Source organism: Paenibacillus validus NBRC 15382, from assembly GCF_004000985.1.
Classification (GTDB): Bacteria; Bacillota; Bacilli; order Paenibacillales; family NBRC-103111; genus Paenibacillus_G; species Paenibacillus_G validus.
Window position 1 is genome coordinate 1 of the sequence record NZ_BIMH01000029.1, and the last position, 57,671, is coordinate 57,671.

A 57,671-nucleotide genomic window follows, 5' to 3' on the forward strand; every position below is an offset into this window, starting at 1 on the left:
TGAAAGGGCTTTAATGAAGGGTTTTACTTATACTTTTAGAATGCACATAAAATTATTTAAATATTTTGTAAACTTTAATCGAGATTTTGCAGGATTTTTAATGGGCGAAGGGGAATATAGTATAGCGTAGGAATGAAAGGAGGAGTAGTACATGAAATTCAACATTCGTGGTGAAAACATCGAGGTAACGGAAGCATTAAGAGACCATGTTGAGAAAAAGCTGAGCAGGCTGGAAAGGTACATTGAAGCTCCCCCTACATCTGAAGTTCATGTAACGTTAAGCGTCGTTAAAGGCATGCAAACCGTGGAGGTCACGGTGCCGCTCACCGGGTTTATGCTGCGGGCGGAGGAGAAGCACGCCGATCTGTATGCGGCAGTCGATCTGGTCGTTGACAAGCTGGAACGTCAAATCCGCAAAGCGAAAACGAAGGCGAACCGCAAGGTGCGTCAAGCTGGAGGACTGAAGGATCTGTTCCGCTCCGGCTCCGAGCAGAGTGCGGCGGCGGTCCTTGATGAAGAGGAAGAATTCGAACTTGTCCGAACGAAGAGGTTTACGTTAAAGCCCATGGATATTGACGAAGCGATTCTCCAAATGAACATGGTTGGCCATAATTTCTTTGTTTTTGCAAATTCCGACACATCTCAAGTCAATGTTGTGTACAAGCGCAACGATGGCAAATACGGGCTCATCGAACCGGCGCTTTAATGCCGCTCTAACCCCATGCAAACAACCGAGCTTGCCTGATCGCTGAAGCGTGCATCCCTGGATGCCGCTCCCGTTCAGGCGGGCTCTTTTTTATCTTGGAAAGTTCGGGAAGCTCCAGCATCGAGGCGTACTGAAACTTTTCGGGCCGCATGCGTTTAAAGGGTGTGACTTCCATGCCAGAACTTTAAGAGCCGTTCTATGCTTGGGCGATAAAGACGTCGTAAGTAAATTGGGCGGGATGTGGGATACTAATCCAATGGTGTTAATTCCAGTGTTTTGTTGCGATGGCTGGCGCAAACTGCTACAATTTAGTCTATGGATTACGGTTCGATAAAGGAAGGGGATTAGCAGCATGCTAGGACTCGTGAAGAAGATTTTTGGGGATTCGAATGAACGTGAATTGAAACGGATGTGGAAAGCCGTTGAGTATATCAACTCGCTGGAGCCTAGCATTGAGGTGTTATCGGACCAGGAGCTACGGCACAAAACGGTAGAGTTTCGCGCACGGCTGGAAAAGGGCGAGGAACTCGACGACTTGCTGCCGGAGGCATTCGCCGTTGTTAGGGAGGCGTCCAAACGCGTACTCGGCAAGCGTCATTACGATGTGCAGCTGATCGGGGGCATGACGCTGCACGAAGGGCGCATTGCGGAGATGCGGACAGGGGAAGGTAAAACGCTGGTAGGCACCCTGCCGGTTTATTTGAATGCCCTGCTGGGCAAAGGCGTGCATGTAGTCACCGTCAATGACTACTTGGCGACGCGCGATAGCGCCGAGATGGGCAAAATATACGAATTTCTCGGGATGACCGTCGGGGTTAACCTGCCGCAGCTTTCGCATGCGGAAAAGCAGCAGGCTTATGCATGCGACGTTACGTACGGAACGAACAATGAATTCGGCTTCGACTACTTGCGCGACAACATGGTCGTGTATAAAGAGCAGATGGTGCAGCGGCCGCTTTATTATGCGGTCATTGACGAGGTGGACTCGATCCTCGTCGACGAAGCCCGGACACCTCTCATTATTTCCGGACAAGCCGCCAAGTCGACGGACTTGTACTACATGGCCGATCACTTCGTCAGCAAGCTGAAGGAAGAAGAGGATTATATCATCGACGTGAAGCTGCGCAGTGTGTCGCTGACCGAAGAAGGCGTGGCGAAGGCGGAGAAAGCGTTCGGCATCGAAAACTTGTTCGATCATGAGCATGTAACCTTGAACCACCATATTCAACAAGCGTTGAAAGCCCACGCAATTATGCGGCTGGACGTCGATTACGTCGTGCAGGAAGGCGAGATCGTCATCGTTGACGAATTTACAGGCCGCCTCATGGTCGGCCGTCGCTATAGCGAAGGTTTGCATCAGGCGATCGAAGCGAAGGAGAAGCTGCAGGTACAGAACGAGTCGATGACGCTGGCAACGATCACACTGCAGAATTACTTCCGGATGTACCGCAAGCTGTCGGGGATGACCGGTACGGCGAAGACGGAAGAAGAAGAGCTGAAGAAAATTTACGGCCTCGATGTCATTGTCGTGCCGACGAACCGGCCGATGATCCGTCAGGATTTGCCGGACGTTGTATACAAGTCGGTAGCCAGCAAATTTCGTGCGGTTGTGAACGAGATCGTGGAACGTCACAAAAAAAAGCAGCCGGTGCTGGTCGGTACGATTTCGATCGAGAACTCCGAACGCTTGTCCGAGATGCTGAAGAAAAAAGGCGTGCCGCATAAAGTTTTGAACGCCAAGTATCACGCTGAAGAAGCGGAGATCGTCTCCCGCGCCGGTCAACCGGGCGCCGTAACGATCGCCACCAACATGGCCGGCCGCGGTACGGACATCACGCTCGGCGAAGGAGTGGCGGAGCTCGGCGGTCTGCATATTATAGGTACGGAACGTCATGAAAGCCGACGGATCGACAACCAGCTGCGCGGTCGTGCCGGACGGCAAGGCGACCCGGGTTCTTCCCAGTTTTACTTGTCGCTGGAGGATGAGCTGATGCGCCGCTTCGGAGCCGAGAACATCATGGGCATGATGGATCGCCTTGGCTTCGAGGAAGATCAGCCGATCGAGAGCAAGCTGATCTCCAGGGCGATCGAGTCCGCGCAGAAGCGGGTGGAAGGCAACAACTTCGATGTGCGGAAAGTGGTCCTGCAGTATGACGACGTGATGAATCAGCAGCGGGAAATTATTTACAAGCAGCGCCGCGAGGTCATTGAATCGGAAAATATCCGCGACATCGTGCTCGGCATGATGCTCCCGGTCATCGACCGGATCGTGGAAGCGCATTGCCCGGACGATCTGGTGCCGGAAGAGTGGGATTTGCAAGCGATTGTCGACTTCGGCAACGGTACGTTCCTTCATGAAGGCCAACTGACGGCTGATGAGCTGTGGGGCAAAGAGAAGGAAGATATTATTCAATACATCAAGGATTTGGTTACGCGTCTGTATGAAGAGCGGGAGAAGCAGATCGGCGAGGAGTTTTTCCGTGAATTCGAGAAGGTCGTGGTGCTTCGCGCCGTAGACAGCAAGTGGATGGACCATATCGATGCGATGGATCAACTGCGTCAAGGCATCCATCTCCGTGCATACGGCGGTACGGACCCGCTGCGTGAATACCAGTTCGAAGGCTACGAGATGTTCCAGGAGATGGTTCAGAGCATCCAGGAAGAAGTTGCGACGTACGTTATGAAGGCGCACGTGGAGACGAACCTGGTACGCGAAGCGGTCATCGATGAGCATGAGATTGCGACGAATGCCGAGCCTGCGGTCAAGAAGCCGATCGTCAACAAGGACGTTATTGGCCGCAACGATTTGTGTCCGTGCGGCAGCGGGAAGAAATATAAGCAGTGTCACGGCGTATAAGCCGCGATTGATGCAGCGAATAGAAAGGGGAGGTCGGGCCGTGGCTCCGGTCTCCTTTTTCCACGAGGACAAACAAAATTAAGCATAAGAGGTGCGATGAGATATGTTAGAAGCAGATGTGAAGCGGGATTTACAAGAAACGGCCAAACGATTGGCTGAGCTTAGGGGGTCTCTTTGACTTAGATCTGAAGCTGGAGCAAATTGCCGATTACGAAGAGAAGATGTCGGCGCCTGATTTCTGGGATGACAACGAAAAGGCGCAGAAGCTGATTGCCGAGATGAACGCCGTCAAGGGCGGTGTCGATCAGTTCCAGGCGCTTGCCAGCGAATATGAGGATCTCGAAGTGCTGGTCGAGCTGCTGCAGGAAGAGCAGGATGAGAGCATGGTTGGCGACATCACGTCGGGAATCGCCGCGCTGGTGAAGAAGCTTGAAGCGTTCGAGCTGCAGCTGCTGCTGAGCCAGCCTTACGACAAGCTCAATGCGATTCTGGAGCTGCATCCGGGCGCGGGTGGCACCGAGTCGCAGGACTGGGCGGAGATGCTGCTGCGGATGTACCGTCGCTGGGCGGAGAAGCGGGACTTCAAGGTGGAAGTGCTTGATTATTTGCCTGGTGATGAAGCGGGGGTCAAGAGCGTGACGCTGCTGATTAAAGGTTACAACGCCTACGGTTACTTGAAGGCGGAGAAGGGCGTGCACAGGCTCGTAAGGATTTCGCCGTTCGACGCTTCAGGCAGGCGTCATACGTCGTTCGTGTCCTGCGATGTCATGCCGGAGATTGACGACGATGTCGAGGTCGAGATCCGAACCGAGGACCTTAAGGTGGATACGTACCGTTCCTCCGGTGCGGGCGGACAGCACATCAACACGACCGATTCGGCGGTGCGGATTACGCACATACCGACGGGGGTCGTCGTCAGCTGCCAAACGGAGCGTTCGCAGATCAAGAACCGCGAACGCGCGATGAAGATGCTGCGCTCGAAGCTGTACGAGAAGAAGATCGAGGAGCAGCAAAAGCATCTTGCGGAGATTCGCGGCGAAGTGTCCGATATCGCGTGGGGCAGCCAAATTCGTTCGTATGTCTTCCACCCGTACAGCATGGTGAAAGACCATCGGACGCAAGCGGAGACGGGCAACGTGGGCGCTGTTATGGACGGCGAGCTGGATATGTTCATCGACGCCTACTTGCGCCAGCAGATCGCGAAACCTTCGAAAGATAGCTAAGCGCAACATAATTTCGGGATACCCAGCTGATCCTACATGAAAGCAACCGCTTGGAATGGGCGATGTCGTCCGGCCTCCGAGGAAGGATAAAGCCGACGGGGCGGATGCTGACGTGTAGGATTTTTCGCGTGGAACGGGGTGACGACCTTGGAAAAACGAAGCGAACGGAAGAAAAGCAAGAAAACGAAGAAGGACGAGTCGAACAACCGGCCGTGGGAAGAGCTCTCGGCCAATCCGGAGCTGGAAGCGGATGCACAGGCGGCTCCAGCCCAACCGCTCGGACCCAGAGCGGATCGTTTGCGGCGAAATCGCCGTAAAGGACGCCAAGCGCTTCGGGGCGGGTGGCGGAGGGCTTGGGAATTTATGCTGCTGGCGATCGGTTCTTCCATGATCGCTCTAAGCTTCAATCTGTTTTTTTATCCCAATCAGTTGGCTTCGGGCGGCGTAACGGGCATAAGCATTATCGTCCAAAAGCTGTTTGGCGTCGAGCCGGCATTTACGCAGTGGGGACTGAATATTCCCTTGTTTCTTATAGGGGTGCTGCTGCTGGGGCGAAACTTCGGGATCAAAACGGCAATCGGCTCCGTCCTTCTGCCGCTGCTGGTCCTTGTCACGCGGAACGTGCCTTCCCTCACAAGCAATGTGCTGCTGGCCAGTATATATGGGGGGATTCTGCTCGGGGTAGGCATTGGGCTTGTTTATCGGGGACGCGGCTCGACGGGCGGTTTTTCGGTGGCGGCGCAAGTTTTACATAAGTATACGGGAATCGGATTCGGGCTGTGCGTGGCGCTGCTCGACGGGGCGGTCATCGTCGCGGCAGGCATCTTCATTTCGCCGGAGAATGCGATGTATGCGTTAATTGGCTTGTTCGTCACCAGCAAAACGATCAATGTCGTGCAGTTGGGGCTAAGTTATTCGAAAGTGGCGTTTATTATTTCGGAGGCGGCCGAGGACATTCGCGAGGTGATTTTATACGAGCTGGACCGCGGTTTGACGAAATTGCATGCAACCGGAGGATACACCGGGGAGGCGCGTACGGTACTTATGGTCGTTGTCGGCCAAACGGAAGTGACCCGGTTGAAGGAGCTTGTACGGGCGGTCGATCCCGGCGCCTTCGTCATCTTGAGCGATACAAACGAGGTGCTCGGTGAAGGGTTCAAAATCGCGGGGCAGGCTTAACGAATGAATGAGGCGACCATGGGTAAGAGTGGCTTGCGCCCTGCCGGACATTGGGTTACGATGAAAAAAGTTGGGAAAAAAGAAATTGAATTTTTATACCTTCGAATGTATAATAATACATAGTTTTTTAAGTGGAGGGACGGCTATGTCTACGAAATTAAGAGCGGCTATCGTCGGTTCGACCGGTTACGGCGGTGTGGAACTCATTCGCTTTTTACTTGCGCATCCTTATGTGGAAATCACTTCCGTGATCTCGTCGTCTGCCTCCGGGGCGCCGATTGCGGACGGATATCCGCATTTGAATCAGATCGTGACCGAGCGCCTGGACGGTATCGACATTGAGCTCATCCGCGGTAAAGCAGACGTTGTTTTTCTCGCAACGCCGCACGGCGTCAGCATCGACTTGTCGCCGAAGCTGCTGGATGCAGGGCTGAAGGTCATCGACTTGTCGGGCGATTTCCGTTTGAAGGACGGTCAGGTGTACGAGCAATGGTATAAGCATAAACCGGCGGAAGCGTCGTATTTAGATAGAGCGGTATACGGCTTGTGCGAGCTGTTCGGTGCAGACGTGCCCGGGGCGCAGTTCATCTCCAACCCGGGTTGCTACCCGACGGCGACCATTCTTGGGCTTGCTCCGCTTGCAGCCAAGCGTTGGATTGACTTGAAGTCGGTCATTGTCGACGCGAAGTCGGGGGTGTCGGGCGCGGGGCGCGGACTCAGCCAAGTTGTGCATTACGCGGAAATTAATGAAAATTTTCTGGCTTATAAGGTGAACCGTCATCAGCATACGCCGGAAATCGAGCAAGCGATCGGACGTTTGGCCGGCGAAGAAGCGACGATTACGTTCACGACGCATTTGGTGCCGATGACTCGCGGCATTATGTCGACGATCTACGTGAACTTGAAGCAAGCGCGCAGCGAGGACGAAATTTTCGACTTGTTCCGGAGTTATTACGAGGGACGCTCGTTCGTGCGAATTCGCGACAAGGGCAAGTACCCGGGGACAAAAGAAGTGTTCGGCTCCAACTATTGTGATATCGGGCTTTCGCTCGATTCGCGTACAGGTCGCTTGACGATCATTTCCGTCATAGACAACATGGTTAAAGGGGCAGCCGGACAGGCGATTCAAAACTTGAACTTGATGATGGGCTGGGATGAAACGACGGGTCTGACGTTCACCCCGGTATATCCATAAACGCGGAGGACGGGGGAAGGACATGTCGACAGCGCAACATAATTTTGTGGTGGTGCCTGAAGGTTCGGTGACGACACCGAAAGGGTTTCAAGCAGGCGGACTGCACTGCGGTTTGAAAAAGACGGAGCGCCATGATCTGGGCGCGATTTATTGCGAGGTGCCGGCGAGCGCGGCGGGCGTGTACACGCTCAACCAGTTCCAAGCGGCTCCGCTGCGCGTGACGCAGGAGAGCATCGCTCAGGGAGGCAAGCTGCAAGCGATGCTGGTCAATAGCGGGAACGCGAACGCGTGCACCGGCCAGCAGGGCGAAGACGACGCCCGGGCGATGCGGGCTGCGGGCGCGAAGGCGTTCGGCGTTGCCGAGCATCTGGTCGGCGTAACGTCGACCGGCGTCATCGGCGAGCTGCTGCCGATGGACAAAGTGCTGGGCGGCATCGAGAAGCTGCGGGCGCAGGTGAAGGCTGACGGCGGAGACGATTTCTGTCAAGCGATCTTGACGACGGATCTGGTGAAGAAAGAATTGTGCGTGCAGCTCACCGTCGGCGGGCAAACGGTACATATCGCCGGAGCGGCCAAGGGCTCGGGCATGATTCACCCGAACATGGCGACGATGCTGGGGTTCATGACGACCGATGCGAACATCGAAAGCGCGCATCTCCAGAAGCTGCTGAATGATATTACGGATTCTACCTTCAATATGATTACGGTCGACGGGGACACGAGCACGAACGATATGGTCGTAGCGATGGCCAGCGGCTTGGCGGGCAACGATAGCTTGACGCCGGACCATCCGGACTGGGCGGCATTCGCCGCCGGCTTCAACTACGTCGGTGAATACCTCGCCAAAGCGATCGCACGCGACGGTGAAGGCGCAACGAAGCTGATCGAAGTGACGGTGGCGCATGCCGAATCCCGTGAAGCGGCCCGTGCCATCGCGAAGACCGTCATCGGCTCAAGCCTCGTGAAATCGGCATGCTTTGGCGCGGATGCCAACTGGGGCCGCATCATCGCAGCCGTCGGGCGCGCGGGCTATCCCGTCCAAACCGAGACGGTCGATATCCGCCTCGGCGATATTCCGGTGCTGGAGCAATCCCGCCCGGTGAAATTCGATGAGGAGCGCGCGGCCGAGTATCTCAAAGGCGAGCTCGTCCAAATTTACGTCGACCTGAACATGGGCGACGCCTCGGCGACAGCCTGGGGCTGCGACCTCACGTACGACTATGTGCGGATTAACGCCGCTTATCGGACTTAGGTTGTTGGATGTACTCGTTTGAGCATGTGGGGGCTGCGGCTTATCGCGGCCGTGGAAGGACTGTGCTTATCGAGGACGCGGCGAATCCGTCCAATGATAAGCAACCCCGTGCTCGAACTAAAGCTTCATAACGAAGGCATAACGCGGCTCCTTGCAGGCCGCCCGAACGATACACAAGAAGTAGCGCATAGCTCCCAGGCCCCCGTACCGGAAGAACGCCGACTGGTAAGCGTGTACCGGCACGGTGCGAGAAGCGATCCCACACACCGACGTCTCATCAACGGCGGCCACGTGGTAGTCACGTACTTTTTCGGGGGCTTGGGGCAAAGTGCGCAGGGTCCTCCGCCTTCGGGAAGGGGGAAAGAGGGGGATGCGAACATGTTTGTAATGAAATGCGGCGGCAGCACATTAGCGGCGCTGCCGGACGTCTTTTTCGAAGACTTGACCCGGCTGCAGGCCGAAGGCGAAATTCCCGTCATCGTGCATGGCGGCGGTCCGGCGATCTCGGACACGCTGGGCAAGCTGGGCATCGAGACGGAGTTCGTGAACGGGCTGCGCAAAACGAACGAGGCAGTGCTCGACGTCGTCGAGATGGTGCTGGCCGGGCAAATTAATAAACAGATCGTGCGCAACATTCAGCGCTCCGGCGCGAACGCGGTCGGCCTGTCCGGCGTGGACGGCCATCTCATTCAGGCGCAGCCTGTGGCGAACGCGCACGAAGTCGGACTCGTCGGCGACGTGACGCGTGTGAACGCCGAGCTCATTCAAGGCATTGTCGGCATGGGCTACATGCCGGTTATTGCGCCGGTTGGCATCGGAGCCGACGGCGGACAGCGGTACAACATCAACGCCGACACGGCGGCCGGAGCGGTCGCATCGCATCTCGGCGTGGAGCGGATGATCGTCGTCACCGACGTGCCGGGCATCCTGAAGACGGTGGATGGCGAGAAGCGGGTGCTGCCTTCCGTTACCGTGCGGGAAATCGACGAGATGATCGCAAGCGGCGATATTTACGGCGGGATGATCCCGAAAGTGCGTGCAGCCGTGCAGTGCATTCAAGGCGAGGTGCGCGAGGTTGTGATCGTGAACGGATCGGAGCCGCAAGTGTTAAGCAAAGTGCTGAAGGGTGAAGGCATCGGCACCCGCATCGTCAAAGCGTAGAGAAATTATTTTCACATATAAAGGAGTGAACGACATGGGAGAGGCTCAAAGCGCATTGTTTCCGAATTACGCCAGATATCCTTTTACGTTTGTGAAGGGGGAAGGCAGCCGGTTGTGGGATGAGAACGGCAAGGAGTACCTGGACCTGATGTGCGGCTTAGCCGTCACGAACCTCGGGCATGCGCCGAAGCAGGTGACCGAGCGCTTGAAGGAGCAGGTGGATACGCTCTGGCACACGAGCAACCTGTTCCACATCCCGGGGCAGGAGAGGCTGGCCCAGCTGCTTGTGGAGAACAGCTGCACAGACGCCGTCTTCTTCTGCAACAGCGGAGCGGAGGCGAACGAAGCGGCGATCAAGATCGCCCGCAGATACTATCAGAAGGTCATTAACCAGCCGGAGCGCTACGAGATCATCACCTTCAACATGTCGTTCCACGGACGGACCTTGGCTACGTTGACGGCAACCGGGCAGGATAAGGTGAAGGAAGGCTTCTCCCCGCTGCCGGAGGGTTTCGTATATGCGCCGTACAACGACGCGGATGCGGTGGAGAAGCTCATCACGGGGAAAACGTGCGCCATCATGCTGGAACTCGTCCAAGGCGAGGGCGGCGTTATCCCAGCCGATCCGGACTTCGTGAAGGCTGTAGCGAACCTGTGCGAGCGGCACGGCCTGCTCCTCATTCTGGATGAAATCCAAACCGGCATCGGCCGGACGGGCAAGCTGTTCGCTTACGAGCACTTCGGCATCGAGCCGGACCTCGTGACCTTGGCGAAAGGGCTGGGCAGCGGCATGCCGATCGGGGCGCTACTCGGGAAAGAGAAGCTGCGTACCGCTTTCGCGGCCGGCTCCCACGGGACGACGTTCGGCGGCAACTACTTGTCCACGGCGGCCGGATTGGCGACGCTGGAGACGATGCTGCAGGAGAACGTGTCGGAGCGTGCGGCTGAGATGGGCAGTTATATCATGAGCGAGTTGAAAAGCAGGCTCGCCGGCAATCCGCTCGTCGAGACGATCCGCGGACTGGGCATGCTGATCGGCATCCAATTGACGGGATCCGGCGCGGAGCTGATCAAGTCGATTCACGAGCAAGGCGTGCTTGTCGTGCCGGCCGGACCGAACGTCATTCGTTTGGCCCCGAGCCTGCTGATCTCCAAGGAAGACATCGACCGCGGACTGGACACGATCTGCCAGACGTTGGCGAAAGCGGCGGCGGCAGCGGTATAGAAGAGCCTGAACGTTTCAAGCAAAGCAGAATTGGCGATTACTTTGTGAAAGTGAAGGGAGCTGCATCCATGACGGAAACGGCAGAGCAGGAAGATATGGCGGTACAATTGAAGGGCCGCGATTTTATCGGGTTGGTGGACTATACGTCGGAGGAAATCCGGTATTTGATCGATTTGGCGATTGAGCTGAAGCGGAAGCAGAAAGCGGGAGAGACGTACCAGCCGTTGAAGGGCAAGACGCTGGGGATGATTTTTGAGAAGTCTTCGACGCGGACGCGGGTGTCTTTTGAAGTGGGCATGTACCAGCTGGGCGGCCATGCGCTGTTTCTGAGCAGGAACGACCTGCAGATCGGCCGCGGCGAAACGATTCACGATACGGCGCAGACAATGTCCCGGTACCTCGACGGCATCATGATCCGGACCTATGCGCACCGGACGGTCATCGAGCTGGCGCGCAACGCCACGGTCCCGGTCATCAACGGGCTGACGGATCTGTCCCACCCTTGTCAGGCGCTGGCGGACTACCAAACCGTACTCGAAAAAAAGGGCCGCCTCGAAGGCCTCAAAGTGGCTTATATCGGAGACGGTAACAACATGGTGCACTCGCTCTTGATGGGCGCAGCCAAGCTGGGTATCAACTTTGCCGTAGCGACGCCGAAAGGCTACGAGCCGGACAACGAAGTGCTGGAGCTTTCGCGCGAAATGGCGGCTAAGACGGGCGCCGGCATTTATGTAGGCACCGATGCGAAAGAAGCGGTGGCGAACGCGGACGTCGTGTATACGGACGTGTGGGCGAGCATGGGCTTTGAAGCCGAGCAGAAGGAGCGGGAAATCGCGTTCAAGGATTACCAGGTGAACGAGGCGCTCGTGAAATACGCGAAACCGGATTACTTGTTCATGCACTGCCTGCCGGCGCACCGTGGGGAAGAAGTGTCGGAAGGTGTCATTGACGGCAAAAACTCGGTCATTTTCGATCAAGCGGAGAACCGGCTGCATGCCCAGAAAGCGGTTATGGCCGCTATTATGTAATCATCGCCGGAAGCCAGGCGCGTAAGGTATAACCGAAAGCGTGAGGATAAATCAGAAGGAGAGCGGGAACGACATGGCAAAGCAAAAAATCGTATTGGCGTATTCGGGCGGGTTGGATACGTCCATCATCTTGAAATGGTTGAAGGAAACGTACGACGCAGAAATAATCGCCTTCACCGCCGATATCGGACAGAAGGATGAGCTCGACGGTCTTGAGGAAAAAGCGCTGAACACCGGCGCGTCTAAAGTATACATCGACGACCTGCGCGAAGAGTTCGCGCGCGACTTCATTTTCCCGATGTTCCAGGCGGGCGCCCTGTATGAAGGGCAGTACTTGCTTGGCACGAGCATTGCGCGTCCATTGATCGCGAAGCGGATGGTCGAGATCGCACGCGCGGAAGGCGCTACCGCCATCGCGCACGGGGCGACGGGCAAAGGCAACGACCAAGTGCGCTTCGAATTGACAGCCGCGGCTTTGACGCCGGATGTCGAAGTCATCGCGCCATGGCGGCTGGAAAATTTCCGCGAGGAGTTCCCGGGCCGCGCCGAAATGATCGCCTTCGCCGAGAAGCACGGTATTAACGTGACGGCTTCCGCCGCGAAGCCGTATTCGATGGACCGCAACCTGCTGCACATTAGCTACGAGAGCGGCGTGCTGGAGGATCCTTGGTTCGATCCGAGCGCGCCGGAGAACAAGGACATGTTCCTGCTCAGCGTCGATCCTGCGGATGCGCCGGACGAAGCGGAATACATCGAGCTTGAGTTCGAGCAAGGCAACTGCGTTGCGATCAACGGCGAGCGGATGATTCCGCTGCACATCATGGAGAAGCTGAACGAACTCGGCGGCAAGCACGGCGTGGGCCGCGTCGACATGGTCGAAAACCGCTTCGTCGGCATGAAGAGCCGCGGCGTGTACGAGACGCCGGGCGGGACGATCCTGTTCACCGCTCACCGTAAGATCGAGTCGATCACGATGGACCGCGAAGTGATGCACTTGCGCGACTCCTTGATTCCGAAATATGCTTCGCTCGTGTACAACGGCTTCTGGTACGCACCGGAGCGTCTGGCCATTCAAGCGCTGGTGACCGAGAGCCAGAAGAATGTAACGGGTACGGTTCGCTTGAAGCTGTTCAAGGGCAACGTCATCGGCGCCGGCGTGAAAAGCCCGGTCAGCTTGTACAACCCGCACATCGCGACGATGGAAGCCGATCCGACGAAAGCGTACGACCAAGGCGATGCCACAGGCTTTATTCGCCTCAATGCGCTCCGTTTGCGCGTAGCGGCTGGCGTCCATCAGAACGACGGGAAATAGGGGGCAATAATACGTGTCGAAGCTTTGGGGCGGACGATTTACGAAGAAAACCGACCAATTGGTCGAAGAATATACGGCTTCTATTTTGTTTGACAAGGAGTTGGCCGAGGAGGACGTGCAGGGCAGCATGGCGCACGTCACCATGCTCGGCAAATGCGGAATTCTGCCGGCGGACGATGTCGAGAAAATCAAAGACGGGCTTCTCAAGGTGCAAGGGATGATTCGCCGCGGCGAGCTCGAATTCTCGGTCAGCGATGAAGACATTCATATGAATATCGAGAAAGCGCTGATCGACGAAGTCGGTTCGGTCGGCGGCAAGCTGCATACGGGCCGGAGCCGGAACGACCAAGTGGCTACCGATATGCACCTGTGGCTGCGCAAGCGGGTCGTGGAATTCGTCGGACTGCTGAACAAAGTGCAGGAAGCGCTGATCGAGCAGGCGAAGAATAACCTGGATACGATCGTACCGGGGTATACCCACCTGCAGCGGGCGCAGCCGATTTTGTTCGCGCACCATCTGCTCGCCTACGTGTCGATGTTCCAGCGCGACGCCGAGCGTTTGCAGGACAGCTACAAGCGCGTCAACGTCCTGCCGCTCGGAGCCGGGGCGCTGGCCGGGACGACGTTCCCGATCGACCGCCATTTTGTCGCCGAGCAGCTTGGGTTCGATCGCGTGTACGAGAACTCGCTCGATGCGGTGAGCGACCGGGATTTTATACTGGAGTTCCTGTCGAACGCTTCGATGATTATGATGCACTTGTCGCGGCTGAGCGAGGAATTTGTCATGTGGTCCAGCACGGAGTTCCGGTTTGTCGAATTGGACGACGCCTTCTGTACGGGCAGCAGCATCATGCCTCAGAAGAAAAATCCGGACGTTGCCGAGCTCGTGCGGGGCAAAACCGGTCGTGTGTACGGCAACCTGTTCGGACTGCTGACCGTGCTGAAGTCGCTGCCGCTCGCGTATAACAAGGACATGCAGGAAGACAAAGAAGGCATGTTCGACACCGTTCGCACGCTCCAGGGCGCGCTGCAGCTGTATGCGCCGATGATTGCGACGATGAAGGTGAATAAGGACCGGATGAGACAAGCCGTGAACCAGGATTTCTCCAATGCGACCGACATTGCGGACTATTTGGTTAACAAAGGCATGCCATTCCGTCAAGCGCATGAAGTGATCGGGAAAACGGTGCTCTACTGCATCCAAAACCACAAGTATTTGCTCGACTTGAAGCTGGAGGAGTATCACCAGTTCTCCAAGCTGTTCGATCAAGACATCTACCAGGTGCTCCAACCGGAGAGTGTCGTGAATGCGCGCAACGTGTACGGCGGAACGGCTACGGCGCAGGTGAGCGCGGCTGTCGAACGGGCGGAAGCGGCGCTTGCGGTCTCGACCGCTTGGTTTGATGAGTTTTACGCGAAAAGCAGATAAGTCGCGCCTGAAGTTATAAAGCGCAGAAAACCTGCGGAAGCGGTTCGGGTCTCTCGAAAGAGAGCGGAACCGCTTCCGCAGGTTTTTTTTATTGATCGGTTTACAGGCTAACGGCTGCCGTATGCATTAACGGAAGCTGGGCCCCTTTACGCCGTCCTCGACATAAGGGACGGGCGAATCTCCGGTAGGATGCGGGGACGAGCGATCCGCTCCGGAGCCGGAACCCGTATTGATCGCAATGACGGTCGGCTGTGCGGCATAGGTGTCTCTCGATATTTTCTCCCGGCCGATAATGTTCCCGTTCTTCTTCTGAATACGGTAAGTTTCGACAATGTAGCCGGGCTTTCCTTTGACGACGATTTCGCTTTTGCCTTTGCGCAGCGACGGGTTGTGCACATATTTTGTCGAAGGCTGCAAGGTGTCGACCGTTACGGATTCGACATCAAAGGTCGTATCGGGAGGTGTCTGCCCGAATAGCTTGACCTTCAGCTCGCTTCCGTCCGCATAGGTGCGGATCAACATATAGAAGTTCGTGCTGTTACGGAACTTGAAGTTGATATGGCCGCTGGCGAACGTCGCGTCTTGACCTAGCGGCACGTAGCTGACGGGCAGCGAATGGTTCCGCCGCTCAACAATCGTGAGTCCGGCGCGGAGCACGGCGTTGTACAGCGTCGACGAGACCTGGCAGATGCCTCCGCCGATGCCGGGGACGAGCTTGCCGTTGACGATGACCGGCGCCTCGCGGTAGCCGGCTGTTTTCTCCGTTTGTTCGATAAAGGGAGCGTAATCGAAGACGGCGCCGGGCGCGAGCAGGACGTCTTGCAGCGAGGCGGCTGTCGCTTGCACGTTATGCAGTCTACCTGCCGAGCCTGCGGCGGAACCGGCAGCCGGCGGGTAGCGGGTGGCGAATTCGCCGATTTTGCGCACAATGCCCTGCTGCTGCAGCGACTGGACCGTCACCGCCGGGTTCACCGTGCGCATCGGCACGTCCAGCGCGAGGGGCGGCGCGGAGGCCGCGTCGGCCACCTGCACCTCCCATGCGGGCAGCGCGGCAGCGAGCCGTTCCCCAAGCTGCGGCTCATCGATGCGCCGGGCCGGTTTTTCCGGCGCATAGTCGATCGTATCGTCCGGGCGGATGATCCGGACGGCGTCTTTCGGCTGTTCGCGGTACACGGGCGCGAACGCTTCCTGCAGCGCAGCTCCAAGCTTCTCTGGCGCAAGGACCGGGCGAATCGCCCAGTCGCTCCCCCTTGCTTGCCAGCGCGCCCAGGCGCGGTGAAACAGCGAGCCTTCCCGCAGGCTTGCGATCCGCTGCCGCAGCGGTTGTTCGTCCAGCTCGATCCCCAGCTGCCCGAGCGTGAGCTGCGCGCTGCCGCCTCCGGTCCCGTCTGCCGGTGGTACTGACAGTTTCACGGACTGGCCGAGGAAAGCGGCTTTGCGCTGGCTCACTTGCGCATCGAACTCGGCGTACGTGATTCCGCCGACAGGCCAGTTTCCGAGATGAACGCCAGCAGGGATGCGGGAAGAGGAGCCGTAAGCGGCGAAAGCCGCGCAGCCGACCAAGGCCGTGGCTAAGACGCCAATGGCAACAGGACCGAGTATTCGGTTCCAGGTATGCATAAGCGGGTCTCCTTTGTCCAAATAAGCTCGTACTTAATAGTTTCAAATGTATGCGAGTGTCGGACGAAACTTGCCACTGCCTGGATCGGGAGCCGACAGTTCCCCGCTGAATCGATGCGCTTTGACCGCCGTAAAGGCAAGCGCTGCTCCGAATGCGAAATGAATTGTGGCAATATGTAGAAATTCACAACAGACTAAAGGATTTTAGGCGTTTGTGTCGAACTATTAAAGGCTAGAAGTAAATTGTCGATAAGTGATGCCAAGATAAACGGCTGCGTCGTCCTTGTCTTGCAAGGAATTGCCCGTTTGTCAAAGCTGATGCGCGTTTAAGACTAAAACTTACATGGCGATCAGCTAAAAAAATCAGGATGTGATACCGTGATCGAAATGCAGGACGTTTGGAAGACGTATCCTGACGGCACCCATGCCCTTCGAGGCATTAACGTCAAGGTGGATCAAAGCGAATTCGTCTATGTCGTCGGTCCGTCAGGTGCGGGAAAATCGACTTTCATGAAATTAATTTATAGAGAAGAGCGTCCGAGCAAGGGCGCGATCTTCGTTAACGGTTTTAATCTGGAGAAGCTGAAGCAGCGTAAAATTCCGTTTGTTCGCCGCAATATCGGCGTTATTTTTCAGGACTTTCGCCTGCTGCCCAAGCTTACGGTGTACGAGAATATCGCCTTCGCGATGGAAGTGATCGAAGCGCCGAAGAAAATTATTAAGAAACGGACGCTCGAAGTGCTGGAGCTTGTCCGACTCAAGGACAAAGTAAACTCCTTGCCGACACAGCTGTCCGGCGGCGAACAGCAGCGCGTCGCTATTGCCCGGGCAATAGTCAATAATCCGTCCGTCATTATTGCGGACGAGCCAACCGGGAACCTGGACCCGGAAACGTCATGGGGCATTATGAAGCTGATGGAAGAAATTAACTTTCGCGGCACGACGATCGTCATGGCTACGCATAACAAAGAAATCGTAAACACGATGCGCAAGCGCGTCATTGCCATCGAATCGGGGAAAATCGCGCGCGATGAAGTGAGAGGTGAGTACGGCTATGAAGATTAGCACGGCCGGACGCCACCTTCGCGAAGGGACCAAGAATGTGCTGCGTAACGGCTGGATGTCGTTCGCGTCGATCAGCTCGATTACGATCTCCTTGTTTATATTAGGCGTATTTCTGCTGCTGTCGCTCAACGTGAATTTTTTGGCGCAACAAATCGAGCAGCAGGTCGAAATTCGCGTGTATTTGGAAGTAAATACGCCGCAGGATCAAATTGCACTTCTGCAGAATGAAATTGCTGCCATGCCGAAGGTCAATAAAGTGAAATTCGTGTCGAAGGAAGAAGGACTCGAGTATTTGCGCGAGAAGCTTGGGGAGAGCGGCAAACAGCTGCTTGAAGGCTTCAATGGCGACAACAATCCGTTGAACGATTCGTTTACCGTCGAGGTGTCGGAACCGCGAGAAGTAGCTGCGGTTGCCGGCGAAATTAACAAATTGAACGAAGGCAAGCCGGCCAAGCCGATCTACCGCGTCAGCTACGGCCAAGGCACCGTCGAAACGATGTTCAAGGTAACCACGATCGTTCGTAATGTCGGTCTTGTGCTTGTCGCGGCTTTGGCGTTGACGGCGATGTTCTTAATTTCCAATACAATTAAAATAACAATTGTCGCACGGCGCCGCGAAATATCCATCATGAAGCTGGTCGGGGCGACGAACTCGTTCATTCGCTGGCCGTTCTTTATCGAAGGAGCGCTGCTCGGCATTATCGGTTCGGTCATTCCGGTCGGCATCCTGTTGTACGGCTACTGGCAGATGATGCGGTCCATCCAGTTGGACTTGAATCTGCTTCTGATCAAGCTGCTGCCCTTCGATGATATCGCATGGAAGACGTCCGTGCTGCTGATCGGCATTGGCGTTATGATCGGCATTTGGGGAAGCGTGTTGTCGGTGCGTAAGTTTTTGAGAGTGTAAGCTTGAAAGACCAACTGTTGGGGAGGAACGGGTGTTGAAACAGTCTTTTCTGCCGCTTGTCTTGTCCTTAAGCCTTATCGGAGCTACGATTGTGCCCCAGGCCGGGTTTGCATTGACCGCTTCGCAGCGCATTGAGCAGGAGCTTAACCAGCTGAAGAAAACGAAATCCGCCGTTCAGCAGAAGGTGAACGAGACGGAGAAGCAAATAACGCAAGTTACGAGGGAAAAGCAGCAAACGTCAAACGACATCAACGCGCTTCTCGACCAAATCGACAAAACGAATAAAAGCTTGAACGTATTGAACGATAAAGTGGCCGAAGTTTCGGCAACGCTGAAAGAAAACGCGAAACAGCTCGAAGAAGCCGAGACGCGGGTGACCTCCCGCGATCAGATGCTCCGGTCGCGGCTTCGTCTGATGTATATGAACGGGGTCGTTTCGTACGCGGATGTGCTGCTGAGCTCGACCAATTTCAGCGATTTTTTGGACAGGCTTGAAGCTTTGCGTTCTATCGTAAATCAGGACAAAAAGATTCTGGAAGCGAACAAGCGCGACCGCGCCACGATTGACGAGAAACGGATCGCGATTGAGAAACAGCTCGCCGAGGTAAAAAATTTGTATGCGGAGACTTCGGCGGTCAAGGCCGATCTTCTGGTCAAGGAGAAGGAGAAAGAAGTGAAGATCGCGAGCCTGACTCAGAAGGAGAAGGAGCTCGAGGATATCAGCGAGGAAGTGGAGGCACAGCTCGTGAAGGTGGCCAGCCAGGAGGCGGCCAAGCAGCGGGCGCTCCAAGAGGCCAAAGCGGCGGAGGCGGCTAAGTCGAAGGGCGCGAAGGCGGCGGGGCCGGTGTATACGTACAGCGGAGGGAAGTTTGGCTATCCGCTTCCTAAAGTCGTCAATATGTCATCAGATTTCGGAACCCGCAAGGATCCCTTTACAGGCAGATCGTCTACGCATAACGGTATCGATTTTCCTTCTCCGGCAGGAACGAGCATTCTGGCAGCCGAGGACGGCGTCGTCATCGTCGCTTCCTGGTGGAGCGGATACGGGAATACGGTGATCATTGACCACGGCAAAGGAGTATGGACGCTGTATGGTCATATCCGTAACGACGGCATCGTCGTGGAGAAGGGCGACACGGTCAAGCGGGGCCAGAAGATCGCCGAGGTCGGTTCGACCGGACGTTCGACGGGGAATCACCTTCACTTTGAAGTGCGGATTAATGAATCTCCCGTCGATCCTAAACCTTATTTAAGATAACGGACGCTGTTCATAATTCGGCAGGGCTTGTCATAAACTAGAAAGACAAGTTATGTAAGAAGTGTGAATGGACAACCGGCTTTGACTGGCAAAGCAACGGTTGCACTAGGGATCAGCAAAGGCGGTGTGGGGAGAGGCATGGTTTTTAAGGGACGTACGGTATTGGCTTTTGTACTATTGTCGATGTTCGCAAGCAGCATCATGACGCTGACAATTGTGAACCCGTCGATCTTCGCCGCGGTGAAGAACGGGAACGGAGCGGCTGCTGCGGATGCGAAGTCCGGCTTAACCAGCAAGGATATCAACAAACTGGCGACGACGTATCAGCTGATCAACGGCAAGTACTTGAACGAGGTCGATCACGAGAAAATCGTGAATGGCGCCATCAACGGCATGCTGGCAACGCTGGAAGACCCGTTCACGGTGTACATGGATCAGAACGAAGCGAAGCAATTCGACGAGAATATCACCTCTTCCTTCCAGGGGATTGGAGCGGAGGTGACCTCGGAAGACGGCAAAGTGACGATCGTGACTCCGATCAAAGGTTCGCCGGCCGAGAAGGCGGGCTTACACGCCAATGACGTGATCGTTTCGGTCAACGGCGAGAAGTTGGACGGCTTGACGTTGAATCAGGCGATCATGAAAATCCGCGGTCCGAAAGGTACGCAGGCAAAGCTGGAAGTCGCTCGTGCGGGCGTGAGCGACCCGATCCAGGTGATCGTGGTGCGTGACGATATCGATGTGGAGACGGTATTCGGCGAGATGCTGCCGGGCAATATCGGGAAGATCGAGATCCGGCAGTTCTCGAGCAATACGTCGGCGCGTTTTAAGGAAGAGCTGGCCGCCCTGGAGAGCAAGGGAATGAAGGGCCTGATCATCGACGTGCGCAACGATCCGGGCGGTCTGCTATCGGCCGTCGTCGAAATCGTGGAGCCGTTCATACCGAAAGGCAAGACGATTGTACAAATCGAGAACCGTAAGGGTGTTCGGGAAGAAACGAAATCGGAGAACGGCACAGGCAAAAATTATCCGGTTTCCGTGCTGATTAATAAAGGCAGTGCGAGCGCCTCGGAAATATTGGCCGGCGCTTTGCACGATTCCGTCGGCAGCAAGCTGATCGGCGAAACGACGTTCGGCAAAGGCACGGTGCAGGTTACGTTCGAGCAGGAGATGGGTGACGGCAGTAACATTAAGATGACCGTGTACAAATGGTTGACGCCGAACGGCACATGGATTCACAAGAAGGGTATTGCTCCCGATCTGGCCGTCGAGCAGCCGGCTTACTTCAAAGCGGCCCCTCTGACGAAAAAAGAAACGTTGAAGCCCGATTCGAACAACGAAGACGTGAAAAACTTGCAGGTCATGCTGCAGGGGCTCGGCTTGAATCCGGAACGAACGGACGGGTACTACAGCGACAAGACGGCGCAAGCGGTCAAAACGTTCCAGCGGTCAAACGGCTTGCCGGTAACCGGCGAGGTTGATAAGGAGACGGCGAACAAGCTGGAGAAAGCGATTCTTACAGCTATCCGCGATCCGAAGAACGATCTGCAGCTGAAGGCGGCTGTCGAGGCGATGCAGCAAGCGGTGAAATAACCGGATTGTCTGCCAATTTCAGGAGAGCGGCAGGAAATAGCCGGCCCTGCGTCGAAATGATTAAGAAGGCGGTTCCGAGTCGCTCGGAATTCGACCTTCTTTCTTTTTTGACCAGGGACTATTCTGATTCAGATCAAAGGAGCGCGCCATGGATTGGGTTCAGGCTTTAGGGTGGCAGGGACTGCAAGCGATCGTACAGCTATTCCTGCATCCTTTTTATTATGTGGGCATCCTCTTTATTATTTTGCAATACCGCAGACAAATCGCGATGGAACGCAGGCTGTTCTCTACGAAGCTGCACGCTCTCCTGCCGGAGACGTGGCGAATCGTGTTATGGGGATGGGTCGGGGGGTTATGCGTCTCGGTATTGATGGCAGGCATCGGAGCAACGGTTCAACAGGAGGCGGTCTTGCTGTTATGGATCGTCTCGCTGCTGCTCGTTATCGTGCGCGTCAGATACTTATGCTGGGCGTATGCGGTCGGTGTCATCGGAATGCTTCAGGTGGTGCTGTCGGCGATCCCGGGTGTGAGGCAGTCGGATGACTGGGCTTGGCTGACGAAACCGCTCTTCGCGCTGGACATACCGGCCATGCTGGCGCTCGTCGCTATCTTGCATTTGGCCGAGGCGATCTACGTAAGGAAGCAAGGAACGCGGCTCGGCATGCCGATGTTTGTCGAGGGGAAGCGCGGAAGAATCGTCGGCGGTTACCAGCTGCAGGGCTTTTGGCCGATGGCGCTGTTTCTCGTCGTCCCGCTGCAGCAAGCGGCGGGCGGGCCTTTGCTTCCGTGGACGCCGCTGCTTGGGGGCGAGCTGTGGCAGAACGGCTGGACGATTGTGGGGTTTCCCGTCATGATCGGATTTACGGAGATGACAATCTCGCGATTGCCGAAGGACAAGGCGAGGATCGGTTCCAATTTACTGATCTTGTATGCGCTAATTTTACTGGGGCTGGCCGCTTTAAGCGCATGGCTGCCGGTGCTAACGTTCACGGCAAGCTTATTTGCGATTTTGCTCCATGAGGCGATGATTGTGTATAGCCGTTGGGATGAAGGCCGCCGCCGCCCGATTTATGTACACACGGACAAAGGGCTGAAAATATTAGCCGTGCTGCCGGGCAGTCCGGCCGAGGAGCTCGGCCTTAAAGCCGGTGAGATCGTCAGCAAGGTGAACGGGGTTCCGGTTCGCAGCAAGCAGGCGCTGCATCAGGCGATGCAATTGAATCCGGCGTTCTGCCGATTGGAAGTGCTCGATGGGGCGCTGGAGAACCGCTTCTTGAAACGGGCGCTTTACTCGGGGGAGCATCATCAGCTCGGCATTATACTCGCTCCCGACCAAGATGTGCTGTACTATGTGGAGGAGAAGCAGGTATCGATTTGGGCATACTTGAGCCGCCGTTTGATCGGATTACTCCGCAATGAAAAAAATTCGAAGAGCATGTAAGGGGCAGGCGTCACGACAATCCGGACATTTCGGCACGGAATAGGGATTTCGTGATCGGCCCATGCGGATACCAGCCCAACGCCCGAACGTCGGGTTGCACAACAAAGAGCCTGAGGCGAAAGCCCCAGGCTCCTTGCATAGATGGCGTTACCTTAGTACAACGATCTCAACGCGGCGGTTTTTCGCGCGATTCTCATCGCTGTTGTTTTCGGCCACCGGCCGGGTATCGGCATAAGACGTCGAGACGAACTTCTTCGGATCTAGCTGCGCGGTATAGACGAAGTAGCGCAGGACAGACAACGAACGCGCTTGCGATAATCCCCAGTTGTCTTTATACACGGAGCCGGTCGACAGCGGCAAATCATCCGTATGTCCTTCAATACTGATGACCGCGTGCAGAGTAGGAAACAAGCTTGCCAATTGGTTCAAGATCGGCAAGGCTCCCGGCTTCAGGTCGGCTTTCCCGAGATCGAATAGGAACAAGTCGTTCAAGGTGACCGCTACGCCGCGAGGCGTATTTGCCGCGGATATTTGCGCTTGCAGGTTGTTTTCCTGAATATAGGCCTGCACTTTCTGAAGCAGGTCTTCCAGCTGTTTTTCCCGCTGCTGCTGTTCTTCCTTCCCGGTCTCCGCGTTATCATTCTGTTCCTGCTCTGTCTTGTTGTCCTCGCCGCCCGCGGACGGGTTTGCGGCACCCATGATGCCTTGGCCCTGCGGCATAATCGTATCGGCTTTCATGAATTCCATTTTCAACGCTTTCGCCAGCACTTCGTATTTCTGAACATCGATCTTGCTCATGGCATACATGATGATGAAGAAAATCAGGACGAGTGTAATAAAGTCCGCGTAGCTGAGCAGCCAGCGCTCGTGATTGGGAGGCGCGGCCTGCTTCTTTCTCCTATTCCTCGCCACCGGGTTCACCTGCGCTCTCGCCTTTAATGTGATCTTGAAGGAGGAAAGAACTCAACTTTTTCTTAATCAATTGCGGATTTTCACCCGCTTGCAGAGCTAGTATCCCTTCCAGCATCAATTCCATTTCGGCGACCTGCTCCGCGCTGCGAACTTTGATTTTGCTTGCAATTGGCAGCAAAATGAGGTTGGCGGAACCTACGCCGTACAAGGTGGCCGTAAAGGCGACTGCGATTGCCGGTCCCAAGCTTCCCGGGTCATCCAAATTGCCGAGCACATGAATCAAGCCCATTACCGTACCGATGATCCCCATAGTAGGGGCGTAACCGCCGGCGGCTTCGAACATTTTGGCCCAGCCTTCGTGGTGATTTTCAAGAGCGTCGATCTCCAGCTCCAAAATTTGGCGGGTCAGTTCGGGATCGGTCCCGTCGACCACCATCATCAAGCCGTCCCGCAGGAACGGATTCTCATTCTCTTGAGCACGCTGCTCCAGAGCGAGGACGCCTTCGCGTCTGGCTACGGTCGCCATATCGACGAGCTCCTCGATAACTTGCCCCGGGTCTTGTTTCTTCTCGCGAAAGGCCATGTTCAGCGCCTTGCCAATATCTTTAATTTGTTTTAACGGAAAGCTGACAAGCACGGCGCCGATCGTGCCGCCCGCTATAATCAGCATGGAGCTTGGGACGAAGAGCGCGGAAATATGTCCGCCATCCATCATATAACCGCCAATTAATCCTCCAATACCGATGATGATCCCGATGATTGTCATCAAATCCACTTTCGTTCCACCCCTAGAGATTCAAATATGAATAACGGCAGTCACCTGTCGCTTGTCATTGGAATATCCGTTCGGAATGAACGGAAGACGAATGGGTTCGTTTGCAACAGAAACGGAAAAAAGGTATAATGTATGGGAACAAATATTCCTATTACAGGAACGCAGTCGAACGGAGTCGAAGCTACGCACATAGATGGCCTACCTTTTTATCGGAATCCGGTAACCGAAACTTTAGAAGATTTCCACTCTTTTCATGAATGGGTGATGAGATGAGCGAAGTAACCATAAGCGATAAGAAGTTCCAGCTCGTATCGGACTATACGCCTCAAGGGGATCAGCCGAACGCGATCGAGATGCTGGTATCGAGCATCCGCTCGGGACAGAAGCACCAGACGCTGCTAGGTGCGACGGGAACGGGGAAGACGTTTACAGCCGCGCATGTCATTGCTCAACTGAACCGTCCGACGCTGCTGATCGCGCATAACAAAACCTTGGCCGCGCAGTTGTGCAGTGAGCTGAAGGAGTTTTTTCCACATAATGCAGTGGAATATTTCGTAAGCTATTACGATTATTACCAGCCGGAAGCGTACATTCCTTCCTCGGATACGTTCATCGAGAAGGATTCGAGCATCAACGACGAGATCGATAAGCTCCGCCACTCGGCGACCAGCTCGTTGTTCGAACGCCGCGACGTCATCGTAGTGGCTAGCGTTTCGTGCATCTACGGCCTCGGATCGCCGATGGAGTACCGCAATTTGCTGCTGTCGCTGCGGGTCGGAATGGAGCGTTCGCGCAACGACATTTTGCACCGGCTGATCGACATCCAGTACCAGCGCAACGATATGAACTTTATCCGCGGCACGTTCCGCGTCCGCGGCGACGTGATCGAAATCTTCCCGGCTTCGCGGGGGGAACAGGCGGTGCGCGTCGAGCTGTTCGGCGACGAGATCGAACGGATTACGGAAATCGATGTGCTGACCGGCGAAATCATCGGCGAACGCGACCATATTGCGATTTTCCCGGCCTCCCACTTCGTGACCCACGAGGATACGATGAAGGTGGCGCTCGTGAACATTGAGCGGGAGCTGGAGGAGCGGCTGGCCGAGCTGCGCGGACAGGGCAAGCTCTTGGAGGCGCAGCGGTTGGAACAACGCACCCGTTATGATATCGAGATGATGCAGGAGATGGGCTTTTGTTCGGGGATCGAGAACTACTCCGGACCGCTGACGTTCCGCGAACGCGGAGCGACTCCTTACACGCTGTTCGACTATTTCCCGGACGACATGCTGATCATGATCGACGAGTCGCATGTGACGCTGCCGCAAATCCGGGCGATGTACAACGGCGACCGCGCCAGGAAAGAAGTGCTGGTCGAGCACGGTTTCCGTCTGCCGTCGGCGCTGGATAACCGTCCGCTGCGCTTTGAGGAATTCGAAAAGAAAATCAACCAGATCGTGTATATCTCCGCGACGCCAGGCCCGTATGAGATCGAGAAGTGTCCGCAGATGGTGGAACAAATCATTCGCCCGACAGGATTGCTCGATCCGATCATCGAGGTGCGGCCGACGAAGGGACAAATCGACGATCTGCTCGGAGAAATCCAGGATCGCATCAAGAAGGACGAGCGGGTGCTGGTGACGACGCTGACGAAGAAGATGTCCGAGGATTTGACGGACTATTTTAAAGAGATCGGCGTCAAAGTGCGGTATTTGCACTCGGAAATCAAGACGTTCGAACGAATGCAAATTTTGCGTGACCTGCGTTTAGGCGTCTTCCATGTGCTGGTCGGGATCAACCTGCTGCGGGAAGGTCTCGACTTGCCCGAAGTCTCGTTGGTGGCGATTCTCGACGCCGACAAGGAAGGTTTCCTGCGCGCGGAGCGCTCGCTCATCCAGACGATCGGGCGCGCGGCGCGTAATGCAAACGGCCGGGTCATCATGTACGGTGACAAAATGACCGATTCGATGAACAAAGCGATTACCGAGACGAACCGGCGCCGCGCCATTCAAATGGCTTACAACGAAAAACACGGCATTACGCCGCAGACGATACAGAAGAAAGTGCGCGACGTCATCGAAGCGACAAAGGTTGCGGAGCAGAAGGCCGACTACTTGGCAGACGTCAAGGGAGCCAAGATGTCGAAGAAAGACCGTATGTCGTTGATCGAAAGATTGGAGCAAGAGATGAAGGAAGCCGCCAAAAACCTGCAGTTTGAACGTGCCGCAGAGCTGCGCGACGCCATTCTGGAGATGAAGGCCGAGCTGTAACGAAAGAGAGGATGGGAGAACGAGTGGCCAGAGACAATATCGTCATCAAGGGCGCCAGAGCCCACAATTTGAAAAATATCGATGTCACCATCCCGCGCGACAAATTCGTCGTGCTGACGGGCTTGAGCGGTTCCGGCAAATCGTCCTTGGCCTTCGATACGATCTACGCCGAAGGGCAGCGGCGGTATGTCGAATCGCTCTCGGCCTATGCGCGGCAGTTTCTTGGTCAAATGGATAAACCGGATGTCGATTCGATCGAAGGCTTGTCGCCGGCAATATCGATCGATCAGAAGACGACGAGCCGCAACCCTCGTTCAACCGTCGGTACGGTGACGGAAATTTATGATTACCTGCGCTTGCTGTTCGCACGTGTAGGGCGTCCGCATTGTCCGCAGCACGGTATCGAGATTACGTCGCAAACCGTTGAGCAGATGGTTGACCGGATTATGGAGTACCCGGAGCGGACGAGACTGCAAATTTTGGCGCCGCTCGTGTCGGGCCGGAAGGGCGAGCATTCGAAGCTGCTCGCCGACATTCAGAAGCAGGGCTTTGTCCGGGTCCGCGTGAATGGCGAAATTCGCGACTTGTCCGAAACGATCGAGCTTGAGAAGAACAAAAAGCATAACATTGAAGTGGTTGTCGACCGGATCGTCGTGAAGGACGACGTTCAGACGCGCTTGGCGGACTCGCTGGAGACCGCGTTGAAGCTGGCGGACGGTCGAGTGATCGTAGACGTCATGGAGAAGGAAGAACTGTTGTTCAGCCAAAACCTGGCTTGCCCCGAATGCGGATTCAGCATCGAGGAGCTGGCGCCGCGGATGTTTTCCTTCAACAGCCCGTTCGGGGCTTGTCCGGAGTGCGACGGTCTCGGACAGAAGATGATCGTTGACCCGGACCTGCTCGTTCCGAACCCGAAGCTCACGATTGAAGACGGTGCATTCGAAGCTTGGGCGGGCAGCACGTCGAACTACTACCCTCAGTTTCTGGCCGCGGTATGCGAGCACTATAACATCCCGCAGAACGTGCCGGTATCGGAGCTGACGAAAGAGCAGATGCAGAAGCTGCTGAACGGTACGGGCGGCGAGAAAGTGAAGTTCAAATACGAGAACGACTTCGGGCATAAGAAGGAAGCGATGGTCGCCTTCGAAGGCATCGTGAATAACTTGGAGCGCCGTTATCGCGAGACGTTCTCCGAAGGCATTCGCGAGCACATCGAGCAGTATATGAGCGCCAAGCCTTGCGCCAAGTGTAAAGGGCACCGTTTAAAGCCGGAGACGCTCGCCGTAACGATCAACGGCAAGAACATCGCGCACGTCACTTCGTTGTCGATCGGGGAGGCGCATGAATGGTTCGATTCGCTGACCTTGAACGAACGGGAGATGACGATCGCACATTTGATTCTCAAAGAAATTAAATCGCGTCTCGGGTTTTTAGTTAACGTAGGGTTGGATTATTTAGCCATGAACCGGGCGGCTGGCACGTTGTCAGGAGGCGAGGCGCAGCGGATCAGGCTGGCGACGCAAATCGGTTCCAGTCTGATGGGTGTACTATACATTCTGGATGAGCCGAGCATCGGGCTTCACCAGCGCGACAATGACCGTCTGATTCAGACGCTCGAGCATATGCGCGACCTCGGCAATACGTTGATCGTCGTCGAGCATGACGAGGATACGATGCTGGCGGCTGATTATATCATCGATATCGGTCCTGGCGCGGGTATACACGGCGGGATGGTGATCGCCCAAGGCACGCCGCAGGAAGTTATGGAAGATGCGAATTCGCTCACCGGTCAATACTTGAGCGGTCGTAAGTTCATCCCGATCGCGGCAGAGCGCCGTAAGCCGGGCGACAAGTGGCTCGAAATCCGCGGAGCCAAAGAGAACAACCTGCGCGGCGTGAACGTGAAATTTCCGCTCGGCGTGTTCAGCTGTGTGACGGGAGTTTCCGGCTCGGGCAAGAGTACACTAATTAACGAGCTCCTGTATAAGACGCTTGCCAAAGAACTGAACGGGGCAAAGGTAAAGCCCGGCGAATATAAGGAATTTAGAGGCCTGGAGCATGTCGACAAAGTCATCAACATCGATCAATCGCCGATCGGGCGTACTCCACGTTCTAACCCGGCCACGTATACGGGCGTATTCGACGATATTCGCGATGTGTACTCGAATACAACCGAAGCGAAGGTGCGGGGTTATAAGAAGGGCCGTTTCAGCTTTAACGTGAAGGGCGGGCGCTGCGAAGCTTGTCGAGGCGACGGCATCATCAAAATCGAGATGCACTTCCTGCCGGATGTATACGTGCCTTGCGAGATTTGTAAGGGCAAACGTTACAACCGCGAGACGCTCGAAGTGAAATATAAAGGGAAGAGCATTGCGGAAGTGCTCGAGATGACCATTGAAGACGCCTGCGAGTTTTTCAAAAACATTCCGCGCATTCATCGCAAGCTGCAGACGCTGCTTGATGTGGGTCTCGGCTATATGAACTTGGGACAACCGGCGACGACACTCTCCGGCGGTGAAGCACAGCGCGTCAAGCTGGCGGCGGAACTGTATCGCCGCAGCACAGGGAAGACGATCTACATCTTGGATGAACCGACGACCGGCCTGCATATCGACGATATCGACCGTTTGTTGAAAGTGCTGCACCGGTTGGTAGAGAACGGAGACTCCGTATTGGTCATCGAACATAACCTGGATGTGATCAAGACCGCCGACTACATCATTGACTTGGGACCGGAAGGCGGAAGCCGCGGCGGCATGATTGTCGCTACGGGAACGCCGGAGGATATCGTGAAAGTAGAGGGCTCTTATACCGGCAAGTACTTAAAGCCGATCCTTGAGCGGGATAAGGCCCGATCCGAGGATTACTTCAAACGTCTGAAGGCGTTGGAGGATGCAGCGGTTTAGCAAAGCCACCTGTCGTCTGTTGGAAGGGACGGATTGAACGGCAACAGCCGGGCGATCCGTCCTTTATTCGCTTCTCTCGAAGGCTAGAGTATGGTTGCTCCGCGCGGACGGAGATCGTCTGGACAAGGTGTCCACATCTTAAGAAAAAGCACGGGCTCGCTTCCTAAGAAGCAAACCCGTGCTTTTTAACTAACGGTATTATACGTATGCGATTTCGGCAAGAATCGAAGTCAATTTTTCTTGGAAGGCTTGAACGCCGACACGACCGACGAATTGATGGAACGATTCTTCCGGACCGCGGTTTTCTTTGAAGAACAGGATTAATTGTTCCAGAACCGGACCTACTTGATCGCCTTTCACGCGGCCTTTCAACGTCTCGTTGAATTTTGCGCCAGGTCCAAGAATACCGCCAACCGATAGATCGAATGCATCGACCATGCCTTCCGGCGTCTTCACCAAAGCGCCCTGCAAACCGATATCGGCGATGTGCTTCTGACCGCATGCGTTCGGGCAGCCGATGAAGTGAATGCGCACTTCTTCATCGAGTTCAACATTTTTGTCCAAATATTCAGCAACGGCACGAGCCCGCTCTTTCGTCTCAACGACGGCCAAATTACAGAACTCGTTGCCCGTACAGGATACCGTACGGCTCATGAAGTGTTTCGGGTTCGGCGTCAAGCGCTCCAGCACTTTGGCAGCCAACGCTTTATCGACGTTCTCGTCCTTAACTCCTGAGATAATGATGTTTTGCGATACGGTTGTCCGGATATGTCCGTCGCCGTAAGTATCGGCGATTTCGGCCAATTCGGATAACTCATCGCCGCTCAAGCGGCCAACCGGAACGCTAAGGCCGATATAGTTCAAGCCTTCTTGTTTTTGCTTGTGCACGCCATCGAAATAGGCTGCTGTCCAGCCAACGACTCGATCTTCGCCAAGCGAAGGCATTTCGCCGATGACTTCAACCAGCTTTTCTTTGAATTTCTCTGGACCCCAATCGGCTACGAGGAATTTCAGACGGGCATGATGGCGCTTCTCGCGGTAACCGTAATCACGGAAGATCGTTGTGACGCCGATCGCGACTTTCAATACTTCCTCTGGACGAACGAACAAGTCAAGTTTTTTCGCAAGGTGAGGCTTCGCGGACAAACCGCCGCCAACCCATGCATGGAAGCCAAGCACTTCTTGACCGTCAATCACTTTGGATGCCGGTGTAAATGCCAAGCATTGAATTTCGGCATGGCCGGAGTTATAAATATTAGAAGAAATGGACATTTTATATTTGCGCGGCAGATTTGAGAAATCACGGTTCAACAAGAAGAAATCGTTGACTTCGTTAACCAGCGCCGTTGTGTCGAACAGCTCGTCTTTGTCGATACCGGCCAGCGGGTTGCCGACAATGGTACGCGGGCAGTCACCGCATGCTTCATAAGAATAGAGGCCGACTTTTTCCAGACGGTTGAAAATGTCCGGCAGCTGCTCGACAGTCAGCCAGTGGAATTGAATGGCTTGACGAGTCGTAACGTCCACCAGGTTGCGGCCGTAATCTCTGGCGATGTCCGCCATAGCACGTGCTTGAGCGGTTGTCATGATACCGGAAGGCACGCGGACACGCATCATGAAGTGACCGTCTTTCGGCTTTTGCTCATAGACGCCAGCCCATTTAAACAGATTCATATCATCCGGGGTAATCGAGCTGTAACCCTCGTGAGCGTATTTTTCGATGATAGTGCGGATGACGTCAAGACCGTCTTTCTCCAACTTTACGAGTTCCATTTTGTTTAATTTGGACGTATCGGCCGCCCAAATAGCTTCATAGGCCATGGTGTATGCTCCTCCTTGACGTGTGGAAATAATTCCGATCAAACTGGTGTGAAAAATAAACTACACTTATAGTAACACTTTTAAGAGGTCGAGTAAATCGTTTGCGATGAACAACGCTATAACGATTTATTATAATTAATGCGGGTTTGTATTATACTTTGATCGACCCGGCGGGCCTTCAGAAAATGTTGACAATCTTGTTACATATCTATGGAATTCGCAGCTTTGGAAATATCGTTCCGGATAATTCGCTTGCAACTCGCAGCGAGTCAAGCTAAGATTAGTATAAGCATTTCTGTATATAGAAGGAGGTCTCTCCATGTTTTTGGCTGAAGAGGCAGCAAAAACCGCAAGCACATTTACTTGGTTCGATCCGTTCGTACTTCTGATTACGATCATTATCGCCATCGGTGTGCTCCGGCAGCTGGCAGCCCCTAAGAAAAATCTATTTGCCATCGGTTTCGGAGTAGTGGCGCTGCTAGTCTTTGGATTCATGGATTTTATCATGATCAAAGGCTGGATGGGGATGTAAGGCCCCCGATTCCATTCAAATAAGCGCGAAACCCAACAAGAGGCTGTCCCAAAAGCAGAAATCTGCTTAAGGGCAGCCTCTTTCTTGTAGGCATCCTCGAAAATTTCAAACACAGCCAAGGCTGACTCGGCTTCTCTTGGAGCTTGGCTATTTGTTTGAGCCTTTTGCATAATTTCGTTTTGAAGCCAGCTTCATAGGGAATCCTCAACTAGCAGCAGTTAATTCCTGGCTTTAACGTTTAAAAATGTGTAATTGGAGTTTATTGGGCATGAAAATGGGCAGACCTGCAGAATTTTCGGGAAACGCTCGTTTTTAAGCGACCGCTTTTGCCAAGCGAGATGCGGCTACTGCAGATGCAAGCAGAACGATGGCGTTCAGATACAGGTGAGTTGTTACTTTCTCGATCCCGCGCACATGCAAGGCATCTGCTGTCAAAGAGCATTTCAGTCGCGCATTGCAGCGCTCAACGCTCGTTCGCTCATTGTAAAGTGCTTTCCAGCGTTTGGTATCCCGATGTGGATGGCAGTACCGCCGGAGGTCTTCCTTGACGTCCACTTTCACGACCATGCCATAATTCGAGGACGAGCAAGCGGCCATGCCAAGCGGGCAGTCGACTTTGCCGGTTGCGTGCGGACAGCGAAACTTCAGGATGTCGCCGTCCGCTCCCCAGTACGTCATGGCATAGCCCATGGAACAGCATGGCGTCCCATTGGACAGCATGCCGGCAGGCGGTTCCTTCTCGCGCCTGAGGTTGAGCGGTATGATGGCTTGAGCCTTGACGTTTCGCGCGGCTTCGTAAACCTTCAACTGATCATAGCCTGCGTCCAGCATGAAAAACCTCGGAGCGGTTCTGGATGCGACTTGCTCAATCAGGCCCGGCGCCTTCTCTCCGTCATTGACATGTGCAGGCGTGACTTCCAGCGCAAGCGGCAATTCGCTTTTCGTATCGACCGCCAGATGGAGTTTGTACCCAAACCAGGTGATCTTGTTGCCGAACGAATCGAGTTTCGCTCCCCAGTTGGCATTGCCGGTCTGTTCGCTTTTTCGCTTGGGTTGCTTTCTCTCGTACGCACGGATGGCGGTGCTGTCAATCGCCACGTGGCTGCCGTCCAGAACACCTTCTTGCCTGAGGTGGGCAACCAGATCCTCAAACAGCCGCTTGGCCAGTTCCTTTTTCGTGATGTCGGCAAACACACGGCTGAGTGTGGAGATGGATGGAGCTTCCCGATCAAGCGAAAGTCCGCACTGATAGCGGAACCGAAGGTCCGTGCTCAACCGATGATGCAAAGCCGTTAAGGTAGCGATTCCTTCAAGAGGGGCGGCCAGAAGCGCACGTAAAATGCCCTGTCTGCAATGTCCGTCGGCGCCTCGGGGTGAACGGCTTCTTAATTCCTTGGCATAGGGTCTGAGATCCAGTGAGCTAAAGAAGATTGGCAATCGCTCTTTTGACTGCATTTTTAGCAATTCCTCGAAGGAAAACAAGCTTTCTTGAAGAATATACATCGTGACTTCACTCCTTAAGTTTTCTTGTTTGGTCACTTGAAAACTTCTCCAAGTTGGGGTGAAGTCCCTTTTTTATGTCCGAAAATCCTTACAAATCAAGGCCTTGGATTATTGCAAAACGCTCGTTTAAAAAGTAAAACAAGGGGTATCCCTCAGCCATGTTCATGGCTTTGGGACAGCCCCTTGTTTTCTGCTGCTTACACCCACCACATTTGGCCGAGCGGTTCTTTGATCAGCACTTGCTGCAAGTTTTGGACCGCTTTGGTGAAGCCTTCTTCAACGGACATCAGGCCGTCTTCATGCTCGATGCTGACGACATAGTCGTAACCGACGAGGCGCAAAGCGCTGATGATGTCAGCCCAGGTTTTGATATCATGGCCATACCCGACGGTGCGGAACTGCCAAGCGCGGTCGAGCATATTCGTGTAAGGCTGCATATCAGTTAAGCCGTAGCGATTAACGTTGATCGGATCAATCGTCGTATCTTTCGCATGGAAGTGGTGAATCGCTCCGGCGCGGCCGAGAATTTGCACCGCCTGTACCGGATCTATACCCTGCCACCACATATGGCTCGGATCAAGGTTGGCGCCGATGACGTCGCCTGCCGCTTCACGCAGACGAAGCAAGGTAGCCGGTGTATGTACGGAAAAGCCTCCGTGCAGCTCCAAGCCGAATTTGATGCCGCGGTCGGAAGCGTATTTCCCCGTTTCCGTCCAGTACGGAATCACCTTGTTGGTCCATTGCCAATCCAAAATCTCTTGAAATTCAGGCGGCCAAGGGGCGACCGGCCAGTTCGGATATTTCGCGTCCTCGGAGTCGCCGGGACAACCGGAGAATGTGTTGACGACCGGCACTTCGAGCCGCTGCGCGAGGTCGACCGTTTTGATAATCGTATCATGGTAATCTTTGGCGACGGCTTTCTGCGGGTGCAGCGGGTTTCCGTGACAGCTCAGCGCGCTAATCGTTAGTCCGCGGGACTCAACTGCATGCTTGAATGCTTTCAGCTTGCTATCGTCCGAGAGCAGAACGTCCGGATCGCAGTGCGAATTGCCCGGCCAAGCGCCGGTGCCGATTTCGACCGCTTCAAGTCCTTGCGCGGCGATCAGATCGAGCGCTTCCTCCAGCGGTTTTTGTTGAAACAAGACCGTAAAAACCCCTAACTTCATAAGACACCTCCGAATGATGGAAATCTAAATGTACGCGTGTACAAACAACAATTCAACCAGAATTATACCATTAGTCGGCCTGGTCTTAAAGTGTCAGTTTTCGTGAACAAGGCAAGCCATCCGGTTCTATCAGACAGGATGGCGATTATCCCTAACAGTGTACCCAAAAGTAAGAACGGCTATCGGTCTTTGTCCGCCGATCAGCGCCATGATGATACCTGCAACGGAAACGGATTGCCAGAACAGCACGTAGTTTTGGAAGCTGTTAAGGTGCTGCAAAAGTGACTAAACACAAACAGACCGCCTACATGTCGATGAATGGTGAAAATTTTGTCTAAAAGAGAATGAAAATCATTCTTAAATGGATCTTACGGAAGTGAATCCCTCCTGCCAGCATCAAATGATGATCTTCAACAAATGAAGAAAGTGAAGGAAGACAGGCTTCAAAACCGCTATCGAAAACTTTTTCGAAAGATTTTCGGTTTCGACAAAACGCTCGACAGTGTTCCCGTTACTTTGTAACACCTTTGACTTATAATGGAAAATGTCTTCGCAAAGGGCAGCTTAGATCATCACACTTTTTAAAGAGAGGGTGGTTCGTATAATAAGAATGAAGGACACACAAATCGTAGAAACTGTTACAGGCACGTGGCTACGTTTCCCAAACAGCTTTAAAAAGTTTCATTGTTTAGTGGAGCTGCCCGACCAGCTGTCGTTGAACATTAATCTCAAGTCCGGCAGCGTACATATTCATAAGATGGATGGCAATAGCGTATACCAGCCGGTTGGCGAACTGATGCTTCAATTGAATGGAAATCAAGTTCAATGCGCGGTGCAATCTGCCGGGTTAGACTTAATTGAAAGACCGGAGCGGCAGGAGCGCCAAGTGCGGCAGTCCGACGCCAGTTAAACGGGGAATAAATATAAGAGTAGGGAAAAAAAAGAATAAAAAGCAGCGCTCGGTTGACGGTTCCGGAAGACGCTGCTTTTTATTGGCGTATCGTGCCTGGAGGGGGTTACCACGGCCAGTTTGCCAAGCCGCGGTAAATCTTATAGACGGCTTCGCTATTGCCGCTGTAGACGATGACGGCGGCCGTCACGAACAGCTGCGTCAACGCACAGCGACCGTAGAAATAGGCGCGCGATACTTTGCGTTTGTTGACGGTCGTGTAGCCGAGCAAGTTTTCCAGCCCAAGCAGCAGCCCGTGGTAGACGCCCCACAGTACGTACAGCCAGCTGAACCCGTGCCACAGGCCGATCATCACCATGACGAGCAGGGAGAGACCGGCTGCGGTCCATTTGGTCGGCGTTTGGCGCGAGACGAACATGAAGATGTGATCACGGAACCAGTCGCCCAGCGTGGCGTGCCAGTTGCGCCAATACTGCGTGAGCGTAGGCGATTGGAACGGCTTCTTGAAGTTCTCCGGGATGTTGTAGCCCATCAGTCGCCCGAAGCCGACGGCGATATCCGAGTACCCCGAGAAGTCGAAGAAGATGAGCGCGTAGAACCACACCATCAAGAACAGCGACTGGTGTGTGTGCAGCTCCTGCGCCGACACGTGATTGAACACGTCAGTCATCCAGGTGACCAGCACGATCTTTTTGAACATCCCCAAGATGATGCGCTTGACGTTCTCCTCGGTTTGCGCTGCGTCCACCTGATAGGGCTGTTTCGTATCGGCCATGAAATCGCGGAATTTCAAGATAGGGCCGGACGTGAAGGTCGGAATGAACAAAATATAGTTAAAATAATCCAGCGCCTTAGTGCGGGCTTCTTTCCCGATGAAGTACGCAAAGTAAAGGGCGTCGATCACCTTCAGCACGTTGTAAATCAGTCCGAGGGCTATGACGGCGTCGAACAGCGGATGCGTGAACAGCTCCATGCCGAACAGCCGGAGCGAGCAGACGGCTGCTACGTTGGCTGCGATGAGCAGCACGAACGTGGTACGACGCCATCTCGTGGTCCGGCACAGCCAAAGAAACGCCAAGTAATTCAAGGCGGTGTAAACGAGATAGAAGACGAACAGCTTCTGGCTAAAAACGAACAGAAAGCATAGATTGAACGCCAGCAGCAAGTATCGCTTGTTGCCCGGCCAGCGGCGGGTGAGCGCAAGCACCAGCACCATGCCGATGATGGCGATCACGGCGTTCATATTCAAGTACCACATGTATAATCCTCCAAGCGCGCGGGGCGCGGCTGCGTGCATTTCGGGAAGGCGCTGGTTGCAGACCGGAAGCTTGGACTGCCTCCCCCTCGGTTAGAAACCTTCGTAGATGAACAGCCCTTTGCCGGTAAAATAAACGAGAACCAAGACGAGCATGGCCAAATACACAATCACTTCGATGATTTGGCGAGCGAATCGAGCCACGCGTCCACCTCCTTCGTAAACACGGGCGCGCCTTCTTGACGGCTCAAGTGAACCAAGTCGTGCATATATTTCGGATCGTACGCGGTCAGCAGATCGAGCGTCGGAACGCCGGCCGCCTGCAAGCGGGCGTTAACGTCCTGCTGCAGTCCCGGCATGTAACGGGGCAGCGCGTAATCGCGATTCCAAGGCATCCAGACGACCCGCAGCGGCAAGCTTTGGGATTGGGCATACCGGATGATCCAATCGAGCGCCGCCAGATTGTCCTTGTACTCGTGCTGCGAGACCCAGCCGAATCGGCGGTCGTAATCGGCCTCCTTGGCCTTCAGCTTGTCCGCTTCGATGCGGCCGAAGTACAGCTCTTTGTCAATCCAGCGGGGCTCGTAGCGGGTCAGTTCGGCGGCGTCGAGCCGGGTGATGCCCTTGTAGAGCTGCCGGACGGCCTCCGTGCCCGAGTCGCGGAAGTAATCGCGGTATGCGTAGACGTACGGCTGGTACCACGGTTTGAACCACGGGTAGGTCGGGTCCGTCTCCAAAATATCGAGCATCGTATGAACGTCAATCCCGATGACGAGCTGGTCTTCGACGTGAAAGCGTCCTTGCTCGAGAATCGCCTTCAGATCGGTCAGCTTGCCATAGGACAAGCCCATCTCGATCAGCTTGGATCTGGAATCTTGCTCGATGTAAGCGCCGGTGACCGCCGAATTGCCGTAGAAGACCGGTCCGTGATTCTGCCACCCGTGATGATATAAAGATTTGGTAAAGTCGTTTTTGTAAAAACGCCGCGACGTCACCATCGGATCCCAATACGAGATCAGGAGATCCGACAGCACGAAAGCGGCGAGCAGCAGCAGCACGAAGCTGTTTTTGCGTAACAGGGCGAATGTCTTTGACATCATAACGCGTTAGACCGATTTTAGCTGCCAAGCGTGATATTGCTCGCGGAACGCAGCCGGCCACTCAGACTCGTCCAGTCCGTATTGGGCCAGGAAAGCGAACGTCCACCGCTCGATGCCGAAGCCGACGCAGCCGGTGACGGCGGGACGCTTGCCCGTTTTGATATTAAAGGCGTTGCCGAACGTATTGCTGTGGAAATTGACCGAGCTGCAGGCGATCGATTTCTTAATATGCGGAATGGTCAGTCTGAGCTCGTATTTCATCTCTTGATTGCGTTGGAACGAAGCCTTTACCTGGAAATCGTTCGTGAAGAACGGGTCGTTGGCGATTTCCATCACGCTGTCCACGTTCCATTCGACGGCCAGCTCTTTCAAATATTCGATAGCGCGAAGTCGGTTCTCCTTCACGAACTCCGGTTTGCCGACGAAGATGATCTCGCGCATGCTGAAGTCGAGCAAACGCCCGAAATCGGTATGGTTGCGCGATTCGAAGCGATGGCATTTGGAGATTGCCGTGACCACGACGCCATCGCCATCGAGCGTCTCGTTCTGCAGTCCTTCGTAGCAGTGGTAGCATGTCGAAGGGTTCATTGTGAACTTCGGCTTCGGCATGTTGGCGTTCAGGTCCAGCGGCGCGTCGTGCTGCCAACCGCCGTTGTCGCGGACCGCTTGGGAGAACGCTTCGATGATGTCCAAATCCTCCCGCAGGTGAGTCAGAAAATGAATGTGCTCCGGGAACGAAGTGAAATGGTTCGTTTTGTTCAGCGAGTCGGCGTGAATGACGGCCGGATATTCTTCCGTGGTGACGCCTTCGAAGCGGCTGGCGATCTTGGACACGAAGCTGTAGTCGAAGAAGCGCATCAAGCTCGAGAACGGCTCGCGGAATATGAACAGGCCCGGCTCCAGCACCTTGATGATCTTCTTGGCGGCGAGCTCGGCGATAATGTCCTGCTCGTACGGGGTAACGGTTTTGTGTTCGAAAAGAATATTTTCCTTAAAGCCGAAGTCCCCTTGAGAGAAACGGTCGATCAGCTTGCGGACGCGATCTTCGATCGCGCCGTTGCCTTTCGGAGATTCGTGTACGATGCGAAGGGTCGTGCCTTCGAGCCGAATGTCCGAGATCGTCTCGTCTATGAACGAAGCGGCGTATTTCACTTGTCCGTGTTGGCTGGGGGCAAGGCCCTCCAGGGATACGATACATTCCACCTTGCGTTACCTCGCCTTCTTGAGATGAATGAACGATGCGATTTCCCGAACAGTGTTCATAGGATGCAGCATGAGATCTTGCGGCGTCACTTGGATGCCGTACGTCTTCTCAATATGCGCGATCAACGCGGTCGCGCCGATGGAATCGATAAAGCCGTAGTCGAACAGATGAACGTCAACCGTGAAGTCGTCGTCGTCATCGGCGATGTCGTAGCGGCTTTTGATATGCGATTCCAGCTCTTCAAGCAGTTCTTGCATGGGGAAGCCTCCTCAAGAATTGTAGCTTTAACGAAACAGGGACGTTGGAACGTTGGAACGTCAACAGTCGATTGTTGAATGATCGAACCATGATGCGCTATGGATGCGCCGAATTACCGGTCCTTGGAGCGGGCGACCGATCAAGCGCCGGACTACGGCTCGCTCCAAGTAATCGTCAGCTCTACAGGGTCGCCGTAATGCGTGACCGTGTATGTGCCGTCTGCTGCGTCATGCCGAACGTCCGCATCCGGCCCTTCGATGACAAGCGGCTTCGCGCTTTGCAGCTTCACCTGCTGCATGCCTGCCGCGTCGAGCCGCAGCGTCCAGCGGCCCGGGGCCGCTTTCAGCACGTACGGCACGTTCACGCGCTGCATGTGCAGAGGCGCGGTGTCCGCCGCGGCCGTGTCCGGCTTGACGAAGCGCACTTCCGTCGGCCCCGGCGCGCCGAAGTAGAGTTTGCCGCCGCGCAGATCGCGCACGTCGGCGTGCGTCGTCGGCTGCCGGCCGGTGTACGCGCTGCCCGGCTCGACGACGAGGCCGAGCGTGCCGCGGTATTCCGCCGCCTGTTCAGGTACGGAAGCCGTGTCCGGCGTTGCCGTGAACCGCGGGTCGGCCGGCAGGCCGAGCATCCTGTTCAACCGCAGGGTCACGGCGTCCATCCAGGAGCGGTGCAGTTTCACATCGGTCGTCATCGCGTTCATGAACGTACGGGCCATTTGCGGTTCCGTCATAAAATTATAGTTATGCGCTGTGCGCAGCTCGTCCAAATATTGAACGAATTCCAGCAGCTCGTTCACGCGCAGCGGAAAATGGTACTCGATATGCTCGAAATAATCGATCGGCATGTCGTTCGCGACATAGGCTTCGAACAAGTCTTTCGTCGACGTGTTCGGGTCTGTCCGCAGCACGGGCGCCGGCGTGTAGAGCATCATCGGCTGCTTCAGATCCGGCGCGCCGCCGGAGTCGGTCATCAGGAAGGGCAGCCCCCAGTTGTATTCGACGCCGAGCCGCGGATCGGCTTTGATGAACGAAGGCTTGAAGCCGAAGTTAAACCAAATGTCCGCTTCCCGTTCGTTCGTAAACGTCTGCGTTCGCGCCGGGTTGTTGATGCGCCACGTATGCTGGTTCGTGCCGGTCTGTTTCCATGGGATGCCGAGCTTGTCGAACGCCTGCCGGTGCAGGGCGATTTCCTGCTTCTCCTGCGCGTCGCTTGTATATTGGTGAAAGAAAAGATGCGGGTACAACTCCAGTCGATGTTCCGCACTATAGTGAATAAACTCGGCGAGCTGTTCCTTGTAAGGAAAGCCGGGCTCGTCGATGGGATAAGGGGCGCTGAATTCGAGCTGCCCGACGACCAGGTCGTCCAAGCCGTCGCCGTTCAGATCCGCCCACAGCGGAACGGCGTTATGGCCGCCGACAAGCGCATGGTTGCCCAGCTGATTCACGGTCGCGCCTTCCACGACGCCGGCATCGCGCCACGTCATGGCGCCTGCGGCGTCCGTCTGCTGCACGTAGACGCGCAGGTCGCCTTCCAGGCCGCCGACGACGAGGTCGGCGCGTCCGTCGCCGTCCATGTCGCGGACGGACGGCGCAGCGAACGCCGCGGGCAGCCGGAACAGCGCCTGCCCGCGCCCGAACCCGGGCACGCCGCCGGTCCCCCGCGCGCCGGCAAACAGCGTCACCGCACCATCGCCACCCCCGACCACAAGGTCGGGGATGCCGTCTCCGGTGACGTCACCGACGGCCGCCGCCAGCGGTGCAGCGGCGCGAATCGGCTGCCCGCCGCCAAGCAGCGGAGCGGGCGCGGTGAACCGGCCGCCGGCTGCGCCGTAAGCGACGGCGAGCGTGCCGTCGGCCCGGCCGATCAGCAGATCCGGCCGGCCGTCGGCGTTAAGATCGTACGCTGCGACACCAGCGTACGGACCGCCTGCGGTCAGCGGAGCGCCGCCGGTGTCGCGGAGCGGCTCGCGCGGACCGAAGCTGAGCGGCGGCGCCTGCCCTGCAGGGAGCGCCTGCGCCGGATGGGCCTCGCCGGCCGTGAGGCCGGGGTACAGATACAATCCGCCGTCGCTGGAGCCGACGGCCAAATCGATCCGCCCGTCGCCGGTCAGATCGGCGAGCGCGGGTACCGCCCGCACCGGCTGCGTAATCGGATCGCCGAGCGACCGGTACTCCGGGTACGCGGCCAGCCGGATCGGAGCGCCGTCCGCCAGCAGCCGCGTGCCGCTGGAGTAGAACGAGTTCGGCGTTTCGCCGGCGAAGGCGGGCTTCGCGTTCGTTCCCGTGTTCAGATGAACGACGACGGATTCCTGCCAACGCCCCCACGTGAACGCGGAACGGACGAGCGAGAACGACGGGATCTGCTGATGCTTCTTCAGCAATTCCGCCCATTGGATGCCTTCCCCGTCGCGAATGGCCTCCATCGCCTCAAAATGATTCTGATGCGCCATCGCAGGCCGCCCATACGGGCCGAGCGTCTTCTTCACGCTGTAACCAAGCTTCAGCTTGGATATGTAAGCGGCGTATTCGGTGCGCATCAGCGCATTGCCCGCCGAGAACGTAAAATGAAAGTACGGTTCCACGGGAAGCTGGCTGCGGTCGAAATAAAGCGCGCCGGTCTTCGGCCGGATCGCGGCATTCTCTTCGGCGGCCAGCTTATCGAAGCCAAGCGCCGGATCCATGCCGCTGCTCAAGTCGTAGCCGGTTAAATAATAGCGGTTGGGCAGCAGCGTGCCGCTCAGGAAGACGGTGCCTTCTCCGTAGCGGTTCACCGTATACAGCGAGATGCCGTTCATCGCCACAAGCGTCTTGGCCGTTGAAGGCACCATGCCCTTGCCCCAAGAAAAACGGCTCAAGCTGCCGTCCGTATCATGACGGAAGAACGTATCGGCGAACGTGCGCAGCACCTGCTGAATGCCGAGCAAATCGGCATCGACGCCGGGATACGTCCACAGGGTGGCGCCTGCTGCTGTCGGGAGCGCCTCGCGATCGGGCGCAGGCACGTCCACCAGACGAGCCGCGCCGAGAAAGGCGGGCTCGAAATCGGCGGCGAACGCATTTTCAAGGAACAAATGCCCGCCCCCCCGAACGTAAGCCTCAAGCGACTGGCGCTGAGCATCCGTTAACGACCGGTGCAGGGACGGGTCCAGGTAAATCGTGTCGTAATCGTGCAGCTTTCGCGCCGATAAACGGGCGAGATCCTGCTTCTCGAGAACGAGCCCGGCCAGCAGCGATTGGCGCAGCTGGCCATATGCGGCCGGGTCGAACGCATCGCCCTGCGTCGCATACAGCATGCGCACCTCGAGCGTTTTGTCGCCGCCAAACAGAACAACAAGAAGAACCGCAAGCGGCAGCAGCCCGAGCGCGGTTACAACCAACTTGCGGAAAGGAGTACGTTTCAAAACAAATCCCTCATTAAGGCAGCTTGCAGGCGATCCGGCCCAGACGGCCGTGCCCGTAAGCAACAAATTGGGTGTTACCCCAGACATTATAGCACGGATGGCCGCCTTTGTTAACTTTCGCGGTCGTAGTCCGGGAAGCTGACGGCTACGCGGTTGCGGCCTTCGGCCTTCGCCCGGTACAGCGCTTTATCCGCATATTCGACAAGCTGCTCGGGGGTGCCGGCCGTATCGGGAACGATTGCAGTCAAACCGACGCTGACGGTCACGTGTTCCGCGATTTTCGATTGCGCATGCGGGAGCGCCAGACGTTCGATGCGGGAACGAAACTCTTCGGCTAAGTGGAAGGCCTCCTGGAGCGATACGTTTTTCAGGACAGCGGCAAATTCCTCTCCGCCATAACGGGCGACAAAATGCCCGTGCTCGTGCAGCAGCCCGCTGGCGACGGCGGCAATGACGCGAAGCACCTCGTCTCCTCCCAGATGCCCGTAGTGATCGTTATAGTACTTGAAATAATCGACGTCGAATAAAAAGAAAGCCAGCGTCGATTCGCCGGCCGCTCCTTCGTTCCAAGCTTGCAGCAAATACTCGTCCAGCTTGCGGCGGTTCGGAATGCCGGTCAAGCCGTCGAGGTCGGACAGCTTTTGCAGCTTCCCCAGCGCGTCCTGCAGCTTTTTCTCGGTATTTTTACGGGCGGTGATGTCCCGAATGGTAATCAAATAGGCGCCTTCTTCTTGATAAACAATCGGAGAGACGGACAGCTCGACTTCGACCGTCGTTCCGTCCAAACGCAAAAACCGCTGCTCGATCAAGTCCGATTTCAGCGTTCCTGCCTTTATGGATTGCCAGTCCCGGTAGGCTTTCTCCAAGAGCGACGGATGGATGAAGTCGACAATCGGACGGTTTAAAATATCTTTCGGAGACGCGGCATGAAGCAGCTTCAAGCCTTTATCGTTGATGAACACGATGTTGCGGCCGGATATCGCCAGCGTAGCGTCCGGTGACGAAGCGATGAGGTGCCGGTATCGCTCCTCGCTTTCCTGCAGCTTCCGAATGGAGGCATGAGAACGGATGATATTTAGAAAAATGTATACCGACAGCAGTCCGACGCCCGTGGAGACGAGCCATTGATTCGTCAGAACCAGAGGCGCTTTACTCAGATTGCCGGCCTGATTCAAGTTAATCAGAATGATGATGGAGATGCCGGTCATCGCGAAGACGTTCAACCCGAAGAAACGCAGCAGGGTAAGTCCTTTGCGTCCTGCCAGGAAGCCGCATACGACGGAGATCAGAAGCATCATGCCACCCGACGTGAAGGCGGCGAAAGAGGCGCCGAACAAGCCGATGCGTCCGCAAAGGATGAATACGCCTGCGATGATGGCCGGAATCGGCCCGCCCTGCAGGGCGGCGATGACCATAGGGATATGCCGCAGATCGGCGATGACGTCCGATTCCACGTGAATGCTGAAAATCATCAGCAGAACGCCCAGCAGCCCGAAGCAGATCCCCGCGAACACTTTTGTCGGCCAGGGAGAGTCCACGTGGAGCGGTCGTTCTTTGAACCATTGTCCTATAATAAAAAAGGAAGCGACGAGTATCGACGCGTTCGCAATAAAGTCTTTGAACATGATTGGCGGTCCTCCACCATTTTAAACTTGCTTTTACTATACAGGAATCTTTTGCCCATCATAACTGGTAATAAATGGGTACCCTTCCGGTTAGAAGGGGCGCGGGATTTCCGCCGCTGCGATAGGTGAAGCGGGGGATGGGCAGTGCTGCTCCTGTATGTAATTCGTCATGTTTTGACATCTTTCCTTTAAGTTCGAGCATGAATTGATTAAAATTTGATCCTTTCGGATCAATGAGCCGCAGGGGCGCCGAATGGTTTGCCGGGCCGCTTTCTGGTACACTAGAGAAAAAAGCGATGACCGGTAGCTGAATATAAACTGGCTGTACGGCTTGGAGGTAGGGATTTTATCATGCGGGACATACGTAAAACGGATATCGAGCTGCTCGCTCCGGCGGGGGATTGGGATTGCATGCGGGCGGCGGTGGCGAACGGAGCGGACGCCGTCTTTTTCGGGGTGGAGAAGTTTAACGCGCGGGCTCGGGCGAACAATTTTTATACGGACGAGCTTCCGGACATTATGTCGTTCTTGCACCGATACGGGGTCAAGGGGTATTTGACGTTTAACATTCTGGTGTTCGAAGAGGAATTGGATGATGCGCGGCTGCTGATCGAAGCTTGTATCGATGCAGGCGTCGATGCGGTTATCGTGCAGGATTTGGGGCTGGTGCGGTTGATTCGGGAGATCTCTCCGGACTTCCCGATTCACGGCTCGACCCAAATGACGATTACGTCGCCCGAAGCGGTGGAGTTTACGAAGCCGTACAATATGGAGATTGTGGTGCTCGGGCGTGAAAATAATTTGAAGCAAATCCGGCAGATCGGGGAGCAGGCGAAGCTGCCGATGGAAGTGTTCGTGCACGGAGCGTTATGCGTCTCGTATTCGGGACAGTGCTTGACTTCCGAAATGTGGGGCGGGCGCTCTGCGAACCGCGGCGAATGTGCCCAGGCCTGTCGACTGCCGTACGATTTAATGGTAGACGGGCAGCCGAAACCGATGGGCGATGTGGCGTACCTGCTGTCGCCCAAGGACTTGGCAGCCATTGAGCTGATCCCGGAATTGATCGAGGCGGGCGTGAAATCGTTCAAGATCGAAGGCCGGCTGAAAAGCCCGGAGTACGTGGCGAACGTCGTCGGCAAGTATCGCCGCGCGATCGACCGTTATTTCGACGGCGAGAACCCGCAGCCGACGAAGGAAGAGCTTCGCGAGCTGGAGCAAAGCTTCTCCCGCGGCTTTACGTACGGCTTCCTCAAAGGCACGAACAATAAACAGCTTGTCGAAGGCACGTATCCGAAAAGCCGGGGCGTTTACTTGGGCCGCGTCAAGCAGATTCTCCGCGACGGCGTGGTGTGCGAGCTTGAGGCGCCGTTGAAGCGGGGCGACGGCATCGTGTTCGACGCGGGCGACCCGACCAAGAAGGAAGAGGGAGGCCGGGTCTACGACCTGCGGCGCAAGGGCGCGAAGTTCGAGGGCGAGGCGCCGGGCGGCGTGATCGAGATTATTCCGGGGCGCAATGATGTTGACTTGAGCCGGGTGCATGTGGGCGACCGGATCTGGAAAACGAACGATCCGCATCTGGACAAGCGGCTGCGCCAGACGTACGAAACGGACAAGCCGTACCGCGTCTTTCCGGTGCGCGTGAAGGTGACCGGCGCGGCCGGACAGCCGCTGCGCAGCGTATGGACGGACACGGCCGCCGGGCACACGGTAACCGTCGAGTCCGAGCTTCCGCTCGTCCCGGCCGAGAAGCGGCCGATGGACGCCGCGCTGTTCGAAGAGCAGTTCGGGCGTCTTGGCGGTACGGTGTTCGCTTTGGAGTCGGTCGACGTCCACTTGAACGGCGACTTAATCTTGCCGATGCGCGAGCTGAATCAGATGCGCCGCCAAGCGGCGGAGCTGCTGCTCGCCGAGCGGGAGCGCCCGCGCGCTTATGTGAAGCGGTCGGTGGACGTTTATAGCGATACGCCTGCGGCGCCGGCGAAGCCGGCAACGCCGCAGGGCGGGAAGGCGCAGGCGCGGCTGACGGCGCTGTGCCGCAGCCTGCCGCAGGTGGAGGCGGCCGTTGAGACGAACGTCGATCTGATCTACGCCGACTTTGAATTCATCAAGCAGTTCCCGGCGGCTGTGGAAGCTTGCCGCCGGGCGGGCAAGCGGATTGCGCTTGCGACGCCGCGCATTCATATGCCCGGAGAGACGGGCTATTTCAAAAATATTTTGAACCTCGGACCGGATGCGGTGCTGGTGCGCAACACGGGGGCGGTTTACTGGTTTATGCGGTATTTGGCGGAGCATCCGAACGAGCCGCAGCCGGAACTGATCGGCGACTTTTCTTTGAACGTGGCCAACCATAAGGCGGTGTCGCTGTTCTTGGATGCCGGGCTTTCGCGCGTGACGCCGTCTTACGACCTGAACATCCAACAGATGGTCGATCTGCTGCGCCGCAGCGAGACGTCGCGGCTCGAGATTGTCATTCATCAGCACATGCCGATGTTCCACACGGAGCATTGCGTGTACTGTACGTTCATGAGTCCCGGTACGGACTACACGAACTGCGGCCGCCCTTGCGAGGAGCATCGCGCTTCGCTGAAGGACCGCGTCGGCTTCTCGCATCCGGTGCGTGTGGACGAAGGATGCCGCAACACCGTGTACAACGCGATCGACCAATCGGGCGCGGAATACCTGGCGAATTTCATGGAGCTCGGCGTAGGCCGGTACCGCGCAGAGTTTCTTGAAGAAACGCCGGAGAAGGTGCGCGAAGTGATCGGTTTGTACGAACGGGCGCTGCGGGGCGAGATTACGGGAACGACCGTTTGGAAGACGCTCAAATCGACGAACCAGCTCGGCGTGACGCGCGGACAGCTGGTGAAGTAAGCCGGCGGGGGCGGGCGCCAATAGCTTCTGCCCAGCTGCAATAACGGAATGATAGTGCCACATTCGGCCCGTTTCCGGGTTCTTCCATAAAATAGCGAAAATAGCGGAACAATGATGCTGGATTTGCCTCGGGATCAACCCTCACGGGTCGGGAGAAGGGCAATGGCGCACCAGAGTTCCGCTATTTTTATTAGTCGCCGCCTCCGCCGCATCCGGATGAACAGCTGGATGAGGAGCAGCCGGAAGACGAACCGCCGGACGAGGAGCCCCCGTCATCGCTCCCGCCGCCGCCGCGGTCGTCATTCCATGAGCCGGAGCCGCCGCTGCTGCCGCATCCGGAGGAGCTCGAGGCTGCATACTCCTGTTCCCGGCGGCGCGCCTCCTCCTCAGCGTAGTGCTGCGCCATCAAATCGTCGAAATCGCCGAGATCCGCCGCCGAGTATACGATGAGCGCCCCGGCCAAATACGGCATGTAGCTTGCGGAATCGTGCGCGGGTTTCTCGGCGGAGTAGACGGCGCCGGTCTCGGCGTCCGCCGCTTGCTCCGTGGCTTTGCGGATCAAGCGGGCGATCGTCTCCCCGATCTCGGGATAACGTTCAGCAGCCTTGCGGTTGAACAGGCGGTCAGCGAGCTCGGCCTCGTCCGCTTCCCGCAGTTCCTCCAGGCGCCCGCGGTCGAGCGGATACCGGAAGAACGGCGTCCAAATCCGTGAGGAGTACGGAGTCGGGATGAACAGATTCGCGTATACCCAGTCGAACCATGCCCGTCCCCCGGGATTCGGTTCTCCGCCGCTGTGCGGTGCGTGATGGATGACGGAGCCGACGAAAGCTTCGCTGAATCGATGGTATTCGCGGGTAAACATCAGCATTTCGTGCCAAATGTCGTCGACGGCCTCGCTGAACATCGGTACGTCCTTTAATATCGCCGTCATCAGAAAATATCGTTTTAATTCAAGGAACTTCCAGTTGAATTCGGACGTCGTCATTTGCGGGTGCTTTCGCTGCACACGTTCTCGGAGCATCGCCGGGAAATCCCCGGCAAGCGCCTGTTCGAGCCTTTCCACGGCCGGTCTCAGCGGAAGATCCGGCTGGATACCGAGCGCTTCGGGCAAAGGACCGTCTTCGTACAACGGCTGACGGCCGGGTCCTGACGTACCGCCGCGATGGCGTCGGCGCTGCGTTTGCCCGCGATTCAACAGGGCGATACTGACAAAGACGAGAATGCCGAACAGCAGGATGAGGATAGCGATGACCATGCAGTTCCTCCTTGCAAGGGATTGGATGTAGCTTCCATTATACCAAATGGCTTCGAGCTCTGCGACGAGCGCCGAAAGTTCACAAGTTAGACACATTTTTTTAAGCAAATTTTCAGCTTTGGTTAAGCTGGCATTATTGTTCCGCCCTTATCCTGTTGCTTGTGGTTAGACCGGCCTTAAGTTGGAAATGGCTGTAGGTAAAGGGCATATGAAGGATAGGTTTTAACGATGGGAGGTTTTGACGTGCTTGAGGTCAAACAGGTCAGCAAGTTGTATGAGAATCAAAGGGGCGTCCGTGACATCGATTTCTCGATGAGCCGGGGCGAGATCGTGGGGTTTCTGGGACCCAACGGTGCGGGCAAAACGACAACGATGCGCATGATCACCGGCTACTTGAACCCTTCGCGCGGATCGATTGCGATTGACGGATTGTCCATGGCGGATCATCCGAAAAAGGCGCGGCAAAAAATCGGTTATTTGCCGGAGACGCCGCCGCTTTACCCGGAAATGTCCGTACTGTCGTATTTGAAATTCATCGCCGACCTACGGGATATTCCCGTACGGGAGCAGAAGCAGCGGATCGGCGAGGTGATCGGGCGCCTCGGCCTGCAGGGCCGGGAGCGGCAAATCATTCGCAGCCTGTCCAAGGGCTACAAGCAGCGGATCGGGCTTGCGCAGGCCATTCTGCACGGACCGGATCTGCTTGTGCTGGACGAACCGACCTCGGGCCTCGACCCGAAGCAGATTATTGAAATCCGCCAGCTTATCCGCGAGCTCGGGGAAAATCATACCGTGCTGCTGAGCACGCACATTTTGCCGGAAATCAACGCGCTCTGCAACCGGGTGCTCATTCTGCATCAGGGACGCATCGTGCTCGACGGACAGCCGGATCAATTGGCGAACTCGCTGAACGATACGTTCGAGGTGTCGCTGGAAGTGAAAGGTCCGCGCGAGACGGTGCTGGCCGAGCTTCGCGCAACGCCGGGCGTATCCTCGGTGCGTGAGCTGACATCCGAGGCCGAATCGCAGCCGGCCATAGCGGCGCCGCTTGAGGAGCGGGCAGGCGAAGCGGCTGCCGGGGAAGAAGCGACGGCTGAAGGTTCGACGTCTTTAGCGGACGGGTCCGGGTCTGAGTCGGGAACGGTGAAGGCCGTTGTCGCGGCGAGCGACCGGGAGGACATTCGCGAAGCGATCTTCTACCGGATGGCTGAGCGGAGACTGCCGATCCTGGCGATGAAGAAGGAGAGCCTCAGCCTGGAGGACATCTTCCTGAAGCTGACGACCGATGAGAAGCTGGACGATGCTAATGCCGGCTCCGATTCCAATTCCTTCGAAGTCGCCGAAGCCGAATCCGAAGAGAAGGAGGTGAACGCCCGTGCGTAGAACGATGGCCATGACCCGCAAAGAGCTGCAAATGTACTTTTATTCGCCGATCGCGTATGCGGCGTTCGCTTTCTTTTTCGTGATCGCGGGGTATTTCTTCAGCGCCAATTTCTTGTACCCGCCCTATGTGGTCGACGTGCGGCCGGTGTTCGGCAATGTGACGTTCGTGTTTCTGTTCATCATCCCGCTGCTGACGATGCGGCTCGTCTCCGATGAGCTGCGGCAGGGCACCGACGAGCTGCTGCTCACCTCGCCGGTCAGCATAACCGAGATCGTCGTCGGCAAGTATGCGTCGGCGCTGACCGTGCTGCTGATGCTGGTGGCGGGCAGCTTGCTGTATCCGCTTATCTTAAGCGCCTACGGCCCGCTCGATCAGCCGGTGCTGTGGCTGTCGTATTTGGCCATGTTCCTGGTCGGAGCGGCGATGATGGCGGTCGGCTTGTTCGCCTCTTCACTCTCGGCGCACCAGATGGTGTCGGGTATCGCGGCATTCGCCATCCTGCTCGTGTTCTGGACGATCGAGTGGCTCGGGGATACGGTAGGCGGGAAAGTCAAAGATTTTCTCGGCATGTTCTCCATCGTCAGCCGGGCCGCCGACCTGCAGAAGGGTGTGCTCGATTTCGCCGACGTGCTGTTCTACGTGACGTTCATTCTGGTGTTTCTGGTGCTTAGCATCCAAGTGCTGGAACGCAAGCGCTGGAGATAAACCGGGAAGGGGGAAGATGCGAAGTGAATAAATGGATCCGCGGAACGAATGCGACTGTATTGTCGCTGGCGGTTATCGGCATTTTTATCGTGCTGACGATCTTCTTGAATTCCGCCAAAAACATGCAGGTCGATTTGACGCAAAACAATAAATTTACGTTATCCGATCAAACGAAGCAAACGCTCAGCGCCCTGGATAAGGATATCCGGATCTTGTCGTTTACGACGACGGAGACGAATCCGTATATGAAGCGCGAAGTGGTGGAGCTTGTGGAGGAGTACAAGAAGCGCAGCGGCAAGATTACGTTCGAAGAATACGATGCCGTCGCGAACCCTGCGGTCGCGAAGCAGTACGAAGTCGACCCGGCCGGGACGCTCGTGGTGCAGAGCGGGGAGCAGAAGAAGACGCTGCCTTTCTACGACATGTTCCTGCCGAGCCAACAAAATCCGAACGGCTACAGCTTCAGCGGCGAGGAGAAGCTGACGCAGGCGCTGGTGAATTTTAACGTTAAGGAGAAGCGGAAACTGTATTTCCTGAGCGGGCATAATGAAATTCCGCTGACGCAGATGACGCTCTGGCGTTCGGGTCTGGAAAGCGCGAACTACGAGGTGAAAGAGCTCAACCTGCTGCGCGAAGGCAAAATTCCGGACGACGCCGAGATGCTCGTCATTGTCGGTCCGGAAACCGACCTGAGCGACAAGGAAGCGGAGCTCGTCAAGGCCTATATGGACGGCAAGGGCAAGCTGTACCTTGCGCTTGGCTTTAACCCGGACATGTCTTCGAAATGGAAAAATATCGACGCGCTTATGTCCGCCTACGGCATCAAGGACCAGCATGCGGTTGCGATCGAGCCGAAGCAAAGCGCCATGTACGATCCGCTTAGCATCGTGCCGGAGTACAGCGGCCATGAAATTACGCGGAAGCTGCAGGAATATAACCTGCTGACAGTCATGACGCTGGCGGTGACGTTGAAGGTCGACCAGCCGAATGCGGATTATCCGGCGACGGCCATTTTGTCTACGACGGATAAGGCCTACGGCGAGACCGACTTGAAGGCGCTCGCGGGCCAAGGCACCAGCAAGAAGGACGCAGCCGACGTGGCGGGACCGCTCGAGCTCGGCTTTGTCGTGGAGAATAAGGAGAAGAAGCCGAAGGCGGTCGTGCTCGGCGGTTCGACATTCCTCGTCGATCGATACATCCAGCAGCAGGGCAACCGGGACTTCGCGCTGAACAGCGTCGGTTGGCTGCAGGAGCAGAAGGATCAAGTGACGATCCGGCCGCGGGAAGGCGACAACTTGTCGACGGCGCTCGTGACGGGCGAGCAGGCGAACATGATTTTCCTGGGTACCGTCGTAGTCTTCCCGCTGTTGTTCCTCCTGATCGGCGGCTTCATTTGGTGGAGGAGGAGAAAAGGATGAGACGGTTGATCCCGACGATCGTGTTGGTGGTACTGTGCATCGGGGGATTCTGGTATGCGTCGAGTCAAGATTTTTTTAAAGAGAAAACGCAAGAGGCGCCTGCCCTTGTAACGGTGAAGAAGGAAGAAGTGGCAAGCTATACAGTTAAGAACGGCGATACGGAAACGGTACTGGAGCGTAAGGACGGCGGATGGACGATGACGAAGCCGACCGCGCTTCCTCTGGACAGCAGCTCGGCGGACGCATGGGTGGATACGTTCGTTTCGGTGAAAAAGGATAAGGTCGTGACCGCTGCGGCAGCCGAACTGGAGCAGTTCGGCTTGGCCGCGCCGAAGCAGATGTTCACCGTGAAGCTGGTGGACGGCGGGGAACGGACGCTGGCCGTCGGCGACCTCGTCCCGGTCGGCGGCTCGTATTATGCGAAGCTCGGCGATGCGCCGGAGGTGTTCCAGCTCGCCGAGTCGACCGTGAAGTCGCTGGCGAAGCAGCCGGTCGATTTTATGGAGAAGCGGGCTGTGAAGGTCGAGTACGAGAAGGTACGCGCGTTGACCGTGGACTGGAAGGGCGCGGCTTGGACGTTAACGAAGACGGAGCCTGACAAGTCGTCGTTCGAATCCAAGTGGAAGCTCGGCGAACGCGAGTTGACCGGTACGGATGCGACCGGGTTCTTGGACCGGGCGGCGTCTTTGGTCACGGAGCAGCAGGCGAAGCGCGCATCCGAGGTGCAGGGGCTTGATCAGCCGGACCTGCGGATCGAGCTGAAGGTCGCCGGCGAAGCCGCAGGCGCGGAGACGACCGTCGCGTACGCGGGCAAGGCCGCGGGGGACGTCGTGTGGATCTCGCAGCAAGGCGGTGAATGGGCGTTTGCCGTACCGACGGCAGCCGTGCAGGAGCTGGCCGACAAGGCGAAGGCAGCGCCGTAAGGAGGCGGCGGGCGGGCTGCAAGCGCAGCTCCGGCGCATTCGCGGCGAAGTCCCCGCCCGAAGGAAAGCTATCCGCCATTGCTTGCTCAGCAATAGGCCAAGGGTACAAGGCCGGCAAGGATACCTCAGGGTATGCTTGCCGGCCTTTGCTGTATCGACGGCGAACTCAAATGGGCTCATGCTGTGGGGGACGCCCCCGGTTCATGCACCGCGGTTAACGCCGGTAACTCTCGTCTCGGTACTACGGCTATACCCGCATTTGAACCGGTGCTGCACCGTCTGGGGGCCAGAGCTGGATGAGCCGGGAAAAACCTGGAGCCGGGACGGCAAAAAATCCCCGACCTTAGCCAAGTCAGGGATCTGGCTTAAGTAGCTCGGCTCCCGGCCCGGAACGCTTACTCCGTCGCCGTTTGCTGCAAGAGCGTTTGAGAAACCGCATGCGGGTACGATCTGATCTTCTCGTCTTCCAATAAGTCCAGCAGCCGGGCGCGCAGTTCCACGAACCTCGCGTCGGTCCGTCTGCGCGGACGCGGCAAATTGACGGTGACCGTTTCTTTGATCCGTCCGGGTCTGGGAGACATGACGACGATACGGTCCGCCATGTAGATCGCTTCCTCCACATCGTGCGTGACCAGCACGAAGGTGATGTTTTCTCGCTCCCAGATCCGGACGACTTCTTCCTGCATTTTTTGCCTCAGGATCGCGTCCAGTGCAGCGAAAGGCTCATCCATGAGCAGGATTCGCGGGTTCAGGCATAACGCGCGGGCGATGGCTACCCGTTGGCGCATGCCGCCGGAGAGCTGCTTCGGGTATAAATGAGCGGAATCGGCAAGTCCGAACTTCATTAAATATTGATCAAGGAGCTCCCGCTGACGACGGCGCGGAATACGTTTCATCGCCATGCCGAACCGGATGTTGCCGCGAACGGTGAGCCACGGAAAGAGCGCGTAATCCTGAAAAATAAAGCCGCGCTCGGTCGAAGGCCCTTTCACCGGCGAGCCGTCGATTTGGATCTCGCCTCCGGTCGGTTCCTCAATACCGGAGATTAGTTTCAGCAGCGTACTTTTGCCGCATCCCGACGGACCGAGCAAACAAACAAACTCCGATTTGGCTATCGATAACTGAATATCTTGCAGCGCATGCACCGACTGGCTCGTCCCTGCCCCGTATTCTTTAAACACCTGCTTTAATTCGACAAACAAGGGCCATCACCCCGATCTTTTAGTTTGATAACTGAAGTCTTGCATCCTTCCATACCTTACTGCCAGCGAATAAGAAACCGTTCAACCGTCCGCACGAACGCCGACGATAAATAACCGAGCGCCCCGATCGTAAACATGCCGATAATCGACTCCTTGTAATCGAGCAGGTGATACGCCTGCCAGGTGGAATAGCCGATGCCCGTCTGACCGGACATCATTTCCCCTGTAATGACCCCCATCCATGACGCCCCGATGCCGACAGACAAGCCCGTGAATATTTCAGGTGCCATCGCAGGCAAATATACGCTCCAGACGGCCCGGACCGGACCGCAGCCCAGGCAGCGGGCGGCTTGCACCAGCGCCGGGGAAACACGCCTCGCTGCATCCCGCGAGCTGATCAGGATGGGAAAGAAAGCACCGATGAAGGTAATAAAAATAATGCTGCTTTCGATCGTGCGGAATAATAGCATCGCGACCGGCAAATAAGCAATGAGCGGAATCGGCCGGAACAGCTCCAGGTTGGTGTACAGCGTATGGTTCGCAGTCCGTTTGAGGCCGATCCATAAGCCAAGAGGCACCGCCGTCGTGAAGCCGAGAGCGATGCCCGTCAGCACGCGGGATGTACTGATCGCTATGTCCTGCCGATATTGGGGGGTAAACAAATTACGATACCATTCCGCCAGGATATCGATAGGGTCCGGCAGGTTGCCGAACTGGAGCGGCCAGTGGATGTTGACATCCACGGCCCATTTCCAGAGCAAAACGAAGGCGGCTACCGAAACGGCTCGAAGCAGCAGCCCAGGGACTTGCAGCCTGGTTTGTCTCATTTTAGTAAACCTTCCCTTGAATCCAGTCTCCCTGCAGCTCAGCGTCGGTCAAATACGTTCCACCGGTCGATTGGATCGCTTCCCTTAAATACGAATCGTCGACGAAAGCGTTTAGATCCAGCTTCTTCTGCAGCTTTCCGATGCTTGACAGAAACTCGATGCTTCCATTCAGCGTGTTCAAGTCTTTCTTGTAGACGGCCGCATCGAAACGGATGTTTTGCACCATTTTGACGCACACCTCATGCGGGAACTTGCTTTCTTCCTCAAAAATTTTAGCCGTCTCCTCCGGGTTATTCCGCGCAAACTCATGAGCCTCGTTCAGCGCCCTTAGAAAGGCGATGACATAAGCTTTGTTCGCCTTTGCCCAGTCCAGGTTGGCGACGACACCGGCCAAGTAATCGATTTGCGTCGCTTCGCCGAACTGCAGCACGGTGCCGATCCCTTTTTGCTGCATGAGGGTAGGGTAGGGTTCCCATGTGGAGTGAGCCGCAATTTTGTTCTGTTCGATGCTTTGCATCCCGACGGTTACCGATTGATCGACGACCGTCACTTGATCGACCAAGCCTTCCTTGCGGAGCGAATCGAGCAGCATACGGTGCGCACTGCTTCCGATCGGGGTCGATATGGTCTTGCCCTTCAAATCAGCGATTGCCTTGATGTCGCTGCCCTTGGGCACGAGAATGGCCTGGTTGCGGCCTTGAACGCCTTTACCGTCGAATGCGAGGAAGACGGAATGGTAGTTCGGCTGCGTAATACCGAGAACCCCGTTCAGCAGAGAAGGCATGTCGCCGAGGAAAGAAATCTGGATTTTCCCGCCGTTCATGTTGTTGTTCAAGACCGAACCGGCAGGCGCGTCGAACCATTCCACCTTCACACGGCTGTCCGGCGCGACCTCCTTCAAGTGTTTTTCAAACAGTTTTTTGTTCTTTATAATGAGTGCTCCCCACGTCTGTGCCGTAGGAGATTGATACCCGATCGTCACAGTTGCCTCTTCCGCCTGTGCGGCGGAAGATCCCGCAGGGGCGGAAGAGGCGGTCTCGGACGTGCTGCCGGATGCTCCGCAAGCTTGCAGCAGAACGGACGCTAGGACCAGGACCAAGAGTAAGCTTACAGTTCGGATACGATTCGACATGGGGATTCCCCGCCTTCCTAGTAGAAATCATAATTAATGAGATGATGTCGTTTGACCGATGGGTTTATCGGACCAAATAGGGGATATTCACGCGCACCGCATCAACCGGGCAGTCGGTTTGGCATGGGGTGCAGTACCAGCATTCGTCGTATTTCATATACGCTTTTCCGTCTTTGTCCAGTGCGAGAATGCCCATCGGGCATACCTGAACGCAGATATCACAGCCGATGCACTTATCCCGGTCGATGATGACGCTTGCTTCCACCCGTTGCGAAACGAAATTAGCTGACCGATTGCTCATGTTTACTCACTCCTTCTTCGGATGATGGTCGTTGGGGCTCGAATATATACGGCGGCAGATCACGCGTGGTCAGCTGCGTTTCGCCGTCAGCGCCTTTCTTCACAATGACTCGCTTCAGCCAGTTGGCATCGTCGCGCTCCGGATAATCGAGATAATAGTGGTAAAAGCCCCAGCGGCTTTCCTTGCGGAACAACGACGCTTTCGCCATAAGCTCGGCGCAGTCGACGATGCTGTGAATTTCAAGCGCTCTTCCGAGCTCGTGCGGATCGTTCGCGCCGAGCAGCTCCAGGTCGACGCGGCGGAAGTGCTCGATTTTCTCCAGGGCGATTTCCATCTTCGTCGTGGTCTTGGGCGGCATCAAATATTGGGTGACGATACGGCGGATCTTGTACTCCACCTGCTGATGCGGAACACCGTTCGGGTTCGCGCGCAGCCTTTCGATCCGCGCTCTTTCCGCCTCGATTTGCGACGGATCCGCGCCAAGCCGCTCCGTCTGTGCAGCATAGTTCGAAGCGTTCGTACCGGCGACTTTGCCGAAGGTCAGCGCACCGAGCAAATATTGATGGGGAACCGACGCCATATCTCCCGCCGCATACAGTCCTTCCATCGACGTTTCCGCTTCGTGATTGACGAGAACGCCGGAAGCGCTGTGACCGCTGCAGAGCCCTACTTCGGAGAAATGCAGCTCCACCATATCCGTCCTGTAGTCTTTGCCCCGTCCGGCATGGAAGCGGTCGCGGCTCGGCCGCTCGTTGTGGTGCAGGATCGATTCAATCTTGGAGATCGTCTCGTCGTCCAGGTGCGTCAGCTTGAGGAACAACGGCCATTCGCCTTTATTGGCCAGCTTCCACATATTCATGATCAGCTCGCCGCTCCAATAATCGCAGCCCGTTACCCGCTCGCCATTCACATTGGCGGTATAGCCGCCAAACGGACCGGCCACATAGGCACAGGCGGGGCCGTTATAATCTTTCATCGTCGGATTGATCTGATAGCACTCGATTCCGGTCAGCTCAGCTCCGGCATGATAAGCCATCGCGAATCCTTCGCCGGAGTTCGTCGGGTTCTCGTAGGTGCTGTACAGGTAGCCCGAATCGGTAAGACCCATACGTCCTGCCGCACCGGCCGTCAGGACGACGGCCTTCGCGTGTACGACCACGAGCTCGCCGGTCGTTACGTCTCCGCCAAGTGCGCCGACTACGCGGTTACCCTGCGTCAGCAGTCTTGTTGCCATGACGCGGTTGACGACTTTGCAGCGCATCTGCTTTACCTTTTTGGCGAGAATCAGCTTTAAGTCGCTCGCTTTCGGCATCGGCAGAACATAACGCCCTTTCCGGTGCACACGGTAAACCTCATAATTGCCCTCGGCATCCTTCTCGAAATCGACCCCCCACGAATCAAGCTCCTTTACGATGTCGTAACATTCGGACGCTTGTCGGTAAACGGCCCGTTGATCGATAATGCCGTCGTTCGAGTCGGTAATTTCCCGCGTATATTCCTCGGGCGTGGCTTTCCCCGGAATGACGGCGTTGTTCAACCCGTCCATACCCATACTGATTGCTCCGCTC

44 protein-coding genes (1 of these 44 running past the window's edge) are annotated in these 57,671 nt (G+C 56.1%); 25 read left to right on the forward strand and 19 right to left on the reverse strand.

Features of this window, described 5'->3' with window-relative positions; genetic code table 11:
* Positions 1 to 151 precede the first annotated feature (151 nt).
* From hpf to argJ, 6 genes are all read left to right on the forward strand, one after another.
* Positions 152 to 706 carry a ribosome hibernation-promoting factor, HPF/YfiA family gene (gene hpf, locus PVA01S_RS17445; protein WP_054800137.1) on the forward strand — a complete coding sequence of 185 codons (555 nt, stop codon included), beginning with the start codon at positions 152 to 154 and terminating at the stop codon, positions 704 to 706.
* A gap of 352 nt (positions 707 to 1,058) precedes the next feature.
* Positions 1,059 to 3,563: a preprotein translocase subunit SecA gene (gene secA / locus PVA01S_RS17450; protein WP_127608674.1), complete on the forward strand. Its 2,505-nt coding sequence runs from the start codon at positions 1,059 to 1,061 to the stop codon at positions 3,561 to 3,563.
* 103 nt (positions 3,564 to 3,666) lie between these two features.
* Positions 3,667 to 4,786 (forward strand): peptide chain release factor 2 gene (gene prfB / locus PVA01S_RS17455; protein WP_127608675.1). Its coding sequence is split into 2 segments (ribosomal slippage): positions 3,667 to 3,738 and positions 3,740 to 4,786, totalling 1,119 coding nucleotides; the frame shifts between segments, so codons are not numbered across the junction.
* Positions 4,787 to 5,083: 297 nt separating this feature from the next.
* Positions 5,084 to 5,965, forward strand: coding sequence for a YitT family protein (locus tag PVA01S_RS17460; protein WP_230876240.1), 882 nt, complete (start codon positions 5,084 to 5,086; stop codon positions 5,963 to 5,965).
* Positions 5,966 to 6,110: 145 nt separating this feature from the next.
* Positions 6,111 to 7,160: an N-acetyl-gamma-glutamyl-phosphate reductase gene (argC, locus tag PVA01S_RS17465; protein WP_127608676.1), complete on the forward strand. Its 1,050-nt coding sequence runs from the start codon at positions 6,111 to 6,113 to the stop codon at positions 7,158 to 7,160.
* A gap of 22 nt (positions 7,161 to 7,182) precedes the next feature.
* A complete protein-coding gene (argJ, locus tag PVA01S_RS17470) occupies positions 7,183 to 8,412 on the forward strand; it encodes a bifunctional glutamate N-acetyltransferase/amino-acid acetyltransferase ArgJ (protein WP_054797843.1) in 1,230 nt (409 codons plus the stop codon).
* A gap of 117 nt (positions 8,413 to 8,529) precedes the next feature.
* Here argJ and PVA01S_RS17475 read toward each other — a convergent pair whose 3' ends face one another.
* Positions 8,530 to 8,739: a hypothetical protein gene (locus tag PVA01S_RS17475; protein WP_127608677.1), complete on the reverse strand. Its 210-nt coding sequence runs from the start codon at positions 8,737 to 8,739 to the stop codon at positions 8,530 to 8,532.
* Positions 8,740 to 8,790: 51 nt separating this feature from the next.
* Here PVA01S_RS17475 and argB point away from each other — a divergent pair, with 51 nt between their 5' ends.
* From argB to argH, 5 genes are all read left to right on the forward strand, one after another.
* Entirely contained in the window at positions 8,791 to 9,573 is a 783-nt protein-coding gene (gene argB, locus PVA01S_RS17480; RefSeq protein ID WP_127608678.1) for an acetylglutamate kinase, read from the forward strand.
* Between the two features lie 34 nt (positions 9,574 to 9,607).
* Positions 9,608 to 10,798, forward strand: coding sequence for an acetylornithine transaminase (locus tag PVA01S_RS17485; protein WP_127608679.1), 1,191 nt, complete (start codon positions 9,608 to 9,610; stop codon positions 10,796 to 10,798).
* A gap of 68 nt (positions 10,799 to 10,866) precedes the next feature.
* On the forward strand, positions 10,867 to 11,826 hold the full coding sequence (argF, locus tag PVA01S_RS17490) for an ornithine carbamoyltransferase (protein WP_127608680.1): 960 nt from the start codon (positions 10,867 to 10,869) through the stop codon (positions 11,824 to 11,826).
* 73 nt (positions 11,827 to 11,899) lie between these two features.
* A complete protein-coding gene (locus tag PVA01S_RS17495) occupies positions 11,900 to 13,138 on the forward strand; it encodes an argininosuccinate synthase (protein WP_127608681.1) in 1,239 nt (412 codons plus the stop codon).
* Between the two features lie 13 nt (positions 13,139 to 13,151).
* On the forward strand, positions 13,152 to 14,567 hold the full coding sequence (gene argH / locus PVA01S_RS17500; protein WP_127608682.1) for an argininosuccinate lyase: 1,416 nt from the start codon (positions 13,152 to 13,154) through the stop codon (positions 14,565 to 14,567).
* 126 nt (positions 14,568 to 14,693) lie between these two features.
* Here argH and PVA01S_RS17505 read toward each other — a convergent pair whose 3' ends face one another.
* Positions 14,694 to 16,187 carry a VanW family protein gene (locus PVA01S_RS17505; RefSeq protein WP_127608683.1) on the reverse strand — a complete coding sequence of 498 codons (1,494 nt, stop codon included), beginning with the start codon at positions 16,185 to 16,187 and terminating at the stop codon, positions 14,694 to 14,696.
* A 378-nt stretch (positions 16,188 to 16,565) separates the two neighbouring features.
* Here PVA01S_RS17505 and ftsE point away from each other — a divergent pair, with 378 nt between their 5' ends.
* From ftsE to PVA01S_RS17530, 5 genes are all read left to right on the forward strand, one after another.
* Positions 16,566 to 17,252, forward strand: coding sequence for a cell division ATP-binding protein FtsE (gene ftsE / locus PVA01S_RS17510; protein ID WP_054798385.1), 687 nt, complete (start codon positions 16,566 to 16,568; stop codon positions 17,250 to 17,252).
* A complete protein-coding gene (ftsX, locus tag PVA01S_RS17515) occupies positions 17,242 to 18,159 on the forward strand; it encodes a permease-like cell division protein FtsX (RefSeq protein ID WP_127608684.1) in 918 nt (305 codons plus the stop codon). The genes ftsE and ftsX overlap by 11 nt, the downstream gene beginning before the upstream one ends.
* Before the next feature lie 31 nt (positions 18,160 to 18,190).
* Positions 18,191 to 19,417, forward strand: coding sequence for a murein hydrolase activator EnvC family protein (locus PVA01S_RS17520; RefSeq protein WP_127608685.1), 1,227 nt, complete (start codon positions 18,191 to 18,193; stop codon positions 19,415 to 19,417).
* Between the two features lie 138 nt (positions 19,418 to 19,555).
* Positions 19,556 to 21,010, forward strand: a complete 1,455-nt coding sequence (locus PVA01S_RS17525; RefSeq protein ID WP_127608709.1) for a S41 family peptidase — start codon at positions 19,556 to 19,558, stop codon at positions 21,008 to 21,010.
* 148 nt (positions 21,011 to 21,158) lie between these two features.
* Positions 21,159 to 22,451, forward strand: a complete 1,293-nt coding sequence (locus PVA01S_RS17530) for a PDZ domain-containing protein (RefSeq protein ID WP_127608686.1) — start codon at positions 21,159 to 21,161, stop codon at positions 22,449 to 22,451.
* A gap of 147 nt (positions 22,452 to 22,598) precedes the next feature.
* Here PVA01S_RS17530 and PVA01S_RS17535 read toward each other — a convergent pair whose 3' ends face one another.
* Together PVA01S_RS17535 and PVA01S_RS17540 are read right to left on the reverse strand one after the other, a co-directional pair.
* The gene (locus PVA01S_RS17535) at positions 22,599 to 23,363 is read right to left on the reverse strand and encodes a flagellar motor protein MotB (RefSeq protein WP_054798387.1); all 765 of its coding nucleotides are present in this window, start codon (positions 23,361 to 23,363) and stop codon (positions 22,599 to 22,601) included.
* Positions 23,350 to 24,138, reverse strand: a complete 789-nt coding sequence (locus PVA01S_RS17540) for a flagellar motor protein (RefSeq protein ID WP_127608687.1) — start codon at positions 24,136 to 24,138, stop codon at positions 23,350 to 23,352. The genes PVA01S_RS17535 and PVA01S_RS17540 overlap by 14 nt, the downstream gene beginning before the upstream one ends.
* Positions 24,139 to 24,407: 269 nt before the next feature.
* On the opposite strand from PVA01S_RS17540, the gene uvrB reads away from it, so the two are divergent.
* Both uvrB and uvrA read left to right on the forward strand, forming a co-directional pair.
* Complete coding sequence (gene uvrB / locus PVA01S_RS17545) at positions 24,408 to 26,405, forward strand: excinuclease ABC subunit UvrB (protein ID WP_127608688.1); 1,998 nt, start codon at positions 24,408 to 24,410, stop codon at positions 26,403 to 26,405.
* A 23-nt stretch (positions 26,406 to 26,428) separates the two neighbouring features.
* Entirely contained in the window at positions 26,429 to 29,311 is a 2,883-nt protein-coding gene (uvrA, locus tag PVA01S_RS17550) for an excinuclease ABC subunit UvrA (RefSeq protein WP_127608689.1), read from the forward strand.
* A 198-nt stretch (positions 29,312 to 29,509) separates the two neighbouring features.
* On the opposite strand, the gene PVA01S_RS17555 is transcribed toward uvrA, so the two are convergent.
* Positions 29,510 to 31,132, reverse strand: coding sequence for a nitrite/sulfite reductase (locus tag PVA01S_RS17555; protein ID WP_127608690.1), 1,623 nt, complete (start codon positions 31,130 to 31,132; stop codon positions 29,510 to 29,512).
* Positions 31,133 to 31,451: 319 nt separating this feature from the next.
* Between PVA01S_RS17555 and PVA01S_RS17560 the strand changes: the two genes are divergently transcribed.
* Positions 31,452 to 31,664 carry a DUF2759 family protein gene (locus tag PVA01S_RS17560; protein ID WP_127608691.1) on the forward strand — a complete coding sequence of 71 codons (213 nt, stop codon included), beginning with the start codon at positions 31,452 to 31,454 and terminating at the stop codon, positions 31,662 to 31,664.
* A gap of 312 nt (positions 31,665 to 31,976) precedes the next feature.
* On the opposite strand, the gene PVA01S_RS17565 is transcribed toward PVA01S_RS17560, so the two are convergent.
* The gene (locus PVA01S_RS17565) at positions 31,977 to 33,167 is read right to left on the reverse strand and encodes a transposase (RefSeq protein WP_127608710.1); all 1,191 of its coding nucleotides are present in this window, start codon (positions 33,165 to 33,167) and stop codon (positions 31,977 to 31,979) included.
* A 197-nt stretch (positions 33,168 to 33,364) separates the two neighbouring features.
* Positions 33,365 to 34,333, reverse strand: coding sequence for a sugar phosphate isomerase/epimerase family protein (locus PVA01S_RS17570; RefSeq protein ID WP_127608692.1), 969 nt, complete (start codon positions 34,331 to 34,333; stop codon positions 33,365 to 33,367).
* Positions 34,334 to 35,024: 691 nt separating this feature from the next.
* Here PVA01S_RS17570 and PVA01S_RS26970 point away from each other — a divergent pair.
* The gene (locus PVA01S_RS26970) at positions 35,025 to 35,243 is read left to right on the forward strand and encodes a hypothetical protein (RefSeq protein ID WP_174817595.1); all 219 of its coding nucleotides are present in this window, start codon (positions 35,025 to 35,027) and stop codon (positions 35,241 to 35,243) included.
* A 106-nt stretch (positions 35,244 to 35,349) separates the two neighbouring features.
* Here PVA01S_RS26970 and PVA01S_RS17580 read toward each other — a convergent pair whose 3' ends face one another.
* The 6 genes from PVA01S_RS17580 to PVA01S_RS17605 form a co-directional block, all read right to left on the reverse strand.
* Positions 35,350 to 36,501: an MBOAT family O-acyltransferase gene (locus PVA01S_RS17580; RefSeq protein WP_127608693.1), complete on the reverse strand. Its 1,152-nt coding sequence runs from the start codon at positions 36,499 to 36,501 to the stop codon at positions 35,350 to 35,352.
* 167 nt (positions 36,502 to 36,668) lie between these two features.
* A complete protein-coding gene (locus PVA01S_RS17585) occupies positions 36,669 to 37,598 on the reverse strand; it encodes a hypothetical protein (RefSeq protein WP_230876369.1) in 930 nt (309 codons plus the stop codon).
* A gap of 6 nt (positions 37,599 to 37,604) precedes the next feature.
* Complete coding sequence (locus tag PVA01S_RS17590; protein ID WP_127608694.1) at positions 37,605 to 38,801, reverse strand: class-II aminoacyl-tRNA synthetase family protein; 1,197 nt, start codon at positions 38,799 to 38,801, stop codon at positions 37,605 to 37,607.
* 6 nt (positions 38,802 to 38,807) lie between these two features.
* Entirely contained in the window at positions 38,808 to 39,059 is a 252-nt protein-coding gene (locus tag PVA01S_RS17595; RefSeq protein ID WP_054798620.1) for an acyl carrier protein, read from the reverse strand.
* Between the two features lie 152 nt (positions 39,060 to 39,211).
* Positions 39,212 to 42,460, reverse strand: coding sequence for an FG-GAP repeat domain-containing protein (locus tag PVA01S_RS17600; RefSeq protein ID WP_244932984.1), 3,249 nt, complete (start codon positions 42,458 to 42,460; stop codon positions 39,212 to 39,214).
* Between the two features lie 110 nt (positions 42,461 to 42,570).
* A complete protein-coding gene (locus tag PVA01S_RS17605; RefSeq protein ID WP_127608696.1) occupies positions 42,571 to 44,085 on the reverse strand; it encodes a diguanylate cyclase domain-containing protein in 1,515 nt (504 codons plus the stop codon).
* A gap of 351 nt (positions 44,086 to 44,436) precedes the next feature.
* Here PVA01S_RS17605 and PVA01S_RS17610 point away from each other — a divergent pair, with 351 nt between their 5' ends.
* Complete coding sequence (locus PVA01S_RS17610; RefSeq protein ID WP_127608697.1) at positions 44,437 to 46,956, forward strand: U32 family peptidase; 2,520 nt, start codon at positions 44,437 to 44,439, stop codon at positions 46,954 to 46,956.
* Between the two features lie 190 nt (positions 46,957 to 47,146).
* On the opposite strand, the gene PVA01S_RS17615 is transcribed toward PVA01S_RS17610, so the two are convergent.
* Positions 47,147 to 48,211: a glycine-rich domain-containing protein gene (locus PVA01S_RS17615; RefSeq protein ID WP_127608698.1), complete on the reverse strand. Its 1,065-nt coding sequence runs from the start codon at positions 48,209 to 48,211 to the stop codon at positions 47,147 to 47,149.
* A 243-nt stretch (positions 48,212 to 48,454) separates the two neighbouring features.
* Here PVA01S_RS17615 and PVA01S_RS17620 point away from each other — a divergent pair, with 243 nt between their 5' ends.
* From PVA01S_RS17620 to PVA01S_RS17635, 4 genes are read left to right on the forward strand one after another with little or no spacing between them, the layout of a single operon-like run.
* Positions 48,455 to 49,594, forward strand: coding sequence for an ABC transporter ATP-binding protein (locus PVA01S_RS17620; RefSeq protein ID WP_127608699.1), 1,140 nt, complete (start codon positions 48,455 to 48,457; stop codon positions 49,592 to 49,594).
* Positions 49,587 to 50,300, forward strand: coding sequence for an ABC transporter permease subunit (locus tag PVA01S_RS17625; RefSeq protein ID WP_174817596.1), 714 nt, complete (start codon positions 49,587 to 49,589; stop codon positions 50,298 to 50,300). Before PVA01S_RS17620 ends, PVA01S_RS17625 begins: the two co-directional genes overlap by 8 nt.
* A 23-nt stretch (positions 50,301 to 50,323) precedes the next feature.
* Entirely contained in the window at positions 50,324 to 51,718 is a 1,395-nt protein-coding gene (locus PVA01S_RS17630) for a GldG family protein (protein ID WP_127608700.1), read from the forward strand.
* Complete coding sequence (locus tag PVA01S_RS17635) at positions 51,715 to 52,641, forward strand: DUF4340 domain-containing protein (protein ID WP_244932985.1); 927 nt, start codon at positions 51,715 to 51,717, stop codon at positions 52,639 to 52,641. The genes PVA01S_RS17630 and PVA01S_RS17635 overlap by 4 nt, the downstream gene beginning before the upstream one ends.
* A gap of 395 nt (positions 52,642 to 53,036) precedes the next feature.
* Here PVA01S_RS17635 and PVA01S_RS17640 read toward each other — a convergent pair whose 3' ends face one another.
* From PVA01S_RS17640 to PVA01S_RS17660, 5 genes are all read right to left on the reverse strand, one after another.
* Positions 53,037 to 53,843 carry an ABC transporter ATP-binding protein gene (locus PVA01S_RS17640; RefSeq protein ID WP_127608701.1) on the reverse strand — a complete coding sequence of 269 codons (807 nt, stop codon included), beginning with the start codon at positions 53,841 to 53,843 and terminating at the stop codon, positions 53,037 to 53,039.
* Positions 53,844 to 53,899: 56 nt separating this feature from the next.
* Positions 53,900 to 54,670 (reverse strand): ABC transporter permease, encoded by a 771-nt coding sequence (locus tag PVA01S_RS17645; RefSeq protein WP_127608702.1) that lies wholly within the window; start codon positions 54,668 to 54,670, stop codon positions 53,900 to 53,902.
* Between the two features lies 1 nt (position 54,671).
* Entirely contained in the window at positions 54,672 to 55,802 is a 1,131-nt protein-coding gene (locus PVA01S_RS17650; protein WP_127608703.1) for an ABC transporter substrate-binding protein, read from the reverse strand.
* A gap of 64 nt (positions 55,803 to 55,866) precedes the next feature.
* Entirely contained in the window at positions 55,867 to 56,103 is a 237-nt protein-coding gene (locus PVA01S_RS17655) for a 4Fe-4S dicluster domain-containing protein (RefSeq protein ID WP_054798284.1), read from the reverse strand.
* On the reverse strand, positions 56,084 to 57,671 hold the 3' portion of the coding sequence (locus PVA01S_RS17660) for a fumarate reductase/succinate dehydrogenase flavoprotein subunit (protein ID WP_127608704.1). The gene runs 134 nt beyond the window's last position; the window shows 1,588 of its 1,722 coding nt (coding positions 135–1,722); its start codon lies off the right edge, out of view; its stop codon occupies positions 56,084 to 56,086. The genes PVA01S_RS17655 and PVA01S_RS17660 overlap by 20 nt, the downstream gene beginning before the upstream one ends.

Excerpts from the sequence above, each read along its gene's own strand:
- hpf (WP_054800137.1), top strand. The coding sequence starts at position 152 with ATGAAATTCAACATTCGTGGTGAAAACATCGAGGTAACGGAAGCATTA.
- secA (WP_127608674.1), top strand. The coding sequence starts at position 1,059 with ATGCTAGGACTCGTGAAGAAGATTTTTGGGGATTCGAATGAACGTGAA.
- argC (WP_127608676.1), top strand. The coding sequence starts at position 6,111 with ATGTCTACGAAATTAAGAGCGGCTATCGTCGGTTCGACCGGTTACGGC.
- argJ (WP_054797843.1), top strand. The coding sequence starts at position 7,183 with ATGTCGACAGCGCAACATAATTTTGTGGTGGTGCCTGAAGGTTCGGTG.
- argB (WP_127608678.1), top strand. The coding sequence starts at position 8,791 with ATGTTTGTAATGAAATGCGGCGGCAGCACATTAGCGGCGCTGCCGGAC.
- PVA01S_RS17485 (WP_127608679.1), top strand. The coding sequence starts at position 9,608 with ATGGGAGAGGCTCAAAGCGCATTGTTTCCGAATTACGCCAGATATCCT.
- argF (WP_127608680.1), top strand. The coding sequence starts at position 10,867 with ATGACGGAAACGGCAGAGCAGGAAGATATGGCGGTACAATTGAAGGGC.
- PVA01S_RS17495 (WP_127608681.1), top strand. The coding sequence starts at position 11,900 with ATGGCAAAGCAAAAAATCGTATTGGCGTATTCGGGCGGGTTGGATACG.
- PVA01S_RS17505 (WP_127608683.1), bottom strand. The coding sequence starts at position 16,187 with ATGCATACCTGGAACCGAATACTCGGTCCTGTTGCCATTGGCGTCTTA.
- ftsX (WP_127608684.1), top strand. The coding sequence starts at position 17,242 with ATGAAGATTAGCACGGCCGGACGCCACCTTCGCGAAGGGACCAAGAAT.
- PVA01S_RS17525 (WP_127608709.1), top strand. The coding sequence starts at position 19,556 with ATGGTTTTTAAGGGACGTACGGTATTGGCTTTTGTACTATTGTCGATG.
- PVA01S_RS17530 (WP_127608686.1), top strand. The coding sequence starts at position 21,159 with ATGGATTGGGTTCAGGCTTTAGGGTGGCAGGGACTGCAAGCGATCGTA.
- uvrB (WP_127608688.1), top strand. The coding sequence starts at position 24,408 with ATGAGCGAAGTAACCATAAGCGATAAGAAGTTCCAGCTCGTATCGGAC.
- PVA01S_RS17555 (WP_127608690.1), bottom strand. The coding sequence starts at position 31,132 with ATGGCCTATGAAGCTATTTGGGCGGCCGATACGTCCAAATTAAACAAA.
- PVA01S_RS17560 (WP_127608691.1), top strand. The coding sequence starts at position 31,452 with ATGTTTTTGGCTGAAGAGGCAGCAAAAACCGCAAGCACATTTACTTGG.
- PVA01S_RS17565 (WP_127608710.1), bottom strand. The coding sequence starts at position 33,167 with ATGTATATTCTTCAAGAAAGCTTGTTTTCCTTCGAGGAATTGCTAAAA.
- PVA01S_RS17570 (WP_127608692.1), bottom strand. The coding sequence starts at position 34,333 with ATGAAGTTAGGGGTTTTTACGGTCTTGTTTCAACAAAAACCGCTGGAG.
- PVA01S_RS17580 (WP_127608693.1), bottom strand. The coding sequence starts at position 36,501 with ATGTGGTACTTGAATATGAACGCCGTGATCGCCATCATCGGCATGGTG.
- PVA01S_RS17585 (WP_230876369.1), bottom strand. The coding sequence starts at position 37,598 with ATGATGTCAAAGACATTCGCCCTGTTACGCAAAAACAGCTTCGTGCTG.
- PVA01S_RS17595 (WP_054798620.1), bottom strand. The coding sequence starts at position 39,059 with ATGCAAGAACTGCTTGAAGAGCTGGAATCGCATATCAAAAGCCGCTAC.
- PVA01S_RS17605 (WP_127608696.1), bottom strand. The coding sequence starts at position 44,085 with ATGTTCAAAGACTTTATTGCGAACGCGTCGATACTCGTCGCTTCCTTT.
- PVA01S_RS17610 (WP_127608697.1), top strand. The coding sequence starts at position 44,437 with ATGCGGGACATACGTAAAACGGATATCGAGCTGCTCGCTCCGGCGGGG.
- PVA01S_RS17615 (WP_127608698.1), bottom strand. The coding sequence starts at position 48,211 with ATGGTCATCGCTATCCTCATCCTGCTGTTCGGCATTCTCGTCTTTGTC.
- PVA01S_RS17635 (WP_244932985.1), top strand. The coding sequence starts at position 51,715 with ATGAGACGGTTGATCCCGACGATCGTGTTGGTGGTACTGTGCATCGGG.
- PVA01S_RS17645 (WP_127608702.1), bottom strand. The coding sequence starts at position 54,670 with ATGAGACAAACCAGGCTGCAAGTCCCTGGGCTGCTGCTTCGAGCCGTT.
- PVA01S_RS17650 (WP_127608703.1), bottom strand. The coding sequence starts at position 55,802 with ATGTCGAATCGTATCCGAACTGTAAGCTTACTCTTGGTCCTGGTCCTA.
- PVA01S_RS17655 (WP_054798284.1), bottom strand. The coding sequence starts at position 56,103 with ATGAGCAATCGGTCAGCTAATTTCGTTTCGCAACGGGTGGAAGCAAGC.